The organism is Gilliamella sp. Choc5-1 (assembly GCF_001690595.1).
Taxonomy (GTDB): Bacteria; Pseudomonadota; Gammaproteobacteria; order Enterobacterales; family Orbaceae; genus Gilliamella; species Gilliamella apicola_M.
Map to the genome: position 1 here is coordinate 1 of NZ_LZHH01000050.1, position 57,671 is coordinate 57,671.

General features: G+C 33.5%; 50 protein-coding genes, 1 tRNA gene, 1 other RNA gene and 1 pseudogene (1 of these 53 running past the window's edge). 23 read left to right on the top strand and 30 right to left on the bottom strand.

The window, feature by feature from the left end:
* A partial coding sequence (locus tag A9G35_RS04400) for an IS481 family transposase (protein ID WP_065635835.1) occupies positions 1–718 on the bottom strand: 718 nt, incomplete at its 3' end.
* A 130-nt stretch (positions 719–848) separates the two neighbouring features.
* Here A9G35_RS04400 and A9G35_RS04405 point away from each other — a divergent pair.
* The 8 genes from A9G35_RS04405 (at position 849) to A9G35_RS12835 (ending at position 3,903) form a co-directional block, all read left to right on the top strand.
* Positions 849–1,304: a type II toxin-antitoxin system Phd/YefM family antitoxin gene (locus A9G35_RS04405; RefSeq protein ID WP_065635836.1), complete on the top strand. Its 456-nt coding sequence runs from the start codon at positions 849–851 to the stop codon at positions 1,302–1,304.
* Positions 1,304–1,714: a type II toxin-antitoxin system death-on-curing family toxin gene (locus A9G35_RS04410; protein ID WP_065635837.1), complete on the top strand. Its 411-nt coding sequence runs from the start codon at positions 1,304–1,306 to the stop codon at positions 1,712–1,714. The genes A9G35_RS04405 and A9G35_RS04410 overlap by 1 nt, the downstream gene beginning before the upstream one ends.
* Before the next feature lie 209 nt (positions 1,715–1,923).
* Complete coding sequence (locus A9G35_RS04415; protein WP_065635838.1) at positions 1,924–2,220, top strand: hypothetical protein; 297 nt, start codon at positions 1,924–1,926, stop codon at positions 2,218–2,220.
* On the top strand, positions 2,220–2,600 hold the full coding sequence (locus tag A9G35_RS04420) for a DUF5675 family protein (RefSeq protein ID WP_065635839.1): 381 nt from the start codon (positions 2,220–2,222) through the stop codon (positions 2,598–2,600). Before A9G35_RS04415 ends, A9G35_RS04420 begins: the two co-directional genes overlap by 1 nt.
* Positions 2,601–2,655: 55 nt before the next feature.
* Positions 2,656–2,802 carry a hypothetical protein gene (locus A9G35_RS13395; RefSeq protein ID WP_176701382.1) on the top strand — a complete coding sequence of 49 codons (147 nt, stop codon included), beginning with the start codon at positions 2,656–2,658 and terminating at the stop codon, positions 2,800–2,802.
* A gap of 2 nt (positions 2,803–2,804) precedes the next feature.
* Entirely contained in the window at positions 2,805–3,167 is a 363-nt protein-coding gene (locus tag A9G35_RS04430; RefSeq protein ID WP_065635841.1) for a DUF2570 domain-containing protein, read from the top strand.
* Positions 3,076–3,297, top strand: a complete 222-nt coding sequence (gene lysC / locus A9G35_RS14080; protein WP_442903169.1) for an Rz1-like lysis system protein LysC — start codon at positions 3,076–3,078, stop codon at positions 3,295–3,297. Before A9G35_RS04430 ends, lysC begins: the two co-directional genes overlap by 92 nt.
* 438 nt (positions 3,298–3,735) lie before the next feature.
* Positions 3,736–3,903: a DUF454 family protein gene (locus A9G35_RS12835; protein WP_081300111.1), complete on the top strand. Its 168-nt coding sequence runs from the start codon at positions 3,736–3,738 to the stop codon at positions 3,901–3,903.
* 273 nt (positions 3,904–4,176) lie between these two features.
* Here A9G35_RS12835 and A9G35_RS04435 read toward each other — a convergent pair whose 3' ends face one another.
* Positions 4,177–5,226 carry a dihydroorotate oxidase gene (locus A9G35_RS04435; protein WP_065635842.1) on the bottom strand — a complete coding sequence of 350 codons (1,050 nt, stop codon included), beginning with the start codon at positions 5,224–5,226 and terminating at the stop codon, positions 4,177–4,179.
* Positions 5,227–5,776: 550 nt separating this feature from the next.
* Between A9G35_RS04435 and A9G35_RS04440 the strand changes: the two genes are divergently transcribed.
* The 3 genes from A9G35_RS04440 (at position 5,777) to A9G35_RS04450 (ending at position 11,244) form a co-directional block, all read left to right on the top strand.
* A complete protein-coding gene (locus A9G35_RS04440) occupies positions 5,777–8,548 on the top strand; it encodes a flavocytochrome c (RefSeq protein WP_065635843.1) in 2,772 nt (923 codons plus the stop codon).
* Positions 8,549–8,577: 29 nt separating this feature from the next.
* On the top strand, positions 8,578–9,543 hold the full coding sequence (locus A9G35_RS04445; RefSeq protein ID WP_065635844.1) for an FAD:protein FMN transferase: 966 nt from the start codon (positions 8,578–8,580) through the stop codon (positions 9,541–9,543).
* A 240-nt stretch (positions 9,544–9,783) separates the two neighbouring features.
* A complete protein-coding gene (locus tag A9G35_RS04450; RefSeq protein ID WP_065635845.1) occupies positions 9,784–11,244 on the top strand; it encodes a DASS family sodium-coupled anion symporter in 1,461 nt (486 codons plus the stop codon).
* Between the two features lie 82 nt (positions 11,245–11,326).
* Here A9G35_RS04450 and A9G35_RS04455 read toward each other — a convergent pair whose 3' ends face one another.
* The 4 genes from A9G35_RS04455 to A9G35_RS04470 form a co-directional block, all read right to left on the bottom strand.
* Entirely contained in the window at positions 11,327–12,853 is a 1,527-nt protein-coding gene (locus tag A9G35_RS04455; RefSeq protein WP_065635846.1) for a Ppx/GppA phosphatase family protein, read from the bottom strand.
* A 10-nt stretch (positions 12,854–12,863) separates the two neighbouring features.
* The gene (gene ppk1 / locus A9G35_RS04460) at positions 12,864–14,921 is read right to left on the bottom strand and encodes a polyphosphate kinase 1 (protein WP_065635847.1); all 2,058 of its coding nucleotides are present in this window, start codon (positions 14,919–14,921) and stop codon (positions 12,864–12,866) included.
* Between the two features lie 107 nt (positions 14,922–15,028).
* The gene (gene pykF, locus A9G35_RS04465) at positions 15,029–16,441 is read right to left on the bottom strand and encodes a pyruvate kinase PykF (protein WP_065635848.1); all 1,413 of its coding nucleotides are present in this window, start codon (positions 16,439–16,441) and stop codon (positions 15,029–15,031) included.
* Positions 16,442–16,755: 314 nt separating this feature from the next.
* Complete coding sequence (locus tag A9G35_RS04470; protein ID WP_065635849.1) at positions 16,756–17,178, bottom strand: META domain-containing protein; 423 nt, start codon at positions 17,176–17,178, stop codon at positions 16,756–16,758.
* Between the two features lie 75 nt (positions 17,179–17,253).
* Here A9G35_RS04470 and hrpA point away from each other — a divergent pair, with 75 nt between their 5' ends.
* Positions 17,254–21,132, top strand: a complete 3,879-nt coding sequence (hrpA, locus tag A9G35_RS04475) for an ATP-dependent RNA helicase HrpA (protein ID WP_065635878.1) — start codon at positions 17,254–17,256, stop codon at positions 21,130–21,132.
* A gap of 63 nt (positions 21,133–21,195) precedes the next feature.
* Here the strand turns inward: hrpA and A9G35_RS04480 are convergent, their stop codons facing one another.
* The 12 genes from A9G35_RS04480 to thrS form a co-directional block, all read right to left on the bottom strand.
* Positions 21,196–22,239 carry a YdgH/BhsA/McbA-like domain containing protein gene (locus tag A9G35_RS04480; protein ID WP_065635850.1) on the bottom strand — a complete coding sequence of 348 codons (1,044 nt, stop codon included), beginning with the start codon at positions 22,237–22,239 and terminating at the stop codon, positions 21,196–21,198.
* A gap of 50 nt (positions 22,240–22,289) precedes the next feature.
* Positions 22,290–22,877 (bottom strand): helix-turn-helix domain-containing protein, encoded by a 588-nt coding sequence (locus A9G35_RS04485; protein WP_167349215.1) that lies wholly within the window; start codon positions 22,875–22,877, stop codon positions 22,290–22,292.
* Positions 22,878–23,402: 525 nt separating this feature from the next.
* Positions 23,403–25,340 (bottom strand): peptidase U32 family protein, encoded by a 1,938-nt coding sequence (locus A9G35_RS04490; RefSeq protein WP_065635852.1) that lies wholly within the window; start codon positions 25,338–25,340, stop codon positions 23,403–23,405.
* A 137-nt stretch (positions 25,341–25,477) separates the two neighbouring features.
* Entirely contained in the window at positions 25,478–26,347 is an 870-nt protein-coding gene (gene htpX, locus A9G35_RS04495; RefSeq protein ID WP_065635853.1) for a protease HtpX, read from the bottom strand.
* Positions 26,348–26,576: 229 nt separating this feature from the next.
* Positions 26,577–26,672, bottom strand: an RNA gene (ffs, locus tag A9G35_RS04500) — signal recognition particle sRNA small type.
* Positions 26,673–26,817: 145 nt separating this feature from the next.
* Positions 26,818–27,111 (bottom strand): integration host factor subunit alpha, encoded by a 294-nt coding sequence (locus A9G35_RS04505; protein ID WP_034913150.1) that lies wholly within the window; start codon positions 27,109–27,111, stop codon positions 26,818–26,820.
* Positions 27,112–27,115: 4 nt separating this feature from the next.
* Positions 27,116–29,503 (bottom strand): phenylalanine--tRNA ligase subunit beta, encoded by a 2,388-nt coding sequence (pheT, locus tag A9G35_RS04510; protein WP_065635854.1) that lies wholly within the window; start codon positions 29,501–29,503, stop codon positions 27,116–27,118.
* A 16-nt stretch (positions 29,504–29,519) separates the two neighbouring features.
* Entirely contained in the window at positions 29,520–30,503 is a 984-nt protein-coding gene (gene pheS / locus A9G35_RS04515) for a phenylalanine--tRNA ligase subunit alpha (protein WP_065635855.1), read from the bottom strand.
* A 213-nt stretch (positions 30,504–30,716) separates the two neighbouring features.
* On the bottom strand, positions 30,717–31,070 hold the full coding sequence (gene rplT, locus A9G35_RS04520) for a 50S ribosomal protein L20 (RefSeq protein ID WP_024496189.1): 354 nt from the start codon (positions 31,068–31,070) through the stop codon (positions 30,717–30,719).
* A 32-nt stretch (positions 31,071–31,102) separates the two neighbouring features.
* Positions 31,103–31,300, bottom strand: a complete 198-nt coding sequence (gene rpmI, locus A9G35_RS04525) for a 50S ribosomal protein L35 (protein ID WP_025315575.1) — start codon at positions 31,298–31,300, stop codon at positions 31,103–31,105.
* An 84-nt stretch (positions 31,301–31,384) separates the two neighbouring features.
* Complete coding sequence (infC, locus tag A9G35_RS04530; protein WP_065590951.1) at positions 31,385–31,924, bottom strand: translation initiation factor IF-3; 540 nt, start codon at positions 31,922–31,924, stop codon at positions 31,385–31,387.
* A gap of 27 nt (positions 31,925–31,951) precedes the next feature.
* Positions 31,952–33,877, bottom strand: coding sequence for a threonine--tRNA ligase (gene thrS, locus A9G35_RS04535; protein WP_065635856.1), 1,926 nt, complete (start codon positions 33,875–33,877; stop codon positions 31,952–31,954).
* Between the two features lie 565 nt (positions 33,878–34,442).
* Here thrS and A9G35_RS04540 point away from each other — a divergent pair.
* Entirely contained in the window at positions 34,443–34,898 is a 456-nt protein-coding gene (locus tag A9G35_RS04540; RefSeq protein WP_065635857.1) for a YaiI/YqxD family protein, read from the top strand.
* 34 nt (positions 34,899–34,932) lie between these two features.
* Here A9G35_RS04540 and recO read toward each other — a convergent pair whose 3' ends face one another.
* The gene (gene recO, locus A9G35_RS04545) at positions 34,933–35,625 is read right to left on the bottom strand and encodes a DNA repair protein RecO (RefSeq protein ID WP_065635858.1); all 693 of its coding nucleotides are present in this window, start codon (positions 35,623–35,625) and stop codon (positions 34,933–34,935) included.
* Between the two features lie 155 nt (positions 35,626–35,780).
* Here recO and A9G35_RS04550 point away from each other — a divergent pair, with 155 nt between their 5' ends.
* Together A9G35_RS04550 and ubiT are read left to right on the top strand one after the other, a co-directional pair.
* Positions 35,781–37,409 carry a Na+/H+ antiporter gene (locus tag A9G35_RS04550; RefSeq protein WP_065635859.1) on the top strand — a complete coding sequence of 543 codons (1,629 nt, stop codon included), beginning with the start codon at positions 35,781–35,783 and terminating at the stop codon, positions 37,407–37,409.
* The gene (gene ubiT / locus A9G35_RS04555; protein WP_065635860.1) at positions 37,410–37,913 is read left to right on the top strand and encodes a ubiquinone anaerobic biosynthesis accessory factor UbiT; all 504 of its coding nucleotides are present in this window, start codon (positions 37,410–37,412) and stop codon (positions 37,911–37,913) included.
* A 209-nt stretch (positions 37,914–38,122) separates the two neighbouring features.
* Here the strand turns inward: ubiT and rep are convergent, their stop codons facing one another.
* Both rep and dusA read right to left on the bottom strand, forming a co-directional pair.
* Complete coding sequence (rep, locus tag A9G35_RS04560; RefSeq protein ID WP_065635861.1) at positions 38,123–40,138, bottom strand: DNA helicase Rep; 2,016 nt, start codon at positions 40,136–40,138, stop codon at positions 38,123–38,125.
* A 118-nt stretch (positions 40,139–40,256) separates the two neighbouring features.
* Positions 40,257–41,219 carry a tRNA dihydrouridine(20/20a) synthase DusA gene (gene dusA, locus A9G35_RS04565; protein WP_065635862.1) on the bottom strand — a complete coding sequence of 321 codons (963 nt, stop codon included), beginning with the start codon at positions 41,217–41,219 and terminating at the stop codon, positions 40,257–40,259.
* Positions 41,220–41,650: 431 nt separating this feature from the next.
* Between dusA and A9G35_RS04570 the strand changes: the two genes are divergently transcribed.
* Together A9G35_RS04570 and A9G35_RS13655 are read left to right on the top strand one after the other, a co-directional pair.
* Positions 41,651–41,727, top strand: a tRNA-Arg gene (locus tag A9G35_RS04570).
* A 255-nt stretch (positions 41,728–41,982) separates the two neighbouring features.
* Positions 41,983–42,261 (top strand): hypothetical protein, encoded by a 279-nt coding sequence (locus A9G35_RS13655; protein WP_218057205.1) that lies wholly within the window; start codon positions 41,983–41,985, stop codon positions 42,259–42,261.
* A 436-nt stretch (positions 42,262–42,697) separates the two neighbouring features.
* Here A9G35_RS13655 and A9G35_RS04575 read toward each other — a convergent pair whose 3' ends face one another.
* From A9G35_RS04575 to A9G35_RS04600, 6 genes are all read right to left on the bottom strand, one after another.
* On the bottom strand, positions 42,698–43,681 hold the full coding sequence (locus A9G35_RS04575; protein WP_065635863.1) for an AEC family transporter: 984 nt from the start codon (positions 43,679–43,681) through the stop codon (positions 42,698–42,700).
* A 765-nt stretch (positions 43,682–44,446) separates the two neighbouring features.
* Entirely contained in the window at positions 44,447–44,845 is a 399-nt protein-coding gene (locus tag A9G35_RS04580; protein WP_141673771.1) for a hypothetical protein, read from the bottom strand.
* A gap of 64 nt (positions 44,846–44,909) precedes the next feature.
* A complete protein-coding gene (locus A9G35_RS04585) occupies positions 44,910–46,040 on the bottom strand; it encodes an ABC-2 transporter permease (protein WP_065635865.1) in 1,131 nt (376 codons plus the stop codon).
* A 5-nt stretch (positions 46,041–46,045) separates the two neighbouring features.
* Positions 46,046–48,844, bottom strand: a complete 2,799-nt coding sequence (gene rbbA / locus A9G35_RS04590; RefSeq protein WP_065635866.1) for a ribosome-associated ATPase/putative transporter RbbA — start codon at positions 48,842–48,844, stop codon at positions 46,046–46,048.
* A 13-nt stretch (positions 48,845–48,857) separates the two neighbouring features.
* Entirely contained in the window at positions 48,858–49,931 is a 1,074-nt protein-coding gene (locus A9G35_RS04595; RefSeq protein ID WP_065635867.1) for an HlyD family secretion protein, read from the bottom strand.
* Between the two features lie 267 nt (positions 49,932–50,198).
* Positions 50,199–50,720, bottom strand: coding sequence for a DUF2867 domain-containing protein (locus A9G35_RS04600; RefSeq protein WP_065635868.1), 522 nt, complete (start codon positions 50,718–50,720; stop codon positions 50,199–50,201).
* A 262-nt stretch (positions 50,721–50,982) separates the two neighbouring features.
* On the opposite strand from A9G35_RS04600, the gene argE reads away from it, so the two are divergent.
* Positions 50,983–52,146, top strand: a complete 1,164-nt coding sequence (gene argE / locus A9G35_RS04605; RefSeq protein ID WP_065635869.1) for an acetylornithine deacetylase — start codon at positions 50,983–50,985, stop codon at positions 52,144–52,146.
* A 49-nt stretch (positions 52,147–52,195) separates the two neighbouring features.
* Here argE and rnz read toward each other — a convergent pair whose 3' ends face one another.
* Together rnz and A9G35_RS04615 are read right to left on the bottom strand one after the other, a co-directional pair.
* The gene (gene rnz / locus A9G35_RS04610) at positions 52,196–53,113 is read right to left on the bottom strand and encodes a ribonuclease Z (RefSeq protein ID WP_065635870.1); all 918 of its coding nucleotides are present in this window, start codon (positions 53,111–53,113) and stop codon (positions 52,196–52,198) included.
* 6 nt (positions 53,114–53,119) lie between these two features.
* Positions 53,120–53,347, bottom strand: coding sequence for a YccJ family protein (locus tag A9G35_RS04615; RefSeq protein ID WP_065635871.1), 228 nt, complete (start codon positions 53,345–53,347; stop codon positions 53,120–53,122).
* A 73-nt stretch (positions 53,348–53,420) separates the two neighbouring features.
* On the opposite strand from A9G35_RS04615, the gene yaaA reads away from it, so the two are divergent.
* Positions 53,421–54,194 carry a peroxide stress protein YaaA gene (gene yaaA / locus A9G35_RS04620; RefSeq protein WP_065635872.1) on the top strand — a complete coding sequence of 258 codons (774 nt, stop codon included), beginning with the start codon at positions 53,421–53,423 and terminating at the stop codon, positions 54,192–54,194.
* A gap of 10 nt (positions 54,195–54,204) precedes the next feature.
* Positions 54,205–55,158 carry an AEC family transporter gene (locus A9G35_RS04625; RefSeq protein WP_065635873.1) on the top strand — a complete coding sequence of 318 codons (954 nt, stop codon included), beginning with the start codon at positions 54,205–54,207 and terminating at the stop codon, positions 55,156–55,158.
* Positions 55,159–55,168: 10 nt separating this feature from the next.
* On the opposite strand, the gene A9G35_RS04630 is transcribed toward A9G35_RS04625, so the two are convergent.
* Positions 55,169–56,026, bottom strand: coding sequence for a carboxylate/amino acid/amine transporter (locus A9G35_RS04630; RefSeq protein WP_065635879.1), 858 nt, complete (start codon positions 56,024–56,026; stop codon positions 55,169–55,171).
* Between the two features lie 558 nt (positions 56,027–56,584).
* Here A9G35_RS04630 and A9G35_RS04635 point away from each other — a divergent pair.
* The 3 genes and pseudogenes from A9G35_RS04635 to A9G35_RS12840 form a co-directional block, all read left to right on the top strand.
* Positions 56,585–56,896 (top strand): hypothetical protein, encoded by a 312-nt coding sequence (locus A9G35_RS04635; RefSeq protein WP_065635874.1) that lies wholly within the window; start codon positions 56,585–56,587, stop codon positions 56,894–56,896.
* Positions 56,897–56,978: 82 nt separating this feature from the next.
* A complete protein-coding gene (locus A9G35_RS04640) occupies positions 56,979–57,551 on the top strand; it encodes a hypothetical protein (RefSeq protein WP_141673772.1) in 573 nt (190 codons plus the stop codon).
* Between the two features lie 105 nt (positions 57,552–57,656).
* A pseudogene (locus A9G35_RS12840) lies at positions 57,657–57,671 on the top strand (IS1182 family transposase) (its annotated part continues 899 nt past the right edge of the window); the annotation flags it as partial.

Below are 57,671 nucleotides of genomic sequence, written 5' to 3' on the forward strand. Positions count from 1 at the left end.
CATTATATTCCGTACCTCGGTCTGTAAGAATGCGTAACAGCGGCACTTGTTCCCTGTCAAAGAAAGGAAGGACTTTATCATTGAGCATATCGGCAGCAATCAGACTGTTTTTCTCGGTATAGACTTTAGCAAAAGCGAGTCTGGAATAGGTATCAATAAATGTTTGTTGGTATATTTTCCCTATGCCTTTAATGTGTCCTACATAATAGGTATCTTGTGCACATAAATAACCCGGATGATGTGTCTCAATTTCACCATGCGCTTCTTTTGATGCTTTGGCTTTTTCAAGGGCCTGTAATTGATTTTCCGTGAGCACACATCCTTCTTGTGCCACTTTGGTTTCTAGGGCTATTAAGCATTTTTTAAAACTTTCTAAATCATGACGTAGCCAAATAGAGCGTACACCACTCCCTGACACCATGATGCCTTCTTGGCGGAGTTGATTGGCAACTCGATGTTGCCCATAAGCTGGATATTCATAAGCCATATTGACAACGGCTTGTTCTATATGTGGCTCTACCCGATTTTTTTCGATAGGCTTTTTACGACTGATTTCTTGAAGCGCAAGCTCACCACCTTGCTCATACAATTTTTTAAAGCGATAATAGCTATCTCGACTGTATCCCATGACTTTGCAAGCTTGTTGAACGTTACCGAGTTGCTTAGCTAATTCTAGTAGTCCTAATTTTGGTTTAATAATTTTGGCTGTTTGATTCATTTCTGCCTCTCCTTTTTGTGTTATAAAATAACTCAATGTCAGATTAAGTAAAGACTGTTGCAGTCAACCCGTATTATTATATTGTGTTCAGTATTAAATCGTGCTAACCTGTACATGTACAGGAGAACGTATGAATAAATATACTTACACTAATATGAGATCTGAACTTTCAGATATTCTTGATAAACTAAGGTCTGGAGAATCAGTAATAATAACTCAAAAGGGTAAACCTGATGTTATTTTGCAAGGTTCTTCCATTTCGCAAATTAACGATAATATTCATAAAGAAGAGAGCTTATTTGTAGATCTCCACAAGACATGTGAGTGTGAGAAAACTTCAGCTACTTCTTCAGCTCAATCATTGGCTGTCTCATTACCGCTGAATGCAGAGGTTATAAAGTTAATGCAATCACATGCTTTTAAACAACTGAGAAATGTAGTTGAATTACCAGGTTTTAAACAAGCTACAAAAACCATAAAGGAAATACAAAAGTCTAAATCTAGTTTGTCTCCAGAATTTTTAGAAGCACTAATTTTGACGCAAAAAAAACATGCTGAAGTTATCAAAAAATTGGAAGATAAGTAATGAAAGAAATTAAGTTTCTTACGGTTGATCAGGTGATTGCAATTCAAAAATCAACACTTCCAAATAGCGGAACACCAGATATTGGTAGGTTAGAAGGGGCATTATTTAGAATACAAACTTTAAAGGACTATGAAGGTTGTCAAGATGTTTTCAAATTTGCGGCAATGTATTTAATTGCAATAGCAAAAGCTCATGCTTTCATGGATGCAAATAAGAGAACAGCTTTTCAGGCGACTAGCATTTTTTTGCTTTTAAACGGATATGATTTAAATCCATCTGATGAATTAGTTAAACTGACATTATTTGCAGCAACGGATGAGGCTAATATTGAAGGGGCTGCTTTGGCATTAAAGTTGCTATCTAATTATAAAGCTGATCTTTTACTTGAGACAACGGAACATTATTCTTAATTTATAAGCCGACGAAAGTCGGTTTTTTTATGTCCAAATTTCATGCATGTCGGCGACATCGATGTCGTCGAGTCATAACTGTGCCTAAACTTCTGTAATCACGTTTAGGTCTATTTATTTCCACAGAATCGACAGCAAAGCTAGACACACACTTAACTAATATTTAGCTAGTACGCTGTCACATCATTAACTAACAAGAAGAATTAATTATGCCAATCAAAGATCCTAATAATTATGATTGGCTATACCAGTTAATAACTGCTGTTGTCGGCTCTATTGCAAAAATAGCGTTTGATATTTTAAACGGTAAATCATTTACGCTAAAAGTAGTCATTTGTCAAGTGATAGTCGCATTATATGCAGGGCAGCTAATGGCTTGGATAGCTACAAGTAGGCACTGGATAGATGAAGAAAAATATTGCGCTATAAGCATTGCGAGCTGGCTAGGTGCTGAAATGATAAAGAATATTGCTGATAGATTCAAAGATAAATCAGGAGGGAATTAATGAAGCTAACAAGATTAAAAACAAGCGAGCATAGTACGTTTGGTAAACTACAACTACCGTCAGGTACGGTTTTGTCAACCTTAGAACTGCCGTGGAAAGATAATCAACGTCAAATTTCATGTATTCCTGCTCCTATATATCAATGCGATATCGTTAATTCACCAAAGTTTGGTCGCGTATATCAAGTTAAAGACGTTCCTAATCGTTCCCATATTTTAATCCATGCAGGTAATTGGACCAAAGATACACAAGGCTGTATTTTGGTAGGCATGAGCAATAACGACACCCAGTTATTTGAAAGTAGAAAGGCGTTAAATTTGCTGATGAACGAACTTAACGGGCAGTCATTTAAGTTGGAAATTGTAGAAGCTTATGAATAGATATATTTGCACGTATGGAATAAATTCTCGCAATCCGTTTGATGTTCGTCGGTTAGTGATGCTCATAAGAGCGTTAAGTAAAGATGAAGCGTTAAATATAGCAATGAGTAAAGTTAAAGATAGTGATAAGTACGGGTGGGATATTCATCAGGTTATTGAAACTGGAAGTAATATTGATGCAGTTATCGTGGTTTGGGCTTGAGTATGCATAAATTGAATATGTCACATATAGACTTTCTTATTCTTATCTGTTTTGCATTTGCTGTCCATTTCGGTTACAACAATTATCAAGAGAAGAAACAGCTACAAAAAGATAAAGCTGAACTGTTCGGAAAAATCGAACAGTTGAACCAGAGAATCGCTAAAAACAATCAAATCATATCTGATAACGAACAAAGCAAGCGTGAGTTAGAAAACCAATCACTAGAACGGCAGGAGCAAATCAATGAGCAACTTAAAAATAATGACTGTGCTAATGAGCGTGTTCCTAGTGTTATCTCTAACAGCCTGTACAACAGAGCGAAAGGTTTACGTCAATCGACCGATACCAGCAAATCTATTAAGTGATTGCCTACCAAATTTACCGCCTAAATTAATGACTTTCGGCTATAGTCTCAGATATAACGAGCATTTGCTAAATATTATTGAGAAGTGTAATGCGGATAAAAGGGCGATAAAAGAAATTGCTAATGAATAAAAGCGCATCGGCTGAGTGTTGGCGCAGCTAAATAAAAAAACACTCAGCCAATTTTAAATAACTATTCACTTTTACCGCATAAAGTATAAAAATTCCGAGCAGTTATAAAAAATAACTGCATATTTAATCAAACCGCTTAATTGCGGTTTTTTTATACCTAAAATGTTTGAAACACCACAAACCCAATTCACTTTTCAATCAATCATAATGCCATCACACGGCAAATATTAACCAAGAGCTTTACAGAATGAGCCTGAGAGAATGACAGCTAATGTCTTAACTCTTGGGGCTGTTTATTCTGTGTGACTTAGGCTCATTCTATAGAGGACATTCAAATGCAATTAACTCAATTCAAATTTGAAAACATGGTTACTTTACAAGGTAATCAAGTAATGACCACATCTTTAAAGGTGGCTGAGTATTTTGGTAAACGGTACGATGTTAAAAAAATGGTTTTTTATTATTATCGGTAGTCTTTCATTTATATTGGGAACAGTAGGCATTTTTGTACCACTCTTACCAACTGTACCATTTTATTTATTAACGGCTTATCTTTGGTTGAATAGCTCAGATCGTCTTTACCGTTATTTTACTAAAAGTCATTAATATCAAGATTATATTAAAAAAATATTGATAGAAGAAGAGAACAACAAAACAAAATTAAATTTATTAAAAATGATAATCATGGTATTTGTTGTTTTACTTATTCCTTTTATTCTTTTTGATTATTTACATGTCAGAATTATGTTAGCGATAGTATTTTTAGCACATCTTATTTTGGGTTATTCTTATTTTAAAAAAAGTGATTGCCATTTTGTATTTATTAGATCATAAATACAGGGCAAAATGCCCCGTACTTTTAATATTTATTAGTTAAAGTTAAAGACTCTTTTTTATTTCTATCGCAAGGAGTGGATTCCACATAGCACCAGTTGCACTCATAACTGCATCAGCACCATTTTTTATAAATTGATGATAATGTTCACTAGAACTAACTCCACCGACGCCGACAATAGCAAATTTTAGATCCATTTGTTTACGATATTTAGCTAAACGATTCACCATATCTAAACCAGCCCAACGAATTGCATCGCCACAGACACCACCTTCTTTTCTATTTTCACCTAAAGCAGGGTTTCCTTTAGCATCAACAGGTTTAGCTGATAGAGTGTTGATTGCACTTAAACCGTCGATAATAGAACCTACGCGGGTTAATAAAGAAACGATCCTTTCATCATCAGGAAAATAAGCTAACTTTAATATAAGTGGACGATCAGGTACTGCAGTTTTAATTTCATTAACAATTCGTTCAACTTTATCAACATCAAAGCAAAGTAACTTGCTAGCACCTTCATTTGGGCAACTTAAATTTGCTTCAAGAATAGGAGCATTTGTCTCGCGGACTAATTTTGCTGCCAAAGCATAATCTTTTTCAATTTCACCATTACCTTGTGTACCTTGAAAACTACCAATAACACATTGTCCATGACCCGCAGATTTTACTGCATCAGCCATATCTGGTTGCCAAACATCAGGCAAAAAAGAGGGAACTCCAAACGAATTGGTTATTGATAATGGTTGATTGTAATTGGTATCGGCTAGCACAGTATCTAAGTTAGATGACAATTTACCGTTAGGATGGACTGACAAAACATTAGGTAATGGGTGACATTTATGTAATTTAGTTCTTACTGTCTTATATACACATAAGTCGAATCCATAAGCAAAAGCAGCTTTGATATAGTTTGCGTTTAGTAGTGGGCCTGCTGGTTGACCAAATGGTAAATTAACCTCAACATTTAAAAAATTTGAAGGTTTTGTTGAGACTTGTTGTGCTTTATCTAATTGTTTAAAAAGTCCAAATGGACCTTGAGCATAATTATCTTCATAACTTATAGTTGGATCATAAAAAGGGGTTAAAGATTTCATACTGTCTCCTGATTGTGCGTATTCTCAACGAAAAATTGACTATTAATATGTAATAAAAAAAAATGGATAGATATGAGGTTTAAAGCCAAAAAAAATCCTCCATAAAGGAGGATTAAAAAATAGAATAAATAAAAAATCGAAAGTTGATTTTAATCTGTTAATTGGTATTACAAACATTCCTATAGTCCCTTGGCGTTATACTTCAAAATATTCTATCTCAGATAATTTAAAGTTCAACATAAAAATCACAAAAAATATATAACTAAATGAAAAGGTTAAAGTGTTTTTTTTTAGATTTTTTAATTGTGAATTTGACAATTAAAGCGCAATAAAACATCAAAAATTGACAGAATTTTACTTTATTTATATTAATAATTTTTTAATTAACTAATAAAACTAAAAAAATTTTGTCGAAAAAATGATACTAATCACTATTTACTATTAGTAAAACAGGCATTAATGAAATTAATGTAATTGGAGAATAATTATTGTTAATGTTATCATTATCGGTAGTTATGAAGATTGAATAATAATGATTAGGTATATAAAAATGAAAAATGAAAATATTTTTAAATCGCTGACACTGCCTAATGGTGCTGAACTAAAAAACCGTATTATGATGGCTCCAATGACAACTTGTTCCGGTTTTTATGATGGTTCTGTTACGCATGATTTAATTGAATATTATCGAGCAAGATCAGGAACAATCGGCACTATTATTGTTGAATGTGGATTTGTTGACGACAAAGGATTAGCTTTCCCTGGTGCTATTGGTTTAGATAGTGATGATAAGATTGAAGGCTTAGCTAAAATTGCTAAAGTGATCAAAGAAAAAGGATCGAAAGCCATTATTCAAGTTTATCATGGTGGAAGAATGGTTGAACCAAAATTAATTGGAGGTCAATCACCAGTAGGGCCTAGTGCGATTGCAGCCCCACGTCCAAATGCGCCTACACCAATTGCATTAACGGCAGAAGAAGTAGACGAAATGATTGACAAATTTGGTCAAGCAGTACGTCGTGCAATTCAAGCAGGATTTGATGGGGTAGAAATCCATGGAGCTAATACTTATTTAATTCAACAATTTTATTCTCCTAATTCAAATCAACGAAATGATAAATGGGGTGGAAATCGTGATAATCGTACAAGGTTCCCTCTTGCTATCTTAGATGTTACCCATAACATGGTTAAGCAATATGCAACTCCTGAATTTATTGTTGGATATCGTTTTTCACCAGAAGAGTTAGAAGTGCCTGGAATTCGTTTTGATGATTCTATGTATTTGCTTGAAAAATTGGCTGAAAAGAGGCTTGATTATATTCATTTTTCAATGGGAACAACACTTAGGCCATCCATTGTTGATACACAAGATCCAACGCCATTAATTAAAAAATATGTGGCAATGCGATCTGAAACATTAGCGAAAATCCCTGTTGTTGGTGTCGGAAATGTTGTTAATCAAAGTGATGTAGAAGATGCTATTAATAATGGTTATGATTTAGTTGCGGTTGGCCGCGCTTGTATTGCTTATCCTGATTGGATTGACCGTATTGAAAAAGGTGAAAAGCTTGAACTTTTTATCAATAGTGATAAGCGTGAAGAACTAAATATTCCTGAACCTTTATGGCATTTTTCGCTTGTTGAAAGTTTGATTCGGGATGTGAACCTTAATGTTAAAAAATTCAAACCTGGTAATTATCAAGAAAAAGTTAATGATGAATCTTATGAATTTTTGATTAATGTTGAATTAGGAAATGATTTTATCAAAGATATACAACTCGTTAATGCTAACAACTTTGATAGAGAAGTATTAAATAATTTTACTGAAATTAAGCATCGAATTATTGACTCTAACAGTCCACATGTTGATGCTATTTCTGGCGCAACGACACAATGTGAGGCATTTAAAAAAGCTGTAACTAAAGCGATGGCAAAATCTAATAAAGAAGCAATTATTGCCGAAGGTGGTGATCCTAATGATCGCGCTTTTGATGTTGTGGTTGTTGGTAGTGGCGGAGCAGGGCTTTCTGCGGCGATTCAAGCACATGATCTTGGTGCAAATGTCATTATTATCGAGCAAATGTCTGTGATTGGTGGTAATACTAATAAAGCCTCGGCAGGTATGAATGCTGCAGAAACCAAATTCCAAAAGCTAAAAGGTATTGTAGACAATAAAGAGCTCTTTTATAAAGAAACAATGGCTGGGGGAAAAAATAAAAATAATCCCGAGTTACTGCGTTATTTTGTTGAAAATGCGCCAAATGCAATTAATTGGTTAGATGATAACGGTATTGAATTAAGTGGTATTACCACAACGGGGGGAATGAGCATTGATCGAACTCATCGTCCTGAAAGTGGTGCTGCTGTTGGTGGTTTTTTAATTAGTGGTTTAGTTAAAAATATTAATAAACGTAATATTGAAGTTATGCTTGATACTGCTGTTACTGAAATTGTAACCGAAAACCATAAAGTTATTGGTGTTAAAGTTTCAGAAGAGGATGGTTCAACTCATTTAATAAAAACCAAAGCCGTTATTATTGCAACAGGCGGATTTAGTGCTAATACTACAATGGTTGAAAAATATCGCCCTGATCTTAAAGGATTTGTCACTACCAATCATAAAGGGGCAACCGGTTCTGGTATTATGTTATTAGAGAAATTAGGCGCAGGAACTGTTGATATGGGTGAAATACAAATTCATCCAACAGTTGAACAAACAACATCATATTTAATTTCTGAATCTATTCGTGGTGGTGGTGCAATATTGGTATCGCAAAAAGGTCAACGTTTTGTTAATGAACTTGATACAAGAGACAATGTTTCAGCTGAAATTATCAAATTACCTGAACATTATGCTTATATCCTATTTGATCAACAAGTTCGAGATGAAAATAGATCTGTTGAGGAATATGTTTCAAACGAACTTGTAAGCCAAGCTAATATGCTTGAGGAATTAGCCCAAAAACTATCGATTGATAGTAAAACATTAGCGAAAACGGTTGAACGCTACAATCAATTTGTGACAGCTAAACACGATGAAGACTTTGGGCGAACTACTGGTATGCGTCATCCAATTCAAAAAGGACCTTTTTATGCAATAAAAATTGCACCAGGTGTCCACCATACAATGGGAGGGGTAACAATTAACACTCAAACACAAGTATTAGATGCTGATAAACAGATAATCCAAGGTGTATTTGCAGCTGGTGAAGTTGTGGGTGGGGTACATGGTGCCAATCGTATTGGTGGTAATGCTGTTGCTGATATTATTATATTTGGTACACAAGCAGGTAAAAAAGCGGCTGATTATATTAAACATTAATTTGTTACAACTATTTGAGCTTGTTTAGCATGGTAAATGCAAACTATGAATATACTCAACATTTAATGGGAACAACGGTTTCATTAATGCTTTTAGAGCCTAATGAAACCGCAGTGAAAACTGTTTTTGAGGCTATAAAAATACTTGAGGACAAACTAACAGTTAACAGATCGCTATCTGAAGTTATGTCAATTAATTTAGCTGCTGGACAACATCCTGTTACAGTAAGTCGACCTGTTTTTTCTTTGATTGAACAAGCTCAAAAAATAAGTTTACACTTTAATAGTTGTTTTAATTTAGCTATTGGCCCTTTAGTTAAACTTTGGAAAATTGGCTTCCAAGGCGATCAAGTTCCTTCTGTAAAATTAATTAAACAACAACTTTTATTAACAGATCCTAAAAATATTGAACTTGATGCAAATAAACAGACTGTTTTTTTAAAAAAAACAGGAATGGAAATTGACTTAGGTGCAATTGCTAAAGGGTATATTGCTGATGTTATCAAATCGATTTTACTTCAATATCAAGTTTACAAAGGGATCATTAATTTAGGTGGTAATGTATTTGCGTTGGGGTCATCTTTAACAGATGATAACGGCTATTGGCATATTGGGCTTCGAAAACCATTTTCAACAGATGATAAGTTATCAGGTGTAATTAAAGTTATAAATAAGTCGGTTGTCACATCAGGAATTTATGAGCGATTTTTTATACAAAATGGTCATCTTTATCATCACATATTCGATCCACAAACAGGCTATCCATTAGATAATGAATTAGAAAGCGTGACTGTAATTTCAGATTCTTCTTTAGAAGGTGATATTTATTCTACGGTTTTTTATGGATGGGGACTTGATAAAAGTAGGGAATATTTGCAAAAGCATCCAAATTTATCAGCCATATTTTTGTTAAAAAATAAAACAATAGCATTGGTAAATCCTAATAATTTTATTTTTCAAAAAAGTGATAAACAATACACAATAAAACTAAATTAAACATAAATATAGCAACAAAAAACCGTCAGGAAACGTATTGATTTTATTGAATTTTTTTTGATCTTTATTTTGATGTATTTTAATTAAAAGACAAGCAATTCTAAATAAAAATGGTTAGAAAAGCTATTGATTCTATTAGGTTTTTATTTTTTCAAAAGAATAAACTTAATAAATAATCAAATAAAAAATAGAATTAAATCTTAACTTATTAAAAATATTTAAATTCAAAAGGAAAATACTATGAACGTAGTAAAAAAACCGCCAGTAAAATGGCTACCGCTCATCATTATTGCGGCAATTTCTGCAGTACTTTGGTTGTATGTGACTCCTCCAGAAGGTATCAGCCAACAAGGTTGGCAAACCAGTATTATTTTTGTGGCTACTATTGCCTGCATTGTGGCCGAAATAATGCCAATTGGAGCTATTGGCTTATTGGCAATTACCGTTTTTGCTGTATTAAGGCCATCTGGTGCAGAAACAGCAATTGCTTCGATAAAAACATCATTAAGTGAATTAAATAGCAACCTTATTTGGTTGATTGTTATTGCTTTTATGATTGCTCGTGGTTTTATCAAAACAGGGCTAAGTAAACGCATTGCTTATTATCTTGTGAAGATTTTAGGTAAAAATACATTGGGACTTGCCTATGGTCTAGCCGTCACTGATGTAGCTTTAGCACCTGCGATTCCAAGTACAACTGCACGTGCTGGTGGGGTTATTTATCCAATAGCCGAAGCATTAGCTATTAATTTTAATTCAAACCCTAAAGATGAATCACGAAACCGAATTGGTACCTTTTTAATGCTAACAATTAGCCATGTGAATGATATCACTTCGGCGATGTTTTTAACGGCCTTTACTGGAAACTTATTAATTGCTAAATCAGTGTTAACATCACCAGGTATTACATTAGGTTGGGGGCAATGGTTTGTTGCCGCTATTGTGCCATGTTTAGTTTCATTTATTGTGATTCCTTTAGTTATTTATTTTTTAACTAATCCAGAACTTAAAAAAACGCCAGAAGCTCCTAAACTAGCAGCAGAAGAATTAAAAAAAATGGGGGCAATTACCGCTAAAGAAATCATTATGGCTGGTACCGTTATCCTATTATTAGTGCTTTGGATTTTTGGCAAAAATTTTGGTATTGACTCAACAACCACAGCATTCATTGGTTTGACTATTTTGATCTTAACGGGTGTATTGAGTTGGGATGATATAAAAGGTGAAAAAGCCGCTTGGGACACATTAATTTGGTTTGCAGCATTATTAATGATGGCTGATAAAGTGAATGATCTTGGTGTAACAAAATGGTTAGGTGACACCATAGGTGGTGCTGTAGAAGGATATTTAGGCGAAAGTAGTTGGGTACTTGTAATAATTGTTTTAAGCGTTGCTTATGTTTATTTACATTATTTTTTTGCTAGCGGAAATGCCCATATTGCAGCTCTATTTCCAGTATTTTTATCTGTCGCTATCGCACTAGGTGTTCCACAACTAATCGCCATTTTTGCATTAGTTATTTGTACTAATTATTTTGGTTCTATTACTCAATTTGCTAATGCAAGAAACCCGTTATTATTTGCTGAAGGCTTTGTTCCCGTAAAAACATGGTGGAAAGTTGGATTTATTTGTAGTGTTGTTAATTTAGTAATTGTTTTTACTATTGGTATTTTATGGTGGAAGATTATTGGTCTTGGTTAATAACAAGCAGATAATGATATTTTTAATTATTGTTTATACCGCCAATTTGGCGGTATTTTTATCTATAAAATAGATTTTATAGCTAATTAATTAATTCAATTGATAGTTTCCAATCTTTAATTTCTTTCCAATATTTTTTTTCTTGTTTTAAATCAAGTAATATCAATTTATTATTTTCAACAAATTCTTGATTAATTTCTAACGTGACTTTAGTAAGTTTATTTTTTAATAATTTTAATTGAAATGCCTGTAAATCAATTTCGGAATTTCTTTGATTATTTATTAGGATAGATAATCTTAAAATTTGCATTAACGATATGATATGTTTGTATTCAAACAAACTAAAATAAGGTATAGCATCAATATTGATCGACTTTCTATGGTAACGAACAAGCGTAGATAATAGTAATTGTTGTTCTTCATTGAATCCTGGTAGATTACTATTTTTTAAAATATAACTTGAATGCTTATGAATTGAAGAAAAGTTAATCGTTAACCCCACTTCATGTAACAGGGCAGCCCAATATAAAATAGATTCAGTATTGGGGGGAATGCTAATTGACGCTTGTTGTTGCCATTGTGAAAAAAAATATTTTGCAGTTTTAACAACTTGTTTTGCATGGCGTTGATCTATGTTGTAATGTTCTGAAAGCGATTGTGCCGTGTTTTGTCTAATATCTTGGCAATTAGGACCGCCAATTAATTCATAAAATACACCCTCTCGTAATGCGCATGGGCTAAATTGTAAGGTCTTTAACCCCAATGCATTAAAAATACCACTAAATATAGCTAGCCCACTAACAAAGACATTTTTCCTTTCTTGGGACAGTGAAGGGTAGTTAATATCGTGAAAGGATTCAAATTCTAAAATATAACCAATTAAATCATCGAGCCTTTTAGGTGTAATAATGCCATCATAGACACCAAGATCTAATAATATTTGATAAATCGATTTTATGGTTCCTGATGTACCAAATGCGACAGTAACATTTAATTTTTTAATAGTATTAACCATACCTTCAATTTGCTGTTCTGCAGCAAGTTTTGCTCGTTGAAAAGAGGCTGCATTAATTTTTTGATCATGAAAAAACTGTTTTGTATAAGTGACACAACCCATGGGACGACTAGCAACTATCAAAGGTTTTAAATCATTTCCTTTTCCTATTGCAATTTCAGTCGATCCTCCGCCGATATCTATTACAAATTTTGTATCAGTTGAGAATGTTGATTCCGCGGTCATTGTGCCTAAATAAACAAGACGAGCTTCTTCTTGACCGGAAATAATTTCAATGGGGAAAGGGAATACTTTAGCTGTAGCCATCAAAAACTTCTGTTTATTTTTTGCTACTCTTAAGGTATGAGTTGCAACAACTCTAACATGCTCTGGTGGGAATCCATTTAATCGCTCAGCAAATAGCGCAAGGCACTGTGCTCCTCGCATTATACTTGATTCACTTAGTTCATTATTAACATTAAGCCCTGTTGCTAGATGTATATTTTTTTTATTTTTATAAATTACCTGTATCGCACCATTAATAACACGAGCAATTACCATATGAAAGCTATTTGAACCAAGATCGACTACTGCATATTCATTGAATTTTTTCATTTTAAAATCCTTATTCAAATGATTCTATCTGTTTCAAATAATCATAAATAGCATATTGAGCTCTAGTTTTTTTCTTATTGCCTCTTTGTACATAATTATTTGTTGCATCTTTATCAATGATGCGGGCTTTTACATTATCATTGCACTGTATGTCAAAAATATTATGAATAGTTGATTTTATTATTGGATCAAAGATTTTTACACCTACTTCAATACGATTATCTATGTTACGAGGCATCCAATCGGCAGAAGAGATATAGGTATCTTTTTTGCCATCGTTTTCAAAAATATAAACACGAGCATGTTCTAAAAATTGATCCACAATACTGGTTACATAAATATTCTCACTCAAATTAGGGATTTGTGGTACTAATACACAAGTTCCCCGTACAACCATTCTAATTTTTACACCAGCACACGATGCACGATAAAGCTCATCGATCATTTCTTTATCGGTAATGGCATTTAGTTTTAGATAAATTCCTGATTTTTTACCTGCTTTGGCGTTATTTATTTCTCGTTCAATAAATTCATTAAAGCGTAATCGTGTATTTTGTGGTGAAACAAGTAAATGGTTGAAAGTTACCGGTTTAAATGGATTTTCGATAAAATTAAAAACTTTTTTAACTTCTTTTGTAATTGCAGGATCAGCTGTTAACAGTGAAAAATCAGTATAAATTCGGGCGGTTCTTTCGTTAAAGTTACCTGAACCAATATGAGCATAACGAACAATTTCGTCGTTTTCTTTACGATCAATCAAAAACAATTTAGCGTGAATTTTGAGCTTCGGTTGTGAATAGATAACTTTAATTCCACTACTAATTAATCGTTTTGCCCACTTTATATTTGCTTCTTCGTCAAATCGGGCTTGTAGCTCAACCACTACGGTCACTTTTTTACCATTATTAGCGGCATTAATTGCAGCATGGATAAAGCGCGAGTCTTTGGCTACTCGATAAATGTTCATTCGAATATGAGTAACAGAGGGATCAAACGAGGCTTGCCGCATAATTTCTAGAACATGACCAAAAGAGTAGTAAGGGTAATAAAGCAATACATCTCTATCTTTAATTGCATCAAATGCATTACGAAACTGTTTAAATCGATTATAACTTAGGCTTGGAATTTTTTTATTTAATAACCTTTTTTGTCCAAAATCAGGAAATCTGACAAGATCTTTAAAATTAGGATAACGACCTCCAGGCATTGCATCTTGTTCGGTTAATCGTAACTTATTGATCAATAATTCAAATAAAGCTTTGGGCATGTCTTTTTGATAAGTAAAACGTACGGGCTGTGCTGTTAAGCGCTGTTTTAAGCCTTGAGACATGAGTTCAAGCAAGCTATCTAACTCAGTATTTAATTCATATTCCGCATCTCTGTTGATATTAATAGAATAAGCATTTAATTCTTTAGCATCAAAAAACTCTTTAAAAATTTCTGATAAACAGTAGCGCAATATGTTATCTAGAAAAATAATAGATTTATTCTTAGTTGATACTTCTGACGGTAATAATACAAAACGAGGGATATTATCGGTTGGCAGTTCAAGAAGTGCATAACTGATGTTATCTTGACAAATAATTTCTACAGCTAAATAGGCATGATCATCTTTTAAAAATTGAATAAGTTCGGTATGACTATCAAGCAAAATAGGCGTAATATATTGCCTAAAATTTTGTTTATAATAATTTTTTATCCAGTTTTCTTGATACGATGAAAGTTGCCTTTCATTAATTAGGAAGATTTGATTCCTAGCCATTTCTAATAATAATTCATTATAAAGCTGATCAAATTGCAATTCTAATTGAATAACTTTTTGATTTACTTGTCGTAATAAATTTTTAGCATTAGATGAAGCGTGAACTTGTTCTTGCTCAATAAGTACATATTTTTTTAAGTTAGCAAACTGTACTTTATAAAATTCATCAAGGTTACTTGAGTATATACCCAGAAAATGTATTCGCTCGATAAGCGGATTGCTTTTATCGGCAGCTTCTTGCAAAACTCGCTGATTGAAAGATAACCAGCTAAGTTCTTTAGGTAAATATACTTTTTCTTCAATCATGGTCGTGTGTTAACTCTATCAATAATATTTCATACAGAATAACTTATGTAAATAAAAAAGCTAGCAGGTCGCTAGCTTTTTTTATTTTATATAAAGAAAATTTAACGTTAAATGCGATGAACCGATGTTGTGTTAGTTGTTCCACTTGGTACCAATGCACCAGACACCATTACAATAATTTCGCCTTGCTGTAAACCACATACTTTTACAGCCATCTCTTTACCTAAACGGTAAAAATCATCAGTTGAGTTAATTGAATCAATTAAAATTGGTTCTACACCTTTAGTTACAGCTAATTGATTAACTGTTTTTTGACTTGATGAAAGCGCTAAAATACGAGCTCTAGGGAAGTAATGACGGACTTCACGAGCAGATTTACCACTGCGAGTTGCAACCACAATTAACGGCGCATTTAAACGTTCTGCGATTTCTACAGCACCACAACAAACTGCTGAGGTTATACTTAATTTTTCATCTTTTGATGTTAATTCTAACGAAGCAGGAATTGTTTTGTCGGTGCGTTTACAGATAGTTGCCATGACATTGACTGTTTCAAGCGGATATTTACCTTTAGCACTTTCCCCCGAAAGCATAACCGCATCTGTACCATCAATAATAGCATTAGCTACATCTCCAGCTTCCGCACGAGTAGGGCGAGGGTTTTTAATCATTGAATCAAGCATTTGTGTTGCAGTAATAACTGGTTTAGATGCTTTATTACATTTCTTAATCATCATTTTTTGAGCAAAAATAACTTCTTCAACAGCGATCTCAACCCCTAAATCACCACGCGCAACCATAATGCCGTCAGAAGCGTCAAGAATTTCATCAAAATTATCTAAACCTTCTTGGTTCTCAATTTTAGATATAATTTTAATGTTTTCACCACCATGAGCTTTTAAGTGAGCACGAATATCTTCTACATCAGAACGTTTTCGAATAAATGATGCAGCAATAAAGTCAACACCTTGTTCACAACCAAAAATGAGGTCATTTTTATCTTTTTCTGCTAGTGCTGGCAATTTAATTGAAACACCCGGTAAATTAATACCTTTATTTTCACCAAGTTCACCGTTATTTAAAACAGTACAGATAACTTCATTACCTTTGATTTCTTTAACATCCATTGCAATTAAACCATCATCGACAAGTACACGATTACCAGGTTTAAGATCATGTGCAAAGCCATCATAAGTTACAGCTACCCGTTGGGCATTTCCAACAACGGTTTTGTCTGTGGTAAAGGTAAATGTTTGACCTGCTACAAGTGATACATCATTACCACCTTCTAACTTTATGGTACGAATTTCAGGTCCTTTTGTATCTAGCATAATAGCAGCTTTTAAACCTGTTTCTTGCATCACTTCACGTAAGTTTTTAATACGGTTGCCATGTTCTTCATAATCGCCATGAGAAAAATTTAAACGCATAACATTCATGCCTGCATTTAATAATTTTGCTAACATTTCTTTTGATTCAGATTTTGGCCCAATAGTACAAACAATTTTTGTCTTTTTCATAATATTATCTACTAATAGTTAAGGTTAATGTTTAGATTTTAAATAAACTGAGTTTGCGCAAAAAAAAAACCAATGCTGACGCATTGGCATATAAAAAGGTATAAGTACCTGATGGAGGTTACTTTTTTACATACAATATTTGAAAAATTAACTACTTTCATCAAAAATTTGGATCCTTTAAAAACTGAGTATATTATAGCCTTAACTACATTTTAAATAAAGTTTTTTATCATTAATTGGGATTGTCTTTGATGAAAATTAAGAAGAGAAACATCTTAGCGTTGATATTTGTTTATAAGATGTTTCTAAATGGATTACATTAAATCTTTGAGTTGATAAATAAGTTCGTTTTCCTGGTTCTTTAAAGTTAACTGTCCATTATCCAAGCTTACTGTCGCCCCTTCTGTTATTAGTTTTGTGATAATACCATCTAAGTTATCTAGCTGATCATCATTACAAATCATTTTAGTCATACCAACACTAGGAGCTTTGATTTTTTCGTTTTCCAATGTCACTTTAGCAACAAATCTGTTACACATTTTTCCAATAACGTTCATATTTTCGCCAAATTCTATTTCAGTTTCTTTATCAGCAGGAACATCTTGCCCATTTGCTTTTATTAGCACAAAACGATGGTGAGTAAGATCTTCCGCTTTTATTTTGTTAGTTTCACCGCAGCCAGACAAAGTTAAGGTACTAGCAAATAGTATTGTGGTAAGTATTAATGTCTTTTTCATATTAACTCCTAATGATAGGTAAAATTTGTTATAATTAATCTTATAGAAAATTTCATGATATTTATTTTACTCTTTATGTTATCTCAACAGCAATTAAAATTTTTAGAATCAATGACTTTCTTAGATAAGAATAAAATTTTAAGATCGTCTAAAAACAGCCAGAATAGAGTTGGAATGGATTTAGATATAACTCAAGCAGTGTTACATTATCAAACTAGGTTAAGATTATTACCAAGTCAAATTATATTTCCTAATAATTTACCCGTTGTTGAAAAAAAACAAGAAATTTATAACGCAATTAAACATCATCAAGTCGTCATAATTGCGGGTGAAACTGGCTCAGGTAAAACCACGCAAATTCCCAAAATCTGTTTAGAATTAGGTTTAGGCGTCAAAGGCTATATTGGTCATACGCAACCAAGACGATTAGCAGCACGTTCAGTAGCTAACCGTATAGCTGAAGAGTTAAAAACAGAAATAGGGCAGTTAGTTGGCTTCAAAGTTAGATTTTCAGATCATGTTAGTGATACAACACTAATCAAATTAATGACTGATGGCATATTGCTTGCAGAAATCCAAAAAGATAAGCTGTTATTACAATATGATACCATTATTATTGATGAAGCGCATGAACGTAGTTTAAATATTGACTTTATTCTTGGTTACCTTAAACAATTATTACCGAAGCGCCCTGATTTAAAAGTTATAATAACATCAGCAACGATTGATGTTGAACGATTTTCAAAACATTTTAATCAAGCGCCAATTATTGAAGTATCAGGAAGAACTTATCCTGTTGAAGTGAGGTATCGTCCACCGATATTAGATAACGATGATAATTCGGATGATAAAAATAGCGATTTTCAACCTATTATTAATGCAATTGATGAGCTGTCAGCAGAAAGCTCTGGCGATATACTGATTTTTTTAACAGGCGAAAGAGAGATTCGAGATCTTGCTGATACATTGAATAAATTAGATCTTCGTCATACAGATATTTTACCTTTATATGCAAGATTATCAGCATCTGAGCAAAATCGAATTTTTCAGTCACACACTAAAAGGCGAATAGTTCTAGCGACTAATGTGGCAGAAACCTCTTTAACTGTACCTGGAATTAAATATGTTATTGATCCTGGTTTAGCTAGAATTAGTCGCTATAGTTACCGTACTAAAGTTCAGCGTTTGCCCATTGAACCCATATCCCAAGCATCAGCTAATCAACGCAAAGGACGGTGTGGGCGAACTTCTGATGGTATTTGTATACGTTTATATGATGAACAAGATTTCTTGTCACGTCCTGAGTTTACTGAACCTGAAATTTTACGAACCAATTTAGCATCAGTGATATTACAAATGACTTCTTTAGGCTTAGGTGACATTGCAGCCTTTCCTTTTGTTGAATCACCTAACGCAAAATATATTCGTGATGGTATCCGATTATTAGAAGAGCTCGGCGCAATATTTACCAAGCATCATCGATATCATTTAACCGAAATAGGAAAAATTTTAGCGCAATTACCAATTGATCCAAGATTGGCCAGAATGCTTGTTGAAGCAAGACGATTAGGTTGCACCAAAGAAATCATGATAATTACTGCAGCTTTATCGATTCAAGATCCAAGAGAAAGACCTTTTGATAAACAACAAGCTTCAGATGAAAAACATCGTCGTTTTATTGATAAGGAATCAGATTTTATTTCTTTGATTAATCTATGGAATTATATTGAAGAACAGCAAAATATATTATCAGGAAACCAATTTAGACGATTATGTCAAAAAGAGTTTCTAAATTATCTTCGTATTCGAGAATGGCAAGATGTTTATACACAAATAAGACAAACAATAAAACAATTGGCTTTTCCTATAAATAGTCAATTAGCTGATTATCGTTCACTTCATATAGCTTTATTGAGTGGTCTACTATCCCATATCGGTATGAAAGATCTTGAAAAAAACGAGTATATTGGTGCTCGTAATATTAAATTCGCAATTTTTCCTAATTCAGCTCTTTTTAAAAATCAGCCTAAATGGTGTATAGCTAGTGAATTGGTTGAAACAAGTCGCTTATGGGGAAGAACTGTCGCTAAGATAGATGCTGGATGGATTGAATCGATAGCAAAACATCTGGTTAAGTATAGTTATAGTGAACCAAGATGGTCAAAAAAGCAGGGCACCACAATAGCGAACGAAAAAGTAACTTTATTTGGTTTACCAATTGTTGCAAGTAGAATTGTAAATTATAGTAAAATCGATCCTATTTTAAGTCGCAGCTTATTTATTCGGCATGCATTAGTTGAAGGTGATTGGCTAACAAATCATAAATTTTATAAGCAAAATCAAAAATTGATCAATGAAGTTGAAGATCTTGAACATAAGTCCCGTCGACAAGATATTTTAATTGATGATAATGAACTTTTTGATTTTTATGATAAACGAATTGATAAGTCTGTCATTTCATCAAAACATTTTGACACATGGTGGAAACAAAAACAAAAATTGGTTCCTGACTTTCTTAATGTTGAAAAAGAAATGTTGATCAAACAATCGGTTGAACTAGTTAATTTAAATGATTTTCCAGATTTTTGGTATCAAGATAATTTTAAGTTAGCATTGAGTTATCAATTTGATATCGGACATAAGCGTGACGGTGTCACAATAAAAATACCACTTGATCTATTAAACCAAATTAAAAATAGGGGATTTGATTGGCAAGTACCAGGTTTTAGAAAAGATTTAGTTATAGCATTAATAAAATCATTACCAAAAGCATTGCGCCGAAATTTTGTTCCTGCGCCAAACTATGCTGATGCATTTTTAGGTAGGGTGGATACCACAGAAAAACCGCTTCTTGAATGCTTAGAAAATGAATTTCACAAAATAACCGGTGTGAAAATTACAACTGAAGATTGGCAGCTTAATCAAATTCCTGATTATTTAAAAATAACTTTTAGTATTGTTGATCAAAATAATAAAGAAATTGCGGCTAATAAAGACTTAACTTTCTTAAAAGAACAACTTAAAAATGAAGTTCAGCAAGCGTTATCCTCTTTAACAACTAAAAAAGCATCTCAACTTGAACGAACTAATTTAGTTGACTGGAGTTTTGGTTATTTGCCTAGTGTCTATGAAGAAGCTAACAATAATTATACGATAAAAGCTTATCCAGCAATTATTGATAATCAAAATTCCGTAAGTATAAAGTTAGTTGATAATCAATCAGAGCAACAAAGATTAACTAAATTAGGTTTAAGACGCTTATTAATGCTTAATATTCCCTCTCCAATCAAGTATTTACATGAAAAATTACCCAATAAATCGAAATTAAGTTTATATTTTAATTCATTTAGTAACGTTTTAATGCTTATTGATGACTGCATTGCTTGTGGTATTGATTATTTAATTGAAAAAAATGGTCAACTTATTCAAAGTGAAGATTCCTATCAGGCATTATTGGATTATATCAAAGGTAAGATTAATGAAATTGTAGTTGATATTGCAAAACAAGTGGAAGCCATTTTGACTTTACATTATAACATTAGTAAAAAGTTAAAAGGGCGCATTGATTTATCATTGGCCTTTGCGTTATCAGACATAAAAAAACAACTCGATCATCTTGTTTATAAAGGATTTGTTGCACAGTCAGGTTACAAGAGATTGCCTGATATTTTTCGATATTTATCTGCAATTGAAAAAAGAATTGAAAAATTGATGTTAAATTTCACTAAAGATAGACAATCGATGAATGTAATTGAAGAGATCGAAAATCAATATGAAAAATGGCTTAATAACTTATCAGAAAGTTCAAAATTACAAGAAAAAGTAATAAATATACGTTGGATGATTGAAGAATTAAGGGTAAACCTATTTGCTCAGCAATTAGGTACACCATATCCCATTTCAGCAAAACGTATTAAGCAACAAATCGATACGGTAAAATCAGAATTACAATAATCAAATAAAAAATATTTTATTCGATAAAAAGAGGGCGCATATGCGCCCCATTATCTATGTAAATTATCGATAAAGATCAACAAAAACAGTTATGTTTGGGCCATTTGAATCATGAGCAATTCGAGCTATATGATAATATTTAGCACCCGCATCAATAGCTCGTTTACCAGCCTGATAAGAAATTTCTTGATCAGTAACATAGTATCCTCTAAACTTTATTGTATCAAATGCAACCATTTTTGCTGCCGTTGCATCATTCAATTCTTGAATTTTTCGTCCATCAGGAAGTGTGACAGTGTAACGATTAACGTGTTGAGGTTCTGATACTGGAGTAGCTTCAGATTTAGTGGTGCTAGTTGATATAGATGTTTCAGATTTGTTACTTGGCTGGTCAACAACTTTTACTTTATTATTAAATTTATCCGCATAAAATTTTTCATTAAAAGCAGAAGGGGAATAGTAACCTAGTTTTTCAACTTGCATTGCTGCATCACCACCTTGAGCAAGAGCTTTTTGCCCTGCCTCTGAATCGTATGGAATAGCATCTTCTGGTTGGAGTTTACGTTCTGGTGCATCTTTCTTAAACAAATAAGCAGCAACTTGTATATTACTACCAAATTCAGAACGTGAATCAATATAATAAGCATAAGCACCTTTTGATGAGGCTTCTTTAGCAACAGCCTGATTTATATCATATTCATTAGGAAAATATCCACGAATACGAACAATATTAAAAGGTTCTAAACGGATTGCTTTAGACTTTGGATATTCATATATACCTTCAAATTTACGCAAATTTTCAGCTTGCTCTTCTGCTTTTGGGGCATCAGCTTTATATAATTTAGCGTAAACAATGCGTAAAGTATCATTAGAGGGGCTAATATTGGTTGTAGTTATAAAAAAGGAAGCTGCACCTTCTTTATCTGCAGCTTTTGACATAGCTAAAACATAATCACTATCAGTATAAAATGCACCACGAATAGTTATGCTCTTAAACGACTGTAAATCTTTAGCTTGTTGCTCAGTTAGTTGTTGAGCCGCAAACGAGGAAAAAGAGACTGCTAGAGCCATAGTTCCTAAAATAAATGTTTTCTTTAAACTTGTCATACATTAAGACCTTACAATAAAATATTGTGATTATTTTAACATAAATAAATTTAATTACCTAAATTCATCAAAGCATTTAAATCTTTAATAAATATATGTTTTCCTTTAGCTGATAAAATATTTTGCTCTTGTAATTTAGTTAAATTTCTACTCACTGTTTCAATTGTTAAACCTAAGTAGTTAGCAATATCAGCACGATTCATCATGAGCTTAATATTTAATGAAGAATGTCCTTTTTGTTCATAACGTCGATAGAGAGAATAAATAAAAGTCGCAAGTCTTTCATCTGCTTTTTTCTGTGAATAGCATAATACCAATTTTTGATAATTATAAATATCGGAGCTTAGTAAATTAAATATCATATCCCTAACATTTTTTTGTGTATCAATTAGCGACATTAATTCATCATAATAAAGTTCACAGACAAGAGTATTACTAAGAGCTTGAATATTATTGTTATATTTCTTTGTTGAAATTGAATCTAAACCAACAATATCACCAGGTAAATAAAGGCCATTAATTTGTTGGTAATTATCTGAAGTTGTGACAAAAGTTTTTAATGCACCTGAATGTATAATATAAAATTTTGTAAAAGGTATATTTGCTGTAACTAGTATTTCATCTTTGGCATAAGGCATTTTTCGATCTAATATATTACCTAAATTATTATTAAGTAACCTAGGAATACAAAGAGAACTTATACTACATAATTCACATGGGACGGAATAGCTTTTTGAACGTAATGTCTTAAAAATATTTTGCATAGAAAAGTATAATCATATGTACTAGGCGATTAGGTTATCATATTTTATGAATAAAACAAAAATTACTCACTATTATTTGATTGTTTAATAATGTTAACTAGTAGGAACCAATAATAAGAAAACAATTTCATAACACTACGCATTATTTAACATAATATACATTATTTTAACATGTTGATTTTATTGATTTTATTGTTTATGTATTATTAATTTGTAGATTAATTATAGGGTTAGTGGGTTTGGTAGCTTAATTTAAATTGACGGCATGATTTTATGGCTTACATCCACAGAATTCACGTACGTTTATCGTGGTTCGCATAATGTATATTATGTTAAATAATGCGTAGTGTTATGAAATTGTTTTCTTAATTTATCATAAGATATTTTTATTCAAATACTTTATTTCTTTGCCATAAATATAATCTCACTTCCAGGAAGTGGCATTTTTAAAATGTGTTTTTTTATTTTACCCCATACTTGCATTTCGCAAGCTTTACAATTGAACTTTAGCAATAATTCTTCATTATTTTGAATTAATTTCATTGGCGTAATTTTAGTTTTAACACCTTGAATTCCTTTTGCTTGTTTTGGACATAAATTAAACGCAAACCGTAAACAATGTTTGGTTATCATTAAGGGCGCATCTTCTTTAACTTCATGTGCTTCATAGGCACTTTCAATTAATTCAACTCCATGTTGTGTATAAAATTCTCTTGCTTTGTGATTATAAACATTTGCCAAAAAACTCAAATGATTTTCAGGATAAAACGAAACTGGGCTTTGTTCTGGTTTACGTTTTTGGCGACAATAACTTGTTAATCTTTTAGCCGTCAATTTATTAATAGTATCCCTTCGAAGCTGATTTAGTTGACTACTTGAAATAAAATAAATTTTTGATAAATTTAAATCAAAATCAGTAAGATAATATATAGTTTTTCCTAATTTAGATAAATTATCTCTAATATTTTTTAATGATTTATCTGGTTGTTCCGCAAGTTCGAATTCCCCATTAAGTTCTACCTTGACACAAACGCCCTCTTCGCTTTTTGCAATTAGCTCTATACCTTTTTCAATATTATATAGTTTAAATGACACACCAATTCTGCGATTACTTGATTCTTTCAATAAATTTTGTTGCCACACATGATCGAGATTTCGATTCACTCTATAAGGTAATTTAACTGAAAAAAGCGGCTTAGGAATTTCATTTGGATAAATTCGATATTGATTAGCCGAAAGTTTCTCCACCTTATCAGCTCTAAACCCAAAGATCTCTCGTTTTATTAGTACATTTAAGCCATCTCCATTAGTTAATATTTTCTCAGATTTAATATAGATAGTTTTAGGTGTAATTTGAGTTATCTCACCAATTTGCAAACCAATGAATTTAGGTGAATCGAATGCGCCTATATTGGATTTTCTTCCATGTACAAAATAATCTGTACTTCCTCGATGAAATGTTTGGTGAGGATCTGGTATAAAAAAGTGCTCAGTTCGGCCACTTGACGCTGATTGTAAATCAGGCGAATTTGACAAAATAGTATCTAATTTTTGACGATAAAAGGCTGTAATGTTTTTAACATAACTTAGATCTTTATAACGTCCTTCTATTTTAAAAGATCGTACACCTGCTTGAATTAATTCGTTCAAATTATCTGATTGGTTATTATCTTTCATTGATAATAAATGTTTTTCATAAGCAACAATGCGCCCTTGATCATCTTTTAAGGTAAAAGGAAGTCGACAAGCTTGGGAGCAATCTCCTCGATTTGCACAACGCCCTGTCTGTGCATGTGAGATATAACACTGTCCTGAAAATGCCACACAAAGCGCACCATGTATAAAAAATTCTATTTTTGCATCAATTTGCTCATGAATTTTAGCTATCTCAGTTAAATTAAGCTCACGAGCTAATACTATTTGTGAAAAACCAACATCAGATAAAAATTTGGCTTTTTCAGGTGTCCTTATATCCATTTGAGTGCTAGCATGTAAATCAATAGGAGGAATATCCATCCTCAAAATGCCCATATCTTGCACAATTAATGCATCAACACCTGCATCATAAAATTGCCATATAAGTTGTCTTGCTGGTTCTAGTTCATTATCGTGAAGAATGGTATTTAAGGTTACAAATACTTTTGCATAATAATGATGAGCAAATTCGACTAACTGAGCAATATCACTGACCGAATTACCAGCATTATGTCTGGCACCAAAATTTGGTCCACCAATGTAGACTGCATCTGCGCCATGTAAAATAGCCTGTTGTGCAATCTCAATATTTTTAGCGGGACTAAGCAATTCTAATTTATTATTGGTGACAAGATATGACATTATAAACTCTTTGAAAATCTAACTAGCGAATAATTTGGCTTTTATTTTACAAGCATTATTATAATATTAATAATACTTGTAAAAAAATTTCAGGAAAGTATGTGTTTGAATATAAATTTGATATAGATCATCTAGTCTTAGTTTCGATAAGTTTCATTCCTTAAAGCCTCTATACGTTTTTCTAATGGTGGATGAGACATAAACAATTCAGAAAATTTTGCTTTTTTCGCACCATTAATGCAGAATGCTAAAATTGAAGTATCTTCACTTGGTTCATGGCTAGTTTTTAGTTTTTCTAACGCGGCAATCATCTTTGTACTGCCTACTAATTTAGCCGAACCAGCATCGGCGTGAAATTCTCGATAACGAGAAAACCACATAGCTATAAGGCTTGCTAAAATACCAAATACGCTTTCAAAAACCATAACTATCAAGAAATAGGTTAACTGTGATAAACCACGATTACGATCATCCAATGCTTGGGCTACAACAGATGCTAACATTCTTGAAATAAAAATAACGAAAGTATTAAGAACTCCTTGTAATAGAGTCATTGTGACCATATCACCATTAGCAACATGGCTCATTTCATGACCGATTACCGCTTCAGCTTCATCTTGAGTCATAGTATTTAATAAACCAGAACTTACTGCAACAAGAGAACTATTTTTAGTTGCACCGGTTGCAAAAGCATTAACATCTTGAGCATGATAGATGGCAACATCTGGCATTTTTATATTAAGTTCAGTTGACAATCGACGAACAACATCAAGTAACCATTGTTCTTGACTATTACTAGGTTGACTAATGACTTGTCCTCCTACTGACCTCAAAGCCATTCTCTTAGATAATAGAAGAGATATAAGAGATCCTCCAAAACCGAAGATTGCTGCAAATATAAGTAATCCTAAAGTACTATGCGCATCAACACCTAAAATACTTAGAATGATTCCAAATACAAACATAACGGCTAAGTTAGTTAGAATAAATAATCCAATTCGCATCATTATCTTCTCTCTTTATTTAAACTAATTTTCAAATGATTAAATTAAGTGAAATCGCAATATCTCGATTGTTAAACACGTATGATCGCAAAAATAATACATATATACAACTATCAATAGATAGTATATTTAATAATTATTTGAAATGTGCTCGTTTATTAAACAACAATATTAATAATATATGTTTATAAGTATAAGACATTTGATAATAAATTGATGAGGTGGGTGGAGACCCTATCAGCTGCATCCCACACACATATATTTTACTTTGGCTGCTTCCTTCCGGACCTGACCTAGTGAGCAAAAAAATGTTGCAAGAGAACCCATAGAGCCTCCATAGAAGCGAAAATATTATGCTTGAATTATTAATTTTTTACAACTACTTTTTAGCATAAAATAGTTGTTTGGCTTTTCTTTAGATGTTATATCAAAAGGAAAGCCATTATTTGAAATGATATTACGTAATTCAGAAATTAGATTACTAAATTTTTTTCAACACGCTCTCTGAATTTTATACCAGGTCTGAATGTAACAACTCTACGAGCTGAAATATCAACACTTTCACCTGTTTTTGGGTTTCTACCTGGGCGTGAATTTTTATCACGTACTGTAAAATTACCAAATCCAGATAATTTAACTGGTTCTCCTTTTTCTAAAGCTACCCGAATCTCTTCAAAAAATAGCTCTACAAGGATTTTAGATTCTTGTCGATCAATATTAAATTTTTCGGCAAGACGATCTGCAATATCTGCTTTAGTTAATGTCATATTATTATTCTCTTAATAGGGCTTTAAAACGATTTTGTAAGGCAGTAACGCATTTGCTTACAATGTTAGTTATGTCTTCTTCTTCAAGCGTACGTGATTTATCTTGTAAAATCAAACTAATAGCAATGCTTTTTTGATCTTCTTTGATATTTTCACCTTGATACACATCAAAAAGAGTCACTTTAATAAGTTGCTCACCACCCGCTTTTTTACACTCTAAAATAATATCCGCTGCTGGTATTATATTTGAAACAATAATAGCTATATCACGTTTATTTGACGGATACTTGGATAAATCTTGAGCTACAGGTACCTCTTTTTTACTAATTTTAGCTAAATTTATTTCAAAAACAAGCGTTTTACTATTTAAAGACAATTTTTTTTCAATTTCTGGATGCAAGACTCCTAAATGACCTAATAACTCATCATTTAAATAAATCGCTGCGCTTTGTCCTGGATGTAAAGCAGGGAGTTCAGATTTTTTAAACTGTATTTGATCACCGCACCCTAAAAGAGAAAAAATTGACTCAAGATCACCTTTGAGATCATAAAAATCTACGTTTTTTTTAGGGAGTTGCCAGTGTTCTTCATATAAATTACCAGTAACAATACCTGCTAACATTAACTCCTGACGTACGCCAAATTCACAATTTTCATCAGGAATAAAACGCAATCCAGTTTCAAATAATCGGGCACGCGTTTGTTGACGATTTTGGTTATATAGTATCGCATCTAATAACCCAGACCAAAGCGATAAACGCATAACTGACATTTCACTTGAAATCGGATTAGGTAATTTAATTTCTGGATATTCAGGATATAATATTTGCTGAACTTTTGGATCAACAAAGCTATATGTCACCGCTTCTTGATACCCTCTATCAACCAATAAATCCTTTACTCTACGTAATGGGATTTGACTTTCTGGTTTCGGTTTCATTACTGATTCAATTTTCAAATTGGCATTTGGGATATTGTTATATCCGTAAATACGGGCAACTTCCTCAACTAAATCTTCTTCAATTTGCAAATCAAAACGCCAACTTGGTGATTTTACAATCCAAACATTGTCTTTATATTCAACTTCACAACCGAGTCTAATTAAAATATCGGTAATCTTTTGTGTTTCGATTGTATAACCAATAATGCGATCAATTTTATTACGTCGCAATTGGATAGTTGCTTGTGCAGGAAGTTCAGCTTCATGTGTCACATCAATAACTGGACCTGCTTCTCCACCACAAATATCAATTAATAATTGGCTTGCTCGTTCCATTGCTGTAAATTGTAAGAAAGGATCAACTCCTCGTTCATAGCGGTGTGACGCTTCTGTATGTAAACCGTATTCACGTGCTTTACCTGTTATAACTAATGGGTTGAAGAATGCTGCTTCAAGAAATATATCTTTGGTTGTTTGTGTTACACCAGATTTTTCACCACCCATAATCCCCGCTAGCGCTAAGATTTTTTGGTGATCGGCAATTACTAAAGTTTTATCATTAAGTTTAACGTCATTACCATTAAGTAAAGTCAGTTTTTCATCTTTGCTTGCATAACGAACAATTATGCCCTTTTCAATCTGCGATAAATCAAATGCATGCATTGGATGGCCAATTTCTAATAATACAAAATTAGTTATATCAACAACGGCATCGATTGAACGAATTCCACCACGACGCAATTTTTCTTTCATCCATAGTGGCGTTTGAGCATTAACATTAATATTTTTAATTACCCTACCCAAATAGCGAGGTGATGCTGTGGGTTCATCTATTTTTATTGATACTGTGTCGGAAATTGTTGCCTGTACACTGTTAACTTTAAGTGCTTGCATTGGAATATTGTTAACTGCAGAAATATCTCTAGCAATCCCAACAATACCAAAGCAATCAGCCCTATTAGGTGTTACACTAATATCAATTGTGACATCGTTTAAATTTAAATATTCACGAATATCTCGTCCCAAAGGAGCATCATCAGGTAATTCAATAATACCATTATGTTCATCAGCAATCCCCAGTTCTGAGTATGAACATAGCATGCCTTCTGACGGTTCACCTCGTAACTTAGCTGATTTGATTTTAAAATTACCTGGTAAAACAGCCCCCACTGTAGCACATGCAACAGTCAAACCTTGTCGACAGTTTGGCGCGCCACAAACGATATCAAGTAATTCTTCTTTGCCTATATCAACTTTTGTTACACGAAGTTTATCAGCATTCGGGTGCTGCATACATTCAACGACTTTACCAATAACGACACCTGTAAAGTCACCTGCTACTTTTTCGACATCATCAACTTCTAAACCAGCCATTGTTAATTGATCAGCTAGCGTTTCGCTACTAATTTCTGGATTGATCCATTCACGTAGCCAACTTTCACTAAATTTCATGTTTTGATCTCCAGAATTAATTAAATTGCTTTAAAAAACGTAAATCATTTTCAAAGAAAGAACGCAAATCAGTGACACCGTAACGTAACATAGTTAATCGTTCTATCCCCATACCAAATGCAAAACCACTATAAACTTCAGGATCAATGCCTACATTACGTAATACATTAGGATGAACCATTCCGCAGCCTAAGACTTCTAGCCATTTACCATTTTTAGCTTTAATATCAACTTCAGCCGATGGTTCTGTAAATGGAAAGTAACCCGGCCTAAAGCGTATTTCCATATTATCTTCAAAAAAGCAATGTAGGAAATCGTGTAATAATCCTTTTAAATGAGTAAAGCTGATATCTTTATCAACAAGCAACCCCTCCATTTGGTGGAACATTGGTGTGTGAGTTTGATCGTAATCATTACGGTAAGTCCGCCCTGGAGCAATAATTCGAATCGGTGGTTTTTGATTTTCCATTGTACGAATTTGTACGGTTGAGGTTTGTGTTCTTAATAATCGTTTTGCATCAAACCAAAATGTATCGTGATCAGCACGAGCAGGATGATGAGCAGGAATATTTAATGCATCAAAATTATGGTAATCGTCTTCAATTTCTGGGCCTGTTTCAACAACAAACCCTAATTCACCAAAAAAATCGACTAAGCGATTGATTGTTTTAGTAACGGGATGCAATCCACCTAATTCAAGAGTTTTACCTGGTAAAGTAATATCTATTGTTTCATTAGCTAATTTTGCATCAAGAGCCTGACGCTCTAAAAAATTGCGCTTTTGATTTAATATTTCAACGACTTTTTGTTTTGCGTCATTGATTTTTTGACCGACAGCTGGGCGCTCATCAGCAGGAACATCACGTAATGAGGCCATATGCATTGTAAAATGGCCTTTTTTACCAAAATATTCTACTCGAATTTGTTCGATCATATTAATGTCATTAGCACTTTCAATAGCGGATTTGGCTTTATTTACCAGTTCAACTAATTGAGACATACAGTTCTCCTGCTTATTGTTCATTATATAAAAAAAGCCTCTTTTTGAGGCTTTTATAATCATTTTTTGTTTTTTCTTTGCCTCACGAATTAGTATTACTAAAGAAGCCAAAAAAGAAACAAAAAACAACTAAATTCATAATTAAATTACTCTTTATGATAAAAATCAAAAATTAAAATAATAAAAGCCGAGATAACTCGGCTCTCATAAATATTATAGTGCAGCCTTAGCTTTTTCAACTAATGCAGCAAATGCATTTTTATCAAATACTGCAATATCAGCAAGGATCTTACGATCGATCTCAATTGAAGCTTTCTTTAAACCATTAATAAAACGGCTATATGAAAGACCACATTGGCGTGCTGCAGCATTGATACGCACAATCCATAATTGACGGAATTGACGTTTACGTTGACGACGGTCACGGTAAGCATACTGCCCAGCTTTGATTACAGCTTGGAAAGCAACACGATACACACGTGAACGAGCACCATAATAACCTTTTGCTTGTTTTAAAATTTTCTTGTGACGTGCACGAGCAATAACACCACGTTTAACACGAGCCATAAACTATATCCTCTAAATAATTAACCAATAAATTAAGCGTATGGAACACACGCAGTAACTAAACCTAAATCGCCTTTTGACACAGTTGTCAAACCACGTAAATGACGTTTACGTTTGGTTGATTTTTTAGTTAAGATATGACTCTTGTTAGCTTGCTTATGCTTAAAGCCACCAGAAGCTGTTTTTTTAAAGCGCTTTGCTGCGCCTCTTACAGTTTTAATTTTAGGCATTTTATTAATTTCCACTTCGCATTGTTAATAAAAATAAAATAATGGTGTAACTTTCAATAAATCAAAAATTAGCTTGTAAAACCATTATTTCTTCTTCGGCGCTAGCACCATAATCATTTGTCGACCTTCAATCTTAGTTGGATAAGATTCAATAATCGCCAAATCAGCTAAATCCTTTTTAATACGATCAAGCATTTCAGAACCTAACTGTTGGTGAGCCATTTCACGACCACGAAAACGTAACGTGACTTTAGCTTTATCGCCATCTTCAAGAAAGCGAATCAGGCTGCGGAGTTTTACCTGATAGTCGCCTTCGTCTGTACCAGGTCGGAACTTAATTTCCTTAACCTGAACAACCTTTTGCTTTTTCTTCTGCTCTTTTGTTGCTTTACTCTTTTCATAGAGGAACTTGCCATAATCCATAATTCGACAAACAGGTGGCTCTGCATTAGGACTTATTTCAACTAAATCTAAAGTTGCTTCTTCAGCTTGTTTTAAAGCTTCATCTAAGCTTACTATACCGAGCTGCTCACCATCGACGCCGGTTAACCTCACCTCACGAGCTGTAATTTCATCATTGATTTTATGTGCTCGTGTTGACTGAATTCGTTTACTGACTTTAATATCTCATTCCTCCAAATTAATTTATCATTAATTCATTTGTTCTAATGAACGACTATGAATTTCGTTAAGCAACAATTCTATAACATGTTTCACTTCAAAGCTACCAAGATCTTTACCTTGACGAGTTCGAACTGAAATTGTTCCTGATTCCATTTCTTTGTCTCCACAAACAAACATATAAGGAACACGTTTCAATGTATGCTCACGAATTTTAAACCCAATTTTCTCATTTCTCAAGTCTGCTTTTGCTCTAATACCAACTTTTTGTAATTGTTCGGATAATTGTTTGGCATATTGAGCTTGATTATCAGTAATATTGATTACAACAACTTGTAGTGGAGAAAGCCAAGTAGGGAAAAAACCTGCACAGTTTTCAGTTAAAATCCCCATAAAACGCTCCATTGACCCTAAAATAGCTCTATGGATCATAACAGGAATATGACGTTCATTATCTTCACCAACATAAGTTGCGTCCAAACGCTCAGGTAGCATAAAGTCGAGCTGAACTGTACCACATTGCCACGCACGACCTAAACAGTCATGTAGTGTAAACTCAATTTTTGGTCCATAAAAGGCACCTTCGCCTGGTAGATATTCAAATTCGATACCATTTTCAGTTAAACATTCAGCTAAATCTTTTTCAGCAAGATCCCAAGTTTCATCTTTACCAATTCGTTTTTCTGGGCGAGTTGACAGTTTAACCGTAATATCGGTAAAACCAAAAGTACTATAAGTATCATAAACCATTTTGATACAACTATTCACTTCACTACGAATTTGACTTTCAGTACAGAAAATATGAGCATCATCTTGAGTAAAACCTCGAACCCGCATTAAGCCATGTAAAGATCCTGAAGGCTCATTTCGATGACAACTACCAAATTCAGCCATACGTAATGGTAAATCACGGTAAGATTTTAACCCTTGATTAAAAATCTGTACGTGTCCTGGGCAGTTCATTGGTTTAATACAATATTCGCGGTTTTCTGAAGATGTTACAAACATTAATTCTTTGTAGTTACCCCAATGTCCTGTTTTTTCCCACAAAATTCGATCCATCATAAATGGACCTTTTACTTCTTGGTAATCATATTCCTTTAATTTGGTACGAACAAAAACCTCAAGTTCACGGAAAATAATCCAACCATCATTATGCCAAAATACCATGCCTGGCGCTTCTTCTTGCATATGATAAAGATCAAGCTGCTTACCTATTTTACGATGATCTCGTTTAGCGGCTTCTTCAAGAAATTGCAAATAATTATCGAGTTGTTTTTTGTCTGCCCATGCAGTTCCATAAATACGTTGTAACATTTTATTATCACTGTTACCACGCCAATAAGCACCAGCTACTTTTTGTAATTTAAAATGATGACAAAAACGCATATTTGGCACATGCGGCCCTCGACACATATCAATATACTCTTCATGATGATAAAGTGCTGGTGTTGCATCTTTAGAGATATTTTCATCTAAAATTGCAATTTTATAAGGTTCATGACGATTCCAAAAAGTTTCTCTAGCTTGTTCCCAACTAACGACTTCCTTTTTTACATCGTAGTTTTTCTTTGCAAGCTCAAGCATACGTTTTTCTAATGCATCAATATCTTCCTGTGTTAATGAATGTTCTAAATCAACATCATAATAAAAGCCATTATCAATTGTTGGACCAATTGCCATTTGTACATTAGGCCATAGTTGTTTAATTGCGTGACCCAATAAATGTGCACAAGAATGACGAATAATTTCAAGCCCATCTTCATCTTTAGCTGTAATGATAGCTAATGTTGCATCTTCAGTAATGACATCACAAGCATCTTTACGTTCACCATTTACACGCCCTGCTATACAAGCTTTTGCAAGTCCTGCGCCTATACTTTGTGCGACTTCTAAAATGGTAACGGGTTTATCAAATTGACGTTGACTTCCGTCAGGAAGAGTAATTATTGGCATAATAAATCCTTAAACAGTGGTGCGCCACACGAAAGCGCACTTGCATACATAAAAAATAGACCAAATATACTATCACTTATCATCAAGATTTTAAATAAAAAAATCATTTTCATACCGTTCTAAATAAATTCAGAAACATAAACTAAAATACATAGTTACTTGAAACATTTTACAAATATAGAAATTACTCACGTTACTTATATTATTTAAGAAACGCCTAAGTTAGTAACGCAATTTTCTACCTAAGTTTTATCTTTTCATGAGTTATTTACACAATTGTTCTCTTTTAGATTATATTTCTTGTAAAAAATATTCAGGAGTCTATACCGTTTGGAGATAAAAAAAGAAAAAAAATAGTAACATGCATATTTAATTGAGATGTGGCATAATCAGCAAATATTTAGCAACTCAAAAAATATAAAGCAAAAGCTCAAGGTTATAATATACGTAAAGCACATAAAGCCGTTTTTGGTAAAACATCTTATGCGTTTTTAGTGGATTATTTTAGCCATGAACGAATCTTGAGCAGATTGTTTTTTATACGGATTAATAAGATATAACTACTATGAATATTTGGATTGATGCAGATGCATGCCCTGCCCCAATTAAAGAGATTTTATATCGAGCAGCAAATCGCAAAGCAATTAATACCACATTGGTTGCTAATCAGCGGCTAACTATCCCTTTTTCGCCTTATATTAAGGCTTTACAAGTAGAGAAAGGGTTTGATATTGCTGATAATAAAATTATTGAGTTAGTCAAAACAAATGATTTAGTTATTACATCTGACATCCCACTTGCTGCAGATGTTTTAAATAAAGGTGCTTTTGTGCTTACTCCGCGAGGGGAAAAATATACACTTGATACAATTAAAGAACGATTAACTATACGAGATTTCATGGAAACCATGCGTGCCAGCGGAGTACAGTCTAAAGGACCTGCTACATTTAGCAGTAAAGACCGAGAAAAATTTGCAAACCAACTTGATATATTACTTAATCAAATATCCAAAAAAGTTTAACTATTTTATTAAACTTTTTTTAAAATTAACAAAACTAAATTTTTAAAAATAACTCTCTGCTTTTAAAAGGTTTTGACCCAACATAAGGCTTTAACGCCATTCGGGTAAAACGTTTAGCTGCTTTTAGTGTCTCTTCATTATTAAATTGACGTTTTCCTAAAGCTAAAACTTGTTCACCTGTAAAACTAGTACTATTTTGTAATAAACTACTCATAAACCCTTTTTCAGATTGATATTGATAATGAATGGATTCAATAATGGCATCACCAGTAACATAACAATGGAAAAAATCAACTTGGTAGCCTAAGTTTTCTAATAATGATAATTCAAATGTACGCAATACATTTTCAGCGGGTATTTGCTGAGCTAATTGTTGTAGACTTTTTAAATAATCATCAAAAAGAGTGGGGATTTCAGTCTCTGCAACTAAAACCCGATGCAATAACTCATTTAAATAAAATGCACTATATAAGAAAACAGAAACTAACGGCAACGCAAGAGACATAGCTTCAACTTTCCGCAACGTTTTAATATTCCCTTGTCCTGAATATTGTACAATTAACGGTGTAAAAGGTTGTAACATTCCTTTTAATGAAGAGGTTTTACGTCTAACCCCTTTTGCCAAAACAGTAACTTTGCCTACATTTTCAACAAACAGATCGGCCAGTAAACTGCTTTCTGTATAAGAACGAGTATGTAATATAAATGCTCTTTGCCAATTTTCCATCCATAATGCCTTTTAATTACATCACTATTTTTTGATTAATAATTGTATTTGACTAAAATTTAAATCATTTTATAAAATTTTCACCTGAAATTTGACTAAAGATCCGATATAATCAATGCAAACAATAGGATTATAGGATAAATAAAAGACAAACTATGGAACTTTTTTCAATAATTTTACTTCTAGTGTTAATTGTATCACTTTCTGGTGTCGTTGTTAAAATGTTACCAATACAAATTCCACTACCTCTAATGCAAATATTATTAGGTTGCATGCTGGCTGCCTTTGGTGTTTATGTAGAATTTGATCCTAAACTATTTCTTGTTTTATTTATTCCTCCTTTACTTTTTGCTGATGGACGCAAAACCTCGGTAAAGGATTTCATCTATAATGGTAGAGAAATTGTTGGATTGGCTTTAGTATTAGTTGTTATCTCCATTATTGCATTAGGCTATATTCTTCATTGGATATTGCCAAAAGTTGAATTAGCGGCAGGATTAGCTTTAGCGGCTGTACTATCGCCAACTGATGCCGTAGCATTAAGTGGTATTGTGGGTAAAGGTCGTATCGAAAAAGAAAAGATGGAAATCATTGAAGGCGAAGCTTTAATGAATGATGCATCTGGTCTTGTTTCATTAAATTTTGCCATTGCAATCGCGGCTGGTTTATTACAGTTTGATCTATTACAAATTAGTGTTACATTTTTTGTTGTTGCGATTGGTGGGTTAGCTATTGGTGTTGTATTTACTTGGCTATATGCTCGTATCTTACGTAAAATAAATCAACTGACTCACAATGATCCTGCAATTCAAATTGTATTATTATTCTTGCTTCCATTTGCGGCTTATATTATTGCTGAAGAATGTCACTGCTCAGGTATTTTAGCAGCAGTAAGTGCTGGCATGACCGTAAACCATTCAGGCATGATGCGAAACGCTCCATTAACTACACGTTTACAATCAGATAGTACGTGGTCAATGTTAACCTTTGTGTTTAATGGATTTGTATTTGTTTTATTAGGTATTCAACTACCAAGCATTTTTAATAATACTTTTGTAGAAAACCAAATTGATACCTCAATTGAGGTATGGCAACTATGTTTAATTGTTTTATTCGTTTTTGCTGTATTAATGGGGACACGCTTTGCTTGGCTATGGGCAATGAAGCACATGCCAACAATGCCATTTGGAAGCAAACGACCTCTTGCATTTAAATCCTATTCTAATCGAGACCTACTTATATCAACATTTGCGGGGGTTCGCGGTGCTATTACTTTAGCAGGTGTATTATCTATTCCAATGACAATTGCCGGTCGATACCAACTTGTTTTTATTGCAACAGGTATTATTTTAATCTCGTTAATTGTAGCAGTAATTGTCTTACCTATTTTATTACGAGGTAGTGTTATTTTAGATAATTCAGAACAAGATAATGAAATATTGACAGTAAAAGGTCATATGGCCGAAGAGGCAATTATTAGTTTGGAAAAAATGCAAAATAATTTGCTACAAGAAACAGCTGAAGACAGAATGGATCAAGAAATTATTCATGAAGTCGGATCACGTGTTATTGGTTCATTACGTCGTAGAACTGGCCTTAAAGATTTAGAGCAAAAAGCACTTGAAGCAGAAAACTTAGAAAGACGTATGCGTTTAGTTGCTATAGGAGCAGAACGAACAGCCCTTTTACAAATGAAAGTTCGTAATGAAGTTAGTGAAGAGGTTTTTGAACATTTAAATACTGACTTAGATATTTATGAAAAAATGATTTCTGGAGATGTATAAATGATAGAAAATCATCAGTTTCTAGGCAAGATACATTCAGCATTTGTAGATAAAGCCCCACAAGCATTGGGGCTTACCTTACGTTGTATTCCATTTAACTTGAAAAAACAGGTTATTGAGCAGTTATTGCAATTACAATTTAAACATTCTCTGGAAGATGGCGATCTTGATTTTTTAGAAAATCGCTGGCTTAAAATAGAAGTTACCGATCTAGGACTTATCTGGTTTGTTAGCTTGATCAACTATAAATTGGTTGTGAGTCGAGAAGAGATTCCCGATGTAAGTTTTACTGGTAATGCTAATGATTTAATTATGATAGCAACCAGACGACAAGATCCTGACACCCTATTTTTTCAACGTCGCTTAATTGTTGAAGGCGATACTGAATTAGGTCTTTACGTTAAAAATTTAATGGATTCAATTGAATTAGATACCATGCCTAAATTTTTAAGACTAACGCTTGAAAAGCTTGCAAACATCATTGAAAGTGCACCAACTAATTAAGTTTATTTTGTCCACTTTATCTTAAGAAGAATATAATCACTCTTGTTGTCATTAGGGCCGTAAGGCTAACAATAAAATGATTTAGCCAAATCAGGAACTTTATATATAAGCACCCTATCTTTTACATATGATAAGGTGTTAGTTTTTTTATGCATTTTTATTATTGTATTTTCTTAAGTTATTTAAAAAATATAAATAATGCATACATCTCACTTTGCCTTGGCAATTTGTGCTTTTAACATGGCTAATCGGCTTTGTCCTTGTTGCATTTTTTTTTCGGGTGATAATTCGTTACGTTGATCTTGCCATACTAAATCATCTTGAGGCAGTTCTAATAAAAAACGGCTAGGTTCGGTATATATTGTTTCACCAAATTGTTTACGTTGCCGACTAAATGAAAAAGTTAATTCTTGCTGTGCGCGAGTAATACCAACATAAGCGAGGCGACGCTCTTCTTCAATATTATCTTCATCAATACTGTTTTGGTGTGGTAATAAACCTTCAGACATACCAACTAAATAGACGTAAGGAAATTCTAATCCTTTAGATGCATGCAGTGTCATAAGCTGAACTTGATCTAGCTCTTCTTCTGTTTCGTTACGTTCTAACATATCACGCAAGGTAAACCTTGCCACCGCTTGTTCAAGGGTCATACTTTCATCAATATCATCACCTTGCAACATGTCATTTAACCAGCTAACGAGCTGCTCGACATTACGCATACGCATTTCACCTGATTTTGGGGAGGTTGAAGTTTCATAAATCCAACTTTCATAATTGATGCCATGCAACAGTTCATGAATTGCGTGCATTGGTTCGCTGTGTGATTTTTGAATTAGTGTATCAAACCAATGGATAAACGTATGCAGCGTTTCCATCCGTTTACCTGAAAGTAATTCAGTTAAGCCCATGTCGTGGCTAGCTTGGTATAAGCTAACACCACGATGATTTGCCCATTCACCTAGTTTTTGAACAGTTGCAGGACCAATTTCACGTTTTGGCGTGTTGATAATACGAATAAATGCATTGTCATCATCAGGATTAGTCAATAAGCGCAAATATGCCATTAAATCTTTAATTTCTATGCGAGAAAAAAATGAAGTTCCACCCGATACTCGATACGGTATGCGATATTGCATTAACATTTTCTCAATGAGACGTGCTTGGTGATTGCCTCGATACAATATAGCGTATTGACCATATTGGCTATTATTAGCAAATCGGTGACCCACTAAGTCATTAACAACTTTTTCAGTTTCCTGCTCTTCACTATCAGCTGAAATAACTCTTAATGCCTCACCATAACCATGTTCTGAAAACAGTTTTTTTTCAAAAATATGTGGATTATTTTCAATTAAAATATTAGCAACTTTTAAAATTCGTCCCGAAGAACGGTAGTTTTGTTCAAGTTTTATGACTTCTAAATTGGGAAAATCTTGTTTTAGTAATACTAAATTTTGCGGTCTTGCCCCTCGCCATGAGTAAATGGATTGATCATCATCACCAACAACTGTAAATTTGGCTCGATTACCAACTAGCAATTTAATAAACTCGTACTGACTTGTATTAGTATCTTGATATTCATCAACCAATAAATAACGAATTTTATTTTGCCACTTATCACGCACTTCCTCATTATTTTTAAGTAAAAGTGTAGGAAGTAAAATAAGATCATCAAAATCGAGAATACTACATGCTTTTAACTGTTTTTCATAAAGCTGATAACAATGAGCAAATAGTTTTTCTTTATTTGTTTGCGCTCTTGCCATCGCAATCGTTGAATCAACAATATCATTTTTCCAATTAGAAATTGTCGAACGTAATTGATTAATCAGCTCTTTATCACCTTCTAACCATTGATGAGTTAACTCTTTGAGTAATGCGATTTGATCATGATCATCAAATAACGAAAAGTTGGACTTAATACCTAAATGCTTATATTCTCGGCGAACAATATCCAAGCCGAGTGTATGAAAGGTTGAAATTTTAAGGCCTCTCGCCTCTTGTTTACTAAGAGATTGCGCTATGCGTTCTTTCATTTCACGTGCAGCTTTATTCGTAAACGTAACCGCAACAATATGGCGTGGTAAATACTCTTTAACGCGAATTAAATAGGCAATTTTGTTAATAATAACACGAGTTTTTCCAGAGCCTGCTCCTGCTAAAACAAGGCAAGGACCTGAAACATATTCGACAGCTTTTTGTTGACTTGAATTTAAACGCACAAAATAAAACCATTAGAAAAATTGTGGGCTAGTATATAACGATATACTAGCAGTGCGCAATTATCGTTATGTAAGTAAAGACTATTACAAGTAAAGGTAATTGTTATTTTATCAATTATTATCGGATGAACGTTAAGGCCTGTTCAACCACCTCTATTCCCACACCTTTTTTATGAGCATTTTCACTCAGATAACGTCGCCATTGTCTTGCACCTTTAAATCCATTAAATAACCCTAAAGTATGGCGCATAATGTGATTTAGCTGTGCTCCTTGCGTTAATTGTTGCTCAATATAAGGATAAAGTGCTCGAATTGCGGATTTAGGTTCAATGGTTGGGGTATCTAATCCAAAAATTTGTGAATCAATTAGAGTTAGTAAAAGCGGATTTTGATAAGCTTCACGCCCTACCATCACACCATCAACGTGCCGTAGGTGATGTTTTATTTGATCAATGGTTTTAATGCCTCCATTAATCGCTATTGTTAAATTGGGATAATCTTGTTTGAGTTTATAAACACGATCATAGTTTAGCGGAGGCACTTCTCGATTTTCCTTTGGACTTAATCCCGATAACCAAGCTTTACGAGCATGCACAATAAACGTACTAGTATAAGGCATCACAGTTTCGATAAAGTGACATAAAAAAGCATAACTATCAAAATCATCAATGCCGATTCTTGTTTTTACCGTTACAGGAATATCAACCTGGGCTTGCATCTGCTCAACGCAGTCTGCCACTAAATTTGCATTACCCATTAAACAAGCACCAAACATACCATTTTGTACCCGATCTGATGGGCAACCGACGTTTAAGTTGATTTCATCATAACCACGTTCTTGCGCTAATTTTGCACATTGTGCCAATGCTTTGGGATCGCTACCGCCAAGTTGTAAACTAACAGGATGTTCTTCATGATTGAAATCTAAATAATCACCTTTTCCAAATAAAATTGCACCTGTTGTCACCATTTCGGTATAAAGTAAAGTTTGTTTGGTTAATACACGATGAAAATAACGACAATGTTTATCAGTCCAATCAAGCATAGGAGCAATAGAAAATTTGTTTTTTGTTGAATTCATTGATACACCAATGTTTATAGCTGTTTTTACTGATTATTTTAAAAGATTATTTTTGTCCAATTTAATATATTTTTTCGTTATCAGAATCCCATGCTGATAAGATAAATAATTTATAGCTTATTATATCATAGAGGAAACATTCGTGCAGACAGAGAGCCTTGCTAAATCTTGTATATTTGCTTTTTAAAAGTGACAGTTAATTCTGTCACCAAATGCAATAATAAACTGACTTGTGGGACTTTCCTGTTTTGGAACGGCATAGTCGATTTTCTGAAAATAGCAATCTTTATTGTTCAATTAAACTGTAGAAAAACACCAAGTTGTTTATAAGCTGACAATATTTTGTTAACTCAACGCAATAAACTATTAAAAATCATTGACGAATTGAAATAGCCTTATATAATAGACACCGATTTAACCAATAAATCTCCGTCTCCTTAGCTCAGCTGGATAGAGCAACGGCCTTCTAAGCCGTAGGTCACAGGTTCGAATCCTGTAGGGGACGCCATTAAAATCAATAACTTAAATCAATTCCCCGGTATTTTACAAAATTTAACTGCTTAAGTTAGATCTAGGCATCTATTTTGCTACTATGCTATTAGTTCAATTAAGAAAAATAAGCATTTGTAACTTAGTTTATTAATAATTATAGAGTTGAGTGTTGTAAGTTAAAAATTAATAGTGTAACTACCCTCTAAAGCATTTTGTTCCTTTAACCAGTAAGAACGAACGTTATAAAACCATCAGCTAGAGTATTAAACGTTTGTTTAAAATCGAAAAACCCATTGAAAATAAATTAAGACGGCAAGCTAAAGGCGATAACAAAACTTATCCAAGTGAAATACGACAGGTTGATACCTACAGTTTGCCTTTACTTAAAAATCAAACCAAGCAGCAAACTAGAGAATATTTTCTAGATAGTATCCATTTGATTTTTAATGTTTTTATGCGTAAACGTAGTACATTCCTGAAACTTTTTAACAAAAATCCTACGGTATTGATTTATTTAGATAAACTGTGTGATAACCGGTATATCAAGTAAAAATCACCTGCCCATAAACTAATGGAAAAGCCGAAAACGTGATACGAACTTTGAATTGAGTTGCAGCATAATCAGCCAATATTGAGCGATTCAAAAGAGAGAAAACAAAAGCTTAAACGTTTGATTAATTTTTATCATACGGTTAAATCGCATAAAGTGATTTCAGGAAAAACATCTTATGATTTTTAGCGGATTATTTTAATCATGAAGTGTAAACAACTCGGCGTTTTCCTACATATAAACTATATTAATCACCTATTGTTCAATATAATTGAAGTGAAAACTTGGTCTATTTACAAATAAATAATTGAATCTATCGATCCAAAATGAAAAAATTATAAATATCTACTAAACTTTATAACCAATTCAATAATTTAAATTAATAATAAACCTCTTCGTTTAATTAAAGTAAAACGAAGAGGGATAATTTTATTTATTAAGCAACACCAGGAACGGTGAAGTCCATAATAAGGAGTAACGTTGGCAAAATAAAGATAGATAAAACCGTTGATGCAAAGAAAATGCTCGAAGCCTGTTCTTGCTCAACATTCCAATTATAAGCCAAAATTACTGCTGTTGATGCTGTTGGCATGGCTAGTAGGAAGACTAACTCTTCGGCCTCTATACCTGTGATACCAAATAAATACACAGAAATAAGTGCAACAATTGGTGTAATAAAGCTTTTCAAAACCACGTTGATCATTAATGGTTTTGATAATTTTAACTTAACACCGTGAATACCTACACCGACCGCAATAAGCGAAATGAAATTACACGCATTAGACATAATATCAAAAGTGTTAAATACAAAATGCGGTAACCATTTAGTACCATCAGTAATGCTCACAATTAATCCTAAAATAACAGCCAAAAACATGGGTTTCATGAGTGAGTTTTTTACTGCACTAAAGATCATATCACCAGTAACTTTACCACCAGATAATTTAGTATCACATAATTCTAATAAGAAAATTGTCATCGGAATCAATGATAATGCAACAACAAAATTAGCAATCGCGACCGAAATGGTAGACGCGGCCCCAAGCATTAACGTTAAAAAAGGCACTCCCATTCCGCCCATATTGGGAAAGCAACAAAGCATGGTATTCATCGCTGTTGACTTTAACTCTTTATGCAAAATGTATTTATTAGTTAAAAAGCAAATTATCCATAAAAATGACATAGTGCAGAAAAAGGCTATCATCCAAATGCCATTAAATATCTGCGATGGTTTGGCATGAGATGTATGCACAAAAAGCAATGCAGGAAAGACAAAGTTTGATACTAGTCCTGATAATAATTTTTTAGAATCTTTTGTAAAAATACCTTTTTGTACACATAACCAACCAAGAAAGATTAACAAAAAAACCGGTAGACAAGAACTAATAACTTGCCCAACTGCTGACCAGATCAGATTCATTTTTTAAAACTCCTAAAATAATATTACTAAAAATACAAATTTGGTAAATGGTCGGTAACTTCAGATTAGATATTATATTTATTGACCTAGCTAAAATAAGTGGGTAACAAAATCGAATATATTTATTACATGTAAAACGATATTCTTCGTTGTTGAAACTTGATATTATTAAATGCTATTTCGCACTTAGTATGCTTAATTAAAGACATTCTTTAATGAAAACCTTTGTTATATTCAAATGTAAAATTGAGTAACTTGGATATCATTATACTTATTCTTCTCGACCTTGTGTAAAACAAGATCTACTAACTGTCTTAAAAACTCAAAAAACCATTAAAACTTTACTCAAAACTTGTTAATAATAGAGTTTTATTTCTTTAAAAAACAATAAATAAGAAAACATAAAACATGAGTGTTAAATTATAGTAAAAATTAATATTACACTAAAATTCCCTAAATAACGGTTTTTATCGTGCTTTATTTGTTATAAAAAAAACTAAAATTACAGTTAATAATTTGATTTAATTTACTTATATTAACTCACTGTCGCAAAAATATTTTTCTGACGTTTATATAATGAAGATAAAAAGAGAAAGCAATAGATAAAAATTTGTTTATCAACAATTAATAAATGATTAACACAATGTAAATCATTTATACTGCATTGTAAAATGCATAATGTAATTTAAGCTGATTCTAACTTAAAACGCCTTATTTTTTATGTTTATCAAAGTCCCCTTTTTGCCTTTTAGTGATTAAAAGATGTTATTCAATATCTAGGATTGAGTTTCCCTTTTCATTAAAAACAGGAACATTGACATGCCATTTTTTATACGAATGCTCAACAGATTTATCACAATATACAGAAACAACATACTTGTCCTTGTTAAGGTTTAATGCAATTTTACTCCATCGGGCTTTTAAAGGAACAGTACATGTTGGAACAAAGACTTTGGCATTCGGTTCTAAAGTATGCCAATTTGTATTGTGCTTTTGGTTATATTCCGCAATAAATTCCTTTGCTTTATGGTTTATATAAGCTAGCCCTTGCCGATAATCATCCCCATAATCTTGCTCAACATAGGTCATATTAGCATGGACAAGCGAGGTTGTACCTATACTTAAAAGGATAATCAAAAGTAGCTGTTGGCTAAAAAATCGCATAATTATTTAAAATAAAATAATTTTTTAAAAATAATAACACTAATTTAACAAATTATATAGGATGTTATGATCCCATATTGACAATTGAACTACGAAACCGTCTTAAAGCAATTAAAAAGAAAACAGTACCAATTGCCAATAACCACGCAAATGAAGTCCAAACCACGCTTAAACCAGCACCTCGATACAGTATTGCCTGCCCTAATTCAACAAAATGCGTGGTTGGAGCAAACATCATAATGTTTTGCACAATTTCAGGCATGCTTTCACGCGGAGTACTCCCCCCAGATAGCATTTGTAGTGGTAATAAAACTAAAATTAGTAACATTGCAAATTGGGCGGTTGATTTAGCAACGGTTGCCATAAAAATACCAAGTGACGTTGTAACAAAAAGATGCAATGCCACTCCTACTAAAAACAAGCTGACCGAACCAGCAATAGGCACATTTAACCAGCCATGAACAACCAGTAACAATGCAACCCAAGTTGATATTAAGACAACAAGCCCCATTGACCATACTTTCGATATCATAATTTCAAATGGTGTGACAGGCATAGCAAGCAGGTGATCAATCGTTCCATGTTCCCGCTCTTTCATTAAAGCAGCGCCAGTTAAAATAATTGAGAGTGTTGTCACTATATTGATGATCTCCATTACCGAACCAAACCAAGAACGAGTTAAATTAGGATTAAATGCGGTATGTACTTGTATGTTAACAGGCAAATTCGTGACTTTACTGTAACGATTAACATATTCAGCCACCTCGCCTGTAATAATCTCCATTATGTAGCCATTACCAACAAATGCCTGCCCCATTCTGGTTGCGTCTATGTTGAGTTGAATTTCTGGGCTTTGGTTATTGAGCACATCGCGCTGAAAATTAGGGGGAATATTCAACGCAAAAGTGTATTTATCAGTATCCATGCCACGATCGACATCATTCATTGAATATAATTTAACGGGAGTATTGAACATTGGTGGATAAAAAGCTGCAATAATTTGCCTTGATAAGGGAGAGTTGTCTTCATCAACAACGGCAATTGAAGCATGATGTAACGAATCAGACGTTGCTGTTGCAGCAATATAGATATCAAAGGTAAAGCAATAAGCTATTAATAACAACATGATAGGATCACGCAATAATCCCCAAAGTTCTTTAATTCCTAAGCGATAAATATTAATTAAACTTTGCATAATACCTACCCCTCTTGCTTTTTAAGAAGAAAAATACTGGCACCAAGCACAATTGGTATTGTTACCAATAAAATAAATATCGAATTATGCAAATCCATAAAGCCGAGTGCTTTGTTAAATACACCACGAGCAATAATTAGCATATGCGTTGTTGGGTAGATTTCACCAATGTAACGACCTCCGCCTTCTAATGATGCAACGGGATTTAGCAGCCCTGAAAATTGAATAGCGGGTAGCATTGTACCTACGCAAGTTAAAAAGATAACCGCAATTTGGCTACGTGTGACCGTTGACGCCAATAAACCAAAGCCAGTAGAAATAATACAATAAGCAAACGCAGCAAGGCATAGTGTAAACAAACTGCCTTTTACTGGAACACCAAAAATGGTGATTGCCATAAATAGCAACAATAAAAAGCTAAACATGGAAATAACAATATAAGGTACTTGTTTACCTAACAAAAATTCGGCTTTTGTTACTGGTGTTACATATAAGTTGATAATCGATCCCATCTCTTTTTCACGCACGACCGATAACGCTGCTAACATTGAAGGAATCATTAATAATAAAATCGGCATAACCGCCGGCACCATAGATGGCAAGCTTTTGATATCAGGGTTATAACGGTAGCGTGTTTCTATATTTGCTAAGCTAGTAGATGATTTTCCTGTTACTTCTTTTACTTTTTCACTTAGCCAAGCAAGATGCATTCCTTGAACGTAACCTTTAATTGTTTCTGCCCGCAGCGGCATAGCACCATCAATCCAAATTGCAATATCAATAGGATCGCCACGTTGTATATCACGGCCAAAATTCGGCGGAATTTCAATCGCTAAAGCAATGTCATTACTGCGTAACCGTGCATCCATATCGTTATAATCAGTGATAGGTGCCCTTTCAATAAAATAACGTTTAGAGCCTGATAAATTAAGCGTATAATTTTGACTAATGACACTTTGATCGCGATCAAGCACTGCAAAACGCAGATCTTCAACATCCATTGTAATACCGTACCCCATAACCAACATTAAAATTGCTGAACCTAATAACGCTAATAATGCCCGTAATGGATCGCGTGATAATTCAAGCGTTTCACGCCATAAGCAACCTATCAGGCGTGTAAAAGTAAATCCTTGAAAGTGATTATTTTGTGATATTTCAGTAGTGCTATTGGTTATGGCTTTTGGCGCTTCGGTTGTTTGTTCTTCATTGTGACTATCATCAGCCCCTGCATCGACAAGATAACGAATAAATGCTTCTTCTAATGTTTTCGCCTTTTTAGCGCTGATGATATTATCAGGTGTATCACTTGCTAACACTTTACCTGCATGCATTAATGAAATTCTGTCGCACCTTGCAGCCTCATTCATAAAGTGAGTTGTAATAAATACGGTGACTTTGTCTTTTCTAGACAATTCAATGATCAAACGCCAAAAATCATCTCGAGCAATGGGGTCAACGCCGGATGTTGGTTCATCAAGGATAAGAATTTGTGGATTATGCACAACCGCAACTGACAATGAAAGCCGTTGCTTTACCCCTAAAGGTAAGCTATCGGGTAGATTTTCTGCATCTTGTTCTAAACCAAAACGTTTTAGTAATTCTTCAACGCGGGCAGGTATTTTACTTTCTTCAATACCAAACAGGCGTGCATGTAGAACTAAATTTTGTTTGACCGTTAATTCACTATATAAGGAAAATGCCTGAGACATATACCCCAAATGACGCCTAACGTTAATATCACTAGCATCAACAGGTTTACCAAATAACCATGCTTCTCCTGATGAAATCGGCAATAAACCCGTTAACATTTTCATGGTGGTTGATTTACCACAGCCATTTGAACCTAAAAAGCCAAATATTTCACCTTGTTTAATTGAAAAATTAACATGATCAACTGCGATAAAATTACCAAATTGTTTAGTTAAATCTTTTGCTTCTATGGCTGTTTGCAAATCTTTATTAAGATCTAAAGGTGGAATTTCGACAGTTTGATAACCTTGTCTAGCACTTTCTGGCATTAGCTGAATGAATGCATCATCTAAATTATCTTTTCCTGTCTTAGCTAGTAAGGATTTTGGTGTGCCAGTTTCAAGAATCTTACCGCCATACATTGCCACCAACCAATCAAAATTTTGAGCTTCGTCCATGTAGGCTGTTGCAACAATCACACTCATTTGGGGTCTTTGTTCACGAATTTTGTTGATTAACTGCCAAAATTGCGCTCTGGAAAGGGGATCAACCCCTGTGGTTGGTTCATCTAAAATCAAAAGATCAGGATCATGAATTAACGCTGAACATAAGCTTACTTTTTGCTTCATTCCACCTGACAAACGCCCTGCAGGTCTTGATAAAAAAGGGTAAAGCCCAGTGCTATGCGTTAATTCATCAATCCGACGGCGACGCTCTGCTGCATCATTGCCAAATAAACGAGCAAAAAATTGCAAGTTTTCTTCAACAGACAAAGTCGGATAAAGATTTTTGCCTAATCCTTGCGGCATATAGGCAATGCGCGAACAGACATTTTTGCGGTGTGATTTGTCTTTCATATCACCGTCTAAGACATACACTAAACCATCTTGAATAACATGTGCCCCTGCAATTAGCGATAACAAGCTAGATTTGCCCACCCCATCAGGCCCAATAAACCCCACCATACACCTTGGTGGAATGGCTAAATTAATATTATTAAGTGCACAGTTTTTTTGGTAATGCAGTGTAACATTGCTTACCTTTACCACAGCATCATCAATGGATTTAGCTTCATTTAATAAAACTAAATCCTTATTGTCTGAATCTGACATATGCTATCTCCAATTATTCGGTTGGACATTTTGCAATATCAGATAAGCCATCTGGCCACGGCGTTTTAGGATCAAGTTTAACCCAAGCTACACCAGGTAAACCAGTTTTAACTTGATTTATAAAACATTTTAATAATTCAGGGCTTAATTGCGCTTTAACTCTAAACATCAGCTTTTGACGTTCATCTTTTGTTTCAACCGTTTTTGGCGTAAATTGTGCAACACTTGAAACAAACGAAATTTTGGCTGAAATAGCTTTATCTGGTAACGCATCTAAAATAAGCCTAACTTCGTCACCAATAGCCACTTTTCCAGCCACTGTTTCTGGTAAAAAGAAAGTCAAATAAACATCATAAAGATTTACTAAATTCAAAACCTTACCACCAGATGGTAAAACCTCGCCTAACTGTGCAATACGATACTGAATACGCCCATCAACAGGAGCAACTAAAGTACTATCATCAATATCTGCTTGTATTTGTCTTATATTAGCACTGGCAACATTGATCGCAGCTTTAGCACTATCAACACCAGCCTGAGCAACGGCAATTGCAGCATCTGCTGCGGTAACTTGCGATTTTGCAGAATCTAACGCCGCTTTAGCGCTATTAAATTTAGCAGTATCATCATCGAATTGTTGTATAGATAATGCGCCTTTTTGATAAAGCGTGACAGTTCGTTGTAAATGCTTAGATGCAATATCTACATCGCTTTCACGCTGACTTACACCTGCTTGAGCAGCAACTTTATCGCTCATTTTTAATGCCACTTGTGCTTGAGCGCTTATCTCATTACTTATTGCTTGCCCATATTGCGCTTGTGCTTCATTTAATTGCGCTTGTAAGGTATCAGTTTGCATAACAACAAGTGGTTGTCCTGCTTTAACAAAATCGCCTTCATCAACGTTAATTTTCTCGATTCTGCCAGCTAATTTTGCCGAAATATTGATTTCGGTCGCTTCAATGCGTCCATTGCCACTGGCAAAGTCCGCACCATACCCGTCTGTTTTTAATTGTTGCCATAAAATAAGAACGATAGCGACAATAACGACTGTAATAATGATCCATTTTTTGCTTATTTGTTTCATGAATAACACCTTATATTTTAAAGTGATTTATAACAAAGCTTAACGAAATAACAAATCGTTATAGGCTATAATTTTATTGATTAAATAATATCAAATGTTTATGGCAAATAATATCTGTTCATAAAATAATCGCAATAAAAGCTAAAAAATTAAGCTGGATGGTTTTATATTTTATTTATAGATTTGAAATTAATAACATCATTATATTATGCAATAAAGCTGATATGCTCATTGCAAATTGATAAGTTATTTATAATAAAAGACTTATTATTTTATATTTTCAAATAATTTATTAACAATATAAGGATGTAAAATAGCAACGGGTAACATATATAATTTCCCCCAGATATTGTGATTTTTAACTGATGCAATTAAATATACTGTATTTTTACTTATGTCATTACCTTTATCTACAACACGAATACAAACACAAACATCTAAATGGCAATCTTTTACAACTAATGTCAATTTATCGTTGATTTCCTCTGTTATGGTAAAAAAATCGGCCATATTGCTTTCGTCTGGTTGATGCTTATCTTCCGCAGAACTATCAAATCCATTAATCGCTTTGACACCGATTAATTTCACTAAACAATCCCTTATTTTAAAGAGTATTTTTAGCCATCTAGGTTGATAAGATGTCATCATTTTATAAGCTTCATAGGCTGTCAATTTTTTAGAAATATCTTTTTTTTGACAATCTAAATAATCGATTTCTTCTGCAATAAAGCTTACATTATCAGGTAATGTTTGCCGTACTTTTATAATATTGTTTTGTTTATTTTTCATATAATTATTCCCCTTCCTCCTATTATATAAAATGCTTATCTAAAACATGAATAAAAATCATAAAAAAACACCACATTCAACAAATTTAGCAGTCAATTTAACTCCTAATCAGCTAACTATGCATTAATTAATGTACATATTGAATTCTACCTAGATTAAAACATTAATTGAAACAACGTGGTTAGCTATATGCAAAAAATAATGTAAATGCTATTCTTATAACCTTATAAAAGGCATATCTTCAATTTATCATTTAAAGGTGATGTTTATGGCACTTCCCTCTTTTTTAACGCTTTACAATGAGCTTATCTCGACTCCAACAATCAGTAATGTCACTAACGAAGAATTAGATTATTCTAACAAACCGCTTATTGATAAATTAGCCAGTTGGTTTGAAGATTTAGGTTTTACGGTTGATATTCAACCTGTTCCTAATACTCGTCATAAATATAATATGTTAGCTACTTATTCAAATAGCGAAAATAAAACCCAAGGTGGTTTATTGCTAAGTGGACACAGTGACACCGTTCCATTTGACGAAGGGCAATGGACTAAAGATCCCTTTAAACTAACCGAAGAAAATAACAAACTATACGGGCTTGGTACTGCCGACATGAAAGGTTTTTTTGCCTTTATTTTAGATGCTCTGCGTGATATTGACCTTAAAACATTGAGTAAACCGATTTATGTTCTTGCAACTGCTGATGAAGAAACTTCAATGGCTGGTGCCGCATTTTTTGCCCAAAATACCAAATTACAACCTGACTGTACTATTATTGGCGAACCAACATCGTTAATCCCCATCAGAGCACATAAAGGATTTATCTCTAATTCCATTAAAGTAATTGGTAAATCAGGACATTCGAGCGATCCCGATAAAGGCATTAACGCTATCGAGGTGATGAATTTAGTTATTGATCGCTTATTGGTACTCAAACAAAAATTCAAAGAACAATATCATAATGATGGGTTTAGTGTGCCTTACCCTACCCTAAATTTAGGCGTTATTCACGGCGGCGACGCAGCTAATCGTATTTGCGGTTGTTGTGAACTGGTGATTGATATTCGTGTCTTACCTAATAACGATGTTGATTCACTGTATCATGCACTTTGTGAAGCGCTACAACCCGTTATGGATAAATACCCAAATCGAATTGCCATTGAATATGAAGTCGCCCCAATTCCTGGTTATGAATGTAAAAAAGATCACCCCGTATTACAACATATTGAAACGTTAGTCGGCCATAGTGCACAAACAGTTAATTACAGCACCGAAGCCCCCTACCTAAACCAAATTTCACCAACGATTGTATTAGGCCCAGGTTCAATTGAGCAAGCACACCAGCCCGATGAGTTTATTTCAATGGACTTTTTAAAACCAACTAAAACGGCAATAAAACAATTGATTAAGGATTTTTGCCTTTAGAAAGTAAATTATGCAAACGCCGACAATGTCGGCGAAAAGGCAAAATAGATTAAATAGTGAATGTTGAAAAATCGGTAGCTATTTCAGTATTAGCAAAAATACTTCTTGCCTCATTAACCAATTTATTATTATCATCTAAACTATATCTAGGACTAATATGTGTCATAATAAGTCGCTTGGCATTGGCTTGTTTAGCAATGGTTGCAGCATGAATGGTTGTCGAGTGCCCGCGTTCGATTGCTTTGTCTTCTAATGCATTTTCTTGCGTTGCTTCATGAACAAGCAAATCTACATCGTTAGCAAGCGTAATTGACGCTTGGCAAGGTATAGTATCACCTAAAATAGCAAGCTTTTTTCTCTTTTTTATTTTAGTTTGATAATCAACAGCACGGATAATGCGCCCATCATCTAAAGTTACTGTTTTACCCTTTTTTAGATCATTATAATAAGAACCAACCTGAATGTTATCTTGCTTTAATTTATCGATATCAAGCTGAGCTAGCAGATCTTTTTCAATAATGCGATAACCAAAACACGGCACGCGGTGTTTTAATAATTTAGCTTCCACTCGAAACCGTTCATCTTCAAAAATAGTGCTGTCTTGTTCAAGCTCAATAATATTAAGAGGGTAAGTTAACCAAGAGTAGCTAATTTCGATCACGGTTTCGATAAATTGCTTAACCCCTTTCGGTGCAATTAAAGTTAATGGCGATTGATTTTGCATCAAAGAACGCGTAGTTAATACACCAGGTAAACCAAATAAATGATCGCCATGCAAATGCGTTAAAAAAATAACCTCAAGTCTGGCAAGGCTAAATTTGGCTTTTTGCATTTGCATTTGAGTTGATTCACCACAATCAAAAAGCCATAATCCATGTTGCTCTTGCCTAAGATCTAACAGCATACTGCTGACATTGCGCTGCGCAGTTGGAGACCCAGCGCTTGTTCCTAAAAAAGTTAAATTCATAACGACCTAAATATTTTTACGTTCGATGGTTTGTTCACCCCAAAACAGTTTATCGGCATTTGTTTTAGCAAAAGCACGTTTTAAGACTTCATCACTGCCTTCTGACCAAATTTGTTCGGCAAGTACTTCATCATGATTAGCAAGTTCAAAAATCGCTTCGGCAATTTCTATTGATGTATCACGAACAGTTGCCCAAGCACGGATATCATGTATATCTTTTTTGGTTGAGTTCATTTTATTACCCCTTTATGATGAAATTAAGTGTAAAATAAACCTAATTGAAGAAAATTACAATAGGTTATTTTTTATGCTTACCGTGATATCACCGGCTAAAACACTTGATTACCAAAGCCCGTTAATTACTAAACAAAACACTTTGCCTCAATTTATACACCAGTCTGAAAATTTAATTGAAGACTGTAAAAAGCTAAGCGCTAAAGATCTCGCTGCATTAATGTCAATTAGCCCCAAATTGGCCGAACTTAACTATGAACGCTTTCAAAACTGGCATTGTGATTTTAATCTTGAAAACGCAAGGCAAGCAATACTTGCTTTTAAAGGTGATGTTTACGAAGGATTGCATGTTGAAGATTTTACTCATAAAGAACTCAAGTTTGCACAAAACCATTTACGCATACTATCAGGGCTTTACGGCATATTAAGACCACTAGATTTGATTCAACCTTACCGTTTAGAAATGGGAATACGATTAAAAAATGGTAATAACAGCAATCTTTATCAATTTTGGGGTAACCAATTAACCAACCATTTAAACGGTGAACTGACTAAGTCAAAAAATCGAACCCTAATTAATTTAGCATCAAATGAATATTTCAAAGTGATCAAAACTAAACAACTAAACGCCACCATAATCCAACCAATCTTTTTAGATCAAAGTAAAGACACCTATAAAGTTATCAGTTTTTATGCCAAAAAAGCGCGTGGGCTTATGAGTCGATACATTATAAAAAATAGCATTGAAAATAGTGATGATATTAAAAGTTTTAATCTAGAGGGCTATCAGTTTGATTCTAAACGATCAACTGACTTAAAATGGTACTTTATACGCAATCATCAATAAAATAATAGCGATGAAATTTCTGACTACATTATGGGCGCAGTTTTTATCTACCCTACCCCTTTTTATGCTAATTTTATTAGGTTTTTTAGCAGTTAAACTAGGTCGTTGGCAAAAAACAGTAACCGACAGCTTAACCAAATTTACCTTTTATATAGCGTTTCCGATTATGCTGTTTCAGATCATGAGCCACTTTTCTGAACAGTCACAGATCGATATAAACGTGTTACTTGTCTTTTTTGGTGCTTCATTTGTTATTTTTGCGTTTGGCTGCCTGATTGCGTCAAAGTTATTTAAATTAAATGGTTCAGAAAGTACACTTTTTGCTATGGGAAGCATTTATACTAATACTGTATTTGTTGGTATTCCCATCATCAAAATGCTACTTGGCGAGAAAGCAATCCCCATTGTAGCCATTATTGTTATATTTAACGCTCTGATTTTATGGACACTTGCTACCATATCAATTGAATTTGTTCAAATGGGTAAATTTTCTGGACGGAGCTTTATCAAAGCGTTAAAAAACGTATCAAAAAACCCTATTATTATTGGTATTTTTACTGGGATTGTGGTGAATTATATTGGATTACCTATGCCTAAATTTATCAATCAGTCAACAAAAATGGTCAGTGATATGACTGCACCGCTCTCACTCATTGTGCTAGGTATGGGACTAGCAGAGTACAAAATTCGCGATAAACTTCTAGTAACAACGGCGATTTGTTTATTAAAATTGGCCATATTACCCATAGCAACTTATATTTTAGGCAAATTAATCGGCTTACCAACATTAGAATTACAAGTAGTTGTATTACTCAGTTCAGTATCAATTGCGATAAATTGTTATATGATGGCACGGCAATTTCAAGTTTTACAAGGCCCAATTGCTTCGAGTTTGTTAATATCAACGGCATTGTCCTCTATCACAACGCCGTTGATTTTATCGATTATGACGCATTTACCTTAAGGCGGGCAAATTAATGCACAACACGTTTTTTGATTTTGTAGTGCAGCAACAATGCCAAAACAATAACAATACTACCCAATAAAAAACGTAACCAATCAATGGATTGGTGCCAAATCACCACATTTACTAAAATCCCCGTTGGGATAACCACATTATTCATAATTGCCAAAGTCCCCGAATCGACTTTGGTTGCACCAAAATTCCATAAAAAATAACATAAACCTGACGCAATAACACCAAGCCAAACAATAATACCCCATTGTAAATGAGTTGTGGGTAATTTTGACCAATTGCCAAATAACACCCACCCCAAAGCAGCAACAATCACCGCACCAAAATAAACCCACGCAAAGGCTTGATGTTGTGACATTGGGTAAATTTCCATAATCCTTTTATATCCTACTTGCCCTAAAGCAAAAACAATATTGGCCCCTTGAATTAATAAAAAACCAATAATAAAGTTGGTACCAATATGATCATAACGAATAATAGCGGCACCAATAACTGCTATTATTGCCGTAAAAAGGTAACTCAATCTTAATGGATGACCTTGCAATAAATCATAAATAACCGTAACATAAATTGGTGTAAAAATAGTAAATAGCAACACTTCAGGTACCGAAATATATTGGAAGGAATTATAATAAAAAAAGTACATAATCCCTAATTGACAAGCCCCAGCCCCCATTAAAAGAAACATGGTTTTAAGCTTAATATTTCTAAAGCTTAAAAAAGGTAAAAAGGTAATAAATGCTAACAAAACTCGCATAACTACAGCAAACCAAGTATCAACCTGTCCACTGATATAAACACCAATAAAACTAAACGAAAACGACCAAATAATCGTTACAAAAATGAGGTAAACCATAATTAATTGATATAAACAATGATAAATGAATTGCATCGTATCAATTCACTTGACAGTTGTAAACTTTATATTATAAAAATTGATTACAACATAAGGTTACATGTAGGAAAACACCGAGTTGTTGACACTTCATAATTAAATTAATTCGCTAAAAACTTATAAGGTGTTTTTTTGAAATCGCTTTATGGATTTTAACGGTATTATAAAAATTAATAATACAATTAAGATTTTTTCTCTATTTTTTATTCATAAATGGTTACTAGTTACTAATTTAGCAACCACTTGTTAACATGCGCATCACGCTTTCAGTTTTCCATTGATTTGTGGGCTAGCTATTGGTAAATTTTTGATTGACACGATAATGTCATACATTTTATCTAAATAAAAAAACAGCTCAATTCTTGTTAAAAAGTTTCAGGAGTGCACCGTGTTTAAGTAAAAAAACCAAAAAAATCATACTTAATTGATAGAAATGCAATAAAATACTACTTCAATAATCCCGATAAAGATGTTCAATACTGGGAAGTAATCCCCGATGAAAATTAAAATATATAAATTATGAAATACTTATTATTAATCTCTCTACTATGCTTGTCCTTACAAGGCTGTGGACAAAACGAAAAACAAAATAATAACCCAAAATTCAATATAGCTGAAATGGAAAAATCAATTATTGATAAAGAGAAAAGTTATCTTTATAAAATAAAATATGAACATACCGATTGTTCGTATGAAATCTTAGTTAACGATGTGCTTGTTATCACCTTTTTCGGACTGGGAAACTGGTCAACGAGTGATGGTATAAATAAATACATTTTAAAGCCCGGAAAACAGACCGTTACCTTGCGATTATACCCGCAAAAAAATTGAAGATACCTTGTTTAAAAAAAGTTTAACCAAAGACACGAAGCTTAAAATTACGATAACAAAAAATGAAAGACATTCAGACCCCATGTGGGCATGGCAGAGTACAGGACAAACAGATTGGAATATATTAACCTTTGAAACGCCAAAGATAGAAGATGATAAACAAGCGTATGCGGAATACAAAATGGAATTTGAGGTTAAACCCGAAGAGATGAACTGGCAGATAACTGGCTGGAGCGATGGACAGGATTTAAGAAACCATCCGAACATAAAGCAAGAAGTATTAGATTTTTATAAAAAGATTCAATTTATTATCGAAAACAATAAAAGCGCTGAATTTGTTCAGTTAGTAACTAAATCCTTATATGAATCCTCTTTAGCTCGCGCATGGCAGAGTAAAGCATGTTTTGAAGATGCAATAAAAACAGCTAAAGAAGGAGCCAAGGTCAAACAAAAGTTTATTTTCCCATTAGACCCCAATGCTGTAGAATTAAAATTTTATGGCAATGGTAGGGTTGTTACCCTGGTTAGTAAAGATTTAAAATCTTATGGATATTCCTCTTTAGTTGCCAAAGCTCAATTCAGCAACTTTCCTGAAGCTTATACCTTCTACTTATACAAACCCAAAGGCTCCAATGAATTAGAGGTAATAAGATAAATAAAACAGGCGGATAACTCCGCCGCAGATTGATGACAAAGAACTCGCTTTTTGGCGAGTTCTTTGATCTAATAGAGAGGAGTCCATTATAAGAGAAGTTCTTCTATGCTAAAAAAACCA

Bases quoted from the DNA above. Each gene is read 5' to 3' on its own strand.
- A9G35_RS04405 (WP_065635836.1), top strand. From the start codon at position 849: ATGAATAAATATACTTACACTAATATGAGATCTGAACTTTCAGATATT.
- A9G35_RS04410 (WP_065635837.1), top strand. From the start codon at position 1,304: ATGAAAGAAATTAAGTTTCTTACGGTTGATCAGGTGATTGCAATTCAA.
- A9G35_RS04415 (WP_065635838.1), top strand. From the start codon at position 1,924: ATGCCAATCAAAGATCCTAATAATTATGATTGGCTATACCAGTTAATA.
- A9G35_RS04420 (WP_065635839.1), top strand. From the start codon at position 2,220: ATGAAGCTAACAAGATTAAAAACAAGCGAGCATAGTACGTTTGGTAAA.
- A9G35_RS04430 (WP_065635841.1), top strand. From the start codon at position 2,805: ATGCATAAATTGAATATGTCACATATAGACTTTCTTATTCTTATCTGT.
- lysC (WP_442903169.1), top strand. From the start codon at position 3,076: ATGAGCGTGTTCCTAGTGTTATCTCTAACAGCCTGTACAACAGAGCGA.
- A9G35_RS12835 (WP_081300111.1), top strand. From the start codon at position 3,736: ATGTTAAAAAAATGGTTTTTTATTATTATCGGTAGTCTTTCATTTATA.
- A9G35_RS04435 (WP_065635842.1), bottom strand. From the start codon at position 5,226: ATGAAATCTTTAACCCCTTTTTATGATCCAACTATAAGTTATGAAGAT.
- A9G35_RS04440 (WP_065635843.1), top strand. From the start codon at position 5,777: ATGAAAAATGAAAATATTTTTAAATCGCTGACACTGCCTAATGGTGCT.
- A9G35_RS04445 (WP_065635844.1), top strand. From the start codon at position 8,578: ATGGTAAATGCAAACTATGAATATACTCAACATTTAATGGGAACAACG.
- A9G35_RS04450 (WP_065635845.1), top strand. From the start codon at position 9,784: ATGAACGTAGTAAAAAAACCGCCAGTAAAATGGCTACCGCTCATCATT.
- A9G35_RS04455 (WP_065635846.1), bottom strand. From the start codon at position 12,853: ATGAAAAAATTCAATGAATATGCAGTAGTCGATCTTGGTTCAAATAGC.
- ppk1 (WP_065635847.1), bottom strand. From the start codon at position 14,921: ATGATTGAAGAAAAAGTATATTTACCTAAAGAACTTAGCTGGTTATCT.
- pykF (WP_065635848.1), bottom strand. From the start codon at position 16,441: ATGAAAAAGACAAAAATTGTTTGTACTATTGGGCCAAAATCTGAATCA.
- A9G35_RS04470 (WP_065635849.1), bottom strand. From the start codon at position 17,178: ATGAAAAAGACATTAATACTTACCACAATACTATTTGCTAGTACCTTA.
- hrpA (WP_065635878.1), top strand. From the start codon at position 17,254: ATGTTATCTCAACAGCAATTAAAATTTTTAGAATCAATGACTTTCTTA.
- A9G35_RS04480 (WP_065635850.1), bottom strand. From the start codon at position 22,239: ATGACAAGTTTAAAGAAAACATTTATTTTAGGAACTATGGCTCTAGCA.
- A9G35_RS04485 (WP_167349215.1), bottom strand. From the start codon at position 22,877: ATGCCTTATGCCAAAGATGAAATACTAGTTACAGCAAATATACCTTTT.
- A9G35_RS04490 (WP_065635852.1), bottom strand. From the start codon at position 25,340: ATGTCATATCTTGTCACCAATAATAAATTAGAATTGCTTAGTCCCGCT.
- htpX (WP_065635853.1), bottom strand. From the start codon at position 26,347: ATGATGCGAATTGGATTATTTATTCTAACTAACTTAGCCGTTATGTTT.
- A9G35_RS04505 (WP_034913150.1), bottom strand. From the start codon at position 27,111: ATGACATTAACTAAAGCAGATATTGCAGATCGTCTTGCCGAAAAATTT.
- pheT (WP_065635854.1), bottom strand. From the start codon at position 29,503: ATGAAATTTAGTGAAAGTTGGCTACGTGAATGGATCAATCCAGAAATT.
- pheS (WP_065635855.1), bottom strand. From the start codon at position 30,503: ATGTCTCAATTAGTTGAACTGGTAAATAAAGCCAAATCCGCTATTGAA.
- rplT (WP_024496189.1), bottom strand. From the start codon at position 31,070: ATGGCTCGTGTTAAACGTGGTGTTATTGCTCGTGCACGTCACAAGAAA.
- rpmI (WP_025315575.1), bottom strand. From the start codon at position 31,300: ATGCCTAAAATTAAAACTGTAAGAGGCGCAGCAAAGCGCTTTAAAAAA.
- thrS (WP_065635856.1), bottom strand. From the start codon at position 33,877: ATGCCAATAATTACTCTTCCTGACGGAAGTCAACGTCAATTTGATAAA.
- A9G35_RS04540 (WP_065635857.1), top strand. From the start codon at position 34,443: ATGAATATTTGGATTGATGCAGATGCATGCCCTGCCCCAATTAAAGAG.
- recO (WP_065635858.1), bottom strand. From the start codon at position 35,625: ATGGAAAATTGGCAAAGAGCATTTATATTACATACTCGTTCTTATACA.
- A9G35_RS04550 (WP_065635859.1), top strand. From the start codon at position 35,781: ATGGAACTTTTTTCAATAATTTTACTTCTAGTGTTAATTGTATCACTT.
- ubiT (WP_065635860.1), top strand. From the start codon at position 37,410: ATGATAGAAAATCATCAGTTTCTAGGCAAGATACATTCAGCATTTGTA.
- dusA (WP_065635862.1), bottom strand. From the start codon at position 41,219: ATGAATTCAACAAAAAACAAATTTTCTATTGCTCCTATGCTTGATTGG.
- A9G35_RS04575 (WP_065635863.1), bottom strand. From the start codon at position 43,681: ATGAATCTGATCTGGTCAGCAGTTGGGCAAGTTATTAGTTCTTGTCTA.
- A9G35_RS04580 (WP_141673771.1), bottom strand. From the start codon at position 44,845: ATGCGATTTTTTAGCCAACAGCTACTTTTGATTATCCTTTTAAGTATA.
- A9G35_RS04585 (WP_065635865.1), bottom strand. From the start codon at position 46,040: ATGCAAAGTTTAATTAATATTTATCGCTTAGGAATTAAAGAACTTTGG.
- rbbA (WP_065635866.1), bottom strand. From the start codon at position 48,844: ATGTCAGATTCAGACAATAAGGATTTAGTTTTATTAAATGAAGCTAAA.
- A9G35_RS04595 (WP_065635867.1), bottom strand. From the start codon at position 49,931: ATGAAACAAATAAGCAAAAAATGGATCATTATTACAGTCGTTATTGTC.
- A9G35_RS04600 (WP_065635868.1), bottom strand. From the start codon at position 50,720: ATGAAAAATAAACAAAACAATATTATAAAAGTACGGCAAACATTACCT.
- argE (WP_065635869.1), top strand. From the start codon at position 50,983: ATGTTTATGGCACTTCCCTCTTTTTTAACGCTTTACAATGAGCTTATC.
- rnz (WP_065635870.1), bottom strand. From the start codon at position 53,113: ATGAATTTAACTTTTTTAGGAACAAGCGCTGGGTCTCCAACTGCGCAG.
- A9G35_RS04615 (WP_065635871.1), bottom strand. From the start codon at position 53,347: ATGAACTCAACCAAAAAAGATATACATGATATCCGTGCTTGGGCAACT.
- yaaA (WP_065635872.1), top strand. From the start codon at position 53,421: ATGCTTACCGTGATATCACCGGCTAAAACACTTGATTACCAAAGCCCG.
- A9G35_RS04625 (WP_065635873.1), top strand. From the start codon at position 54,205: ATGAAATTTCTGACTACATTATGGGCGCAGTTTTTATCTACCCTACCC.
- A9G35_RS04630 (WP_065635879.1), bottom strand. From the start codon at position 56,026: ATGGTTTACCTCATTTTTGTAACGATTATTTGGTCGTTTTCGTTTAGT.
- A9G35_RS04635 (WP_065635874.1), top strand. From the start codon at position 56,585: ATGAAATACTTATTATTAATCTCTCTACTATGCTTGTCCTTACAAGGC.
- A9G35_RS04640 (WP_141673772.1), top strand. From the start codon at position 56,979: ATGTGGGCATGGCAGAGTACAGGACAAACAGATTGGAATATATTAACC.